This window comes from Nitratireductor lacus (assembly GCF_056431025.1).
In genome coordinates, this window is the sequence record NZ_JBWKMB010000021.1 from 1 (window position 1) to 57279 (window position 57279).

Below are 57279 nucleotides of genomic sequence, written 5' to 3' on the forward strand. Positions count from 1 at the left end.
TCTCGAGCGCTGTCTGTTCGGGGGCCGGTGTCTTCAACATGACCCAGTGAATCAAAAACCCCCGGCAAATGCCAGGGGTTTGTCAGCAGTCTGAGCCGGGCCTCGTGCCCGGCTTTTTCCTGTCCGGATGGTTTTGGCTTACCCCGAATTCCAGGCTTGCGGCCTGAAGGACAGGGGAGCAGACTTGAAGATGGCGGTGCGGGCGCTTTGACCGGCGCGGATGCCCCTTGCGGACTCCCTGCCGGAGGGAGGTGCGATATGACCACCTACATCATTCTGCTCAACTGGACCGACCAGGGCATAAAGAGCGTGAAGGAATCGCCCAAGCGGCTTGAGGCCGCAAAGGCCGTGCTTTCACAGATGGGCGGAACCCTCAGAGCGTTCTATCTCACCATGGGTGCCCATGACATGGTCGCCGTCGCGGAGGCTCCAGACGACGCGGTTGCGGCGCGCTTTGCGCTCACCATCGGCATGGGTGGCAACGTTCGTACACAGGTGATGAAGGCGTTTCCGGAAGCGGCCTATATCGAGATCATCAGTTCGCTTGGCTAGGATGAGTCCTCAACCTAGCTTTCCCGGTTGAGCTTGACAGGTTTGCTCCCCGGGGGCACGACGGCATTATGCAACAGACGATCCTCTCCGTTTCGACTGCAGGGACGGGGCTCTATGAGTTCACCGACAGGGTCGACCGTTTCGTGAGGGAGGCGGGCGTCGATGCCGGTCTCCTGACGCTGTTCGTTCGGCATACATCCTGTTCGCTGATCATTCAGGAAAACGCCGACCCGGATGTGAAGCGGGATCTGCAGGCCTTTTTCAGCAGGCTCGTGCCGCCATCCACCGATACCTCCATGTCGTGGGTGGTTCACCGTATTGAAGGGGCCGACGACATGCCGGCCCATATCAAGGCGGCTCTGACACAAACCTCCATCGGCATACCGGTCATGAACGGCCGGATGACGCTGGGCACGTGGCAGGGAATTTATCTGTTCGAGCACCGGGTCCATCCGCACAGGCGCGACGTGGTTCTGCATCTCGCCTGAACAAGCTGTGTTCTTCCTGTTTCACCGGCGTGCGGGTGAGGGTAAAACGCGATAAGCTACGACAACAACGGGAGTAAGCGCATGTCATTTCTAAAGCGCCTGTTTGGAGGTGGAGCGGGCACATCCGAGGCGGGTGAAGGCAAGCCCATGGGGGACGCGGTGGAGCACAAGGGATTCATGATCCAGCCGACGCCTTTCTCCGAGGGCGGGCAGTTTCAGACATGTGCGGTGATCTGGAAAGAGGTGGATGGCGTTCGCCGGGAGCACCGTCTGGTGCGCGCGGACCGCTTTCCAAGTGCTGATCTCGCCGCGGAACAGGCTATCCGCAAGGGCCGTCAGGTCATCGACGAACAGGGCGACCAGATTTTCGGCTGACCGGGCGAGGAGCTTTCAGACTCCCACCGTCTTTAGATCGTCGTGCGTCCATCAGGACGTGCAAAGGACGATCCAAACTATTGGTGGAGCATCGGAATAACCCGAAAACCGGGTTCCACTTTTCGGTCCGATGCACTAGATCGCCGTGCGTCCATCCGGACGCACAAAGGACGATCGAAATTATTAGTGGAGCATCGGAATAACCCGAAAACCCGGGTTCCACTTTTCGGTCCGATGCTCAAAAAGCGCTGGGTGACTGGACCATCGGCACCGGTTCGGTCAGACTTGCCGTTCGTGGTCAACAGGGCTCAAAGGCTTTCATATTGACACTCGCTGCATCGCTTTTTCCCATTTTCTGCTGGGGGTTCTACACCGTCTTTGCAAGCTGGCTGGAAAAGCGGCGGCCCTCGCTTTCCATCATCATGGGGGCGCAGCGCCATCGCTGGGTGCGCAATGCGGTGCGGCGCGAGACGCCGATGGATGCAATCCTTTCGGGCAATCTCATGGGGGCGGTCTCCTTCTTTGCTTCAACCACCGTGCTCATCATTCTGGCCTTGATCGCGGTGTTCGGCCAGATCAGCGCCGTGGTGGAAGCTGTCTCGGTCATGCAGCCTGCGCAGGACATTTCGAAAGCGGCCGTTGAGCGGCACCTGGTGCTGTTTCTCGTGATGTTCGTGATGGCGTTCCTGTCCTTCACGCTGTCGCTGCGGCAGTTCAACCATTTCTGCATCATGCTCGGGGCGGCGGACGAGGCGGATGAATGCGACCCTGAGGAAATCTACGTCATGGCCGCGCTCAACACGATTGCGGCGCGCAATTTCAACCAGGGCATCCGAGCCTATTACTTCTCACTGGGCATGATTGCCTGGTTCGTCTCCGGTTGGGCGGCCATCGGCGTCAGTGTTCTGCTCTTTGTCTCGATCCTCTACCGGGAGTTCTTTTCAGCGGCGCGCGAACTCGTTGCCGGTCTCAAGGTCGAGGTTCCCAACCCGGCGCGGGATGCCGGGGGCAGGGCGGGCAAGGAGAAGAAATGAGCGCCTACGAGGCCGGAGCCAGCCCCTCGATCAGGCCGGCGAGGCCGGCCTGATAGTCAGCGGCGTCCGCACCGGCATCGATCGCCAGTGCCGCCCGGTCGAATGCCGCGCCCAGCAGGCCCGTCAATGCGTCGAGAGGCAATCTGCGGATCTGCCCGGCCTCGATGGCCGCCTGCAGTCCCTCGCGCAGGGTCCTGTTGCCGTGGCGGTTGTCAATGTCATCCATTCCGCTTCTGCCAAGAACGGCAGGCCCATCAAGCAGCAGAAGGCGTGTCCGCCCGGGTTCGGCCATCGCCTTGAGATAGGCTTTCCCGCCTTCGATAAGGGAAGCGGTGGCTGACGGAGAGCCGACCGTGTTTCGCTCGATCTCCTCGGCCACAGCCCTTGCTTCGCGTTCGGCGACGGCGGCGAACAGGGCCTGCTTGTCGGCAAAGTGGTGGTAGAGCGCGCCCCGCGTGACGCCGGCTTCACGGACAATCTCCGGCGTTCCCGTTTCCGCGTAGGATTTTTCCACGAAAAGGCGTCTGGCGGCCTGAATGAGCCTGTCACGGGTTTCTTCACTGCGTTCGCGGTTGGTGCGGCGGGTTGTTTCCTGTTGCATACATGCAGCCTGTATGTTAATCGATGATACATGCAGTCTGTATGTTTATAGCGGCGACTGGCGATTGCAAGCGTTTTACCAGTCGCGAGAAGCAGGACATGCAGTTGCGCGCAACGCCAACAGGAACCACGCGGATGAAAGTCACCAGCTATTACCCGGTCATCATGACAGGCAAAGTCGCCGAAACAGCAGCGTTTTACTGCGCGCATTTCGGCTTTCAGCCCGCCTTTGAGGCGGACTGGTATGTCCATCTCCAGTCGAGGAACGACCCCGGCGTCAATCTTGCCATTCTGGACGGAACGCATGCGACGGTGCCGGAGAGCGGACGGGGTCAGGTTTCAGGTCTGATCCTGAACTTTGAGGTAGAAGACGTGGATGCCGAATATGGTCGGCTGAAAGGGGCGGGGCTTCCGGTCCTGCTGGAACTGCGTGACGAGGCGTTCGGCCAGCGTCACTTCATCACCGCCGATCCAAACGGCGTGCTGATCGACGTCATCAAACCGATCCCGCCATCCGCGGAATTCGCGGATCAGTATTCGTCGGACGCGATCCCGCAGTAAGACCGCATGGCGAACCCGGGAGCCGCGGTGCCGACGCACCGGCGGCTTCCGTCTTGTTCTATTCAGGCTGCGACGATCTCGACGACTTCGATGTCGAAGATGAGATCGTGTCCAGCCAGGGGATGATTGGCGTCGACGGTGATTTCATCATCACCCACGCCGACCACCGTGAGGGAAATCTGATTTCCGTCCTGGGTGGTAGCCTGAAGGTTGGAACCGACCTGCACGTCGAGCTCCGGCGGCAGCGCCGAGCGGGGCACGACCTGCACCTGGTTTTCGTCGCGTGCGCCATAGGCTTCCGCTGCGGGGATGTTCAGGGTACCGCTCTCGCCCTGCTTCATGCCCTGAATCTGCCGGTCGAGACCGGGAATGATCTGGCCGCTGCCGACCTTGAACTCGAGCGGTTCGCGTCCGGCCGAGGAATCAAACTGCGTGCCGTCGGCCAGCTTGCCCGTGTAGTGAATGCGCACGACATCGCCGCTTTTGACCTGGCTCATGTCTGTCTCTCAATCGCTTTTGTGTGAGAAGATGTTGACGCGGCATAGCGCTCTGCGTCGGCGAAGAGGGATGTGGCAACGCCTCTCGATCCCTTGCCGACACAGCCTAGTGCGTGGCAGGCGTTCCTGTAAAGCGACAGGGGGAAAACGGCCGGGGATGTTTTGGTCCCCGGCCGCCCATCGCGGCACGGAAAGGCCCCGGGGCCTGGGGAGCACCTGGGGAAGGGCCATGCGCCGCGAGAGAAGGTCAGCCAGCGCTCCCGGGACGCGGGGTTACTTCCCGACGATGGCCCAGGTCACGCCGAACGGGTCGCGGAGCTGGCCGTAGCGATCTCCCCAGAACATGCGTTCCAGAGGCATGACGACCTCCATGCCGGCACCGACTGCACGCGCCCACCAGCCGTCGACATCCTCGACTGCGAGGGTCAGCGTGTATCCGGCATGGTCGCGTAATTCCTGTCCATATTCCGGATAGGCGTCGCTCAGCATGAGCGAACCGCCGTGAATGTAGAGATGAATGTGCATGGTGCGGCCGTTCTCGTCTTCCGGCTGGCGGAAAACTTCTTCGGCAGCGAAGGCCTGCCTGTAGAATTCGGCGGCCTTCGAGGCGCCATCAACCATGAGATAGGGGACGACGCCTCCGAGTGTCTTCGGCATTTCCTGTTCATCTGCAACGACATGTGTTTCGGACATGATTTTCTCCTGATGGCAAGACCCGGATATCGGGACTTGTCATCAGGACGAATGGCGACCGGCTGCCCCGACAATCTGTCGGATTTTTTTCAGCGTGTTCAGATGGCCCGGGTTTTCACTGCCAGCCGGTCGAGGTGCTGGCGGATATGCGCGGCTTCGGCCGGCGTGCGGGCGAGCGCGATGGCACGGTCGAACGCTTCGCGTGCTTCTTCCGTGCGCCCCATCTCGCTCAGATAGGCGCCGCGCACGCCGTGGAAATAAAAATAGCCGGACAAGCGCTCGGCAAGAGGGGCGATCAGCTGCAACGCGGCCTCAGGCCCCCGGATTTTCGATATGGCAACGGAACGGTTGAGCGTGATGACGGGTGAGGGGGTCTGGCTTTCGAGCATCTGGTAGAGGAGATCTATCTCCTCCCAGTCGGTTTCCTCCGGCGTGCGGGCGCGCGCGTGAAGTGCTGCAATCGCCGCCTGCACCTGATAGGGGCCGGGCCGTCCGTGGCGTAGAGCCTTCTCCACCAGGGCCAGACCCTCCTCAATGCCGGTGCGGTTCCAGAGCGTGCGGTCCTGGTCATCAAGCAGGACGGCATTGCCGTCCGCATCCGTGCGTGCGGCGCTGCGGGCGTGCTGGAGAAGCATCAGGGCGAGGAGCCCCATGATCTCGGGTTCGGAGGGGAAGAGCCGCAACAGCAGGCGGGCAAGCCGGATCGCTTCATCGCATAGCGAGGCGCGCACGACGTCCGCGCCGCTGGTCGCCGAATAACCTTCGTTGAAGACCAGATAGATCATCGCGGCGACCGAGCCGAGCCGCTTCGAGCGCTCGACGGCGTCGGGTGCGGCAAAGGGAACATTCGCCTCGGCGACCCGGCGTTTGGCGCGGGTGATGCGCTGTTCCATCGCCTTTTCGCCAACCAGAAAGGCACTCGCAATCTCTCGCACGCTCAGACCTGAGACGATGCGCAATGCAAGCGCCACCTGCTGGGTCGCGGGCAGGTCGGGATGGCAGCACACGAACATCAGCCGCAGGATGTCGTCCCGGTAATGCGCATCGTCCAGCCGCTCGGCCATATCGGCCTCGGCATCTTCGAGGTCCGATATCCTTTCTTCGGGCGGCAATGCGGTGTTGCGGCTGTCGCGCCGCACACCGTCGAGTGCCGCATTGCGGCCGACGAAAATCAGCCAGGCGGTCGGGTCGCGCGGCGGACCCTTGACCGGCCAGTTCTTCAAGGCCCGGAGACACGCCTCCTGGAAAGCCTCTTCGGCCCGGTCGAGGTCGCGGAAATAGCGCAGGAGTGCGCCCATTGCCTGCGGGCGCGCGCTGGTCAGTGCATTCTCGATCCAGGCCAGTTCGGTCATTTGGCGGACGGTTCCCTTTCAGGCAGGTTGCCTTTCTCAAAAATCTGCACCGGACGGATTTCGAAGGTCACGCTCTCGCCTTCCTTCATGCGTTTGGCGAAATCGACAACCTCTTCCAGGTTCTCGCAATCGACGACGTAGAAGCCGAGTAACTGTTCCTTGGTCTCTGCAAAGGGGCCATCGAGCACCAGTTGCTCGTTACCGGAAGCGCGGAGCGTCGTTGCCGCGGAGGTGGGCATCAGCCGGATTGCCGGCCCCATACGGTCCGTATCGACAAGCTCCTTCTGAACCCGCCGGCGCTTGGCAAGCACTGCATCGTCCTCTTCCTGGGACCAGGACATGACGACGTCTTCATTGTGATAGCAGAGAATCGCGTAGAGCATTCCGGTTCCTTTCTCGATTGGAAGACGGCGAACCTTGCCGCATTCCGACACGATGCGTCGAGAAAATTGTGGGGCGGATGGTGCAAAGCCATCCACCGGAATATTGTCGGAAAAACTTCCGCCCGGCGTTCAATCCTGATAGCTGAAAGCCGCGTCACCAAACGAGAGCCAGCCATGTTCGCCAACACATTCCCCGACCGCGCCCTGATTGCCGAGACCGTGGCCAAGATGCTGATCGAGATCAAGGCGGTTCATTTCCGGGCCGATGAGCCCTACACCTTCACGTCGGGGCTCAAGAGCCCGGTCTATATCGATTGCCGGAAACTCATTTCCTATCCGCGTATTCGCTCGGCAATCATGGACTTCGCGGCCTCAGTCGTGTTGCGTGATGCCGGCTTCGAGAAGTTCGATGCGGTGGCCGGTGGTGAGACGGCGGGTATCCCGTTTGCCGCCTGGCTCTCCGACAAGCTCGGCCTGCCCATGCTCTATGTGCGCAAAAAGCCCAAGGGTTTTGGCCGGGATGCGCAGATCGAAGGCAATCTGAACGAGGGTGCGCGGCTGCTCCTGGTGGAGGATCTGACCACGGATGGCGGCAGCAAGCTGAAATTCGCCGAGGCGGTGCGCAAGGCGGGCGCTGAAGTGACCGACACATTTGCCGTGTTCTACTACGGGATTTTTCCGGATACGCCCAAGCGGCTGGAGGATGCGGGCATGCGGCTTCACTATCTCACCACCTGGTGGGACGTGCTGCAGGTTGCGCGTACGGAGAAACTGTTCGACGAGAAGACGCTCGATGAGGTGGAGAAGTTCCTGAACCAGCCGCTCGAATGGTCTGCGGCCAATGGCGGCATCTCGGAACTGGGTGAGAAGGCGGGCTGACGCGCAGCCATTCGCTTCGCACGGTGCCAGTAAAAAAACGGCAGTTCCGCAATGCGGAGCTGCCGTTTCGCTGTTTTAGAGAGGGATTTCGTCCAGGGCCGCTTTCTGCGCGTCGGTAAGCGGTATATGCGGCGGGAGCGGCAGAGCGAAGCCGGTATCATCGTGCAGCCTAGCCGTCAGGTATTTTACGGCGGGAATGAGCGGCTGCGCGGAAATCGCGGTGCGGGCGCTCGACGCGGCTTCAAGCGCGTCGTCGTTGGTGGGCTCGGCCCATAATTTGGCGACGAGCGGTGCGGTCACGCTGGCGGTGGCCGAGATGCAGCCGGCATAGCCTTCCGCTTCTGCCCTGGAAAGTGCGGCCTCGTTACTCGGGAAGACATCGAAACTGTCGATCCTGGCGAGTTCCGATGCGTAGTCGAGATCGCCCGAGCTGTCCTTGGCACCGGCAATCCGGTCGGGAAAGGCCTCTTTCAGACGCCGGGCGAGAGCCGGCGAGAACGTGAGGCCTGTCATCTGCGGGAAATTGTAGAGATAGATGGGAATGGTGTTGCCGGACGTGGCTGCGACAAGGCGCTCAAACCAGGCGAACAGGCCGTCGTCGCTGACGCCCTTGTAGTAGTAGGGTGGCAGAACGAGCGCGGCGGCAAAGCCCAGCTCGTGCGCACGGCGGGTGAGTGCGATGGTTGTCTCCAGATCAGGGGTTCCCGTGCCCACCATCAACCGGGTGCGATCGAGAGCGCTGGCGGCGGCTTCCATGAGCGCCATGCGTTGTCTGGGTGAGAACGAATTGGCTTCGCCCGTGGTGCCAAGGACATTCAAGGCGTGGCATCCATTGTCGAGGGCCCACTTCGCATGGCGCAGAAAACGTGCCGTGTCGGGCTCGCCGTTTTCTGTCACGGGGGTGGGAACGGCGGCGATAACGCCGCCCAGGCGCGTCGAGGTCACGGGAGAACTCCTTTGAATATATGCACTGTTGTCTAAAGCATTCCGGTTCTGGCTGGAAACTCCAGAAGCGATTGTACGCAATGCCAGAACGAAAACCCGGCCGGAGGAGGGAACGTCCGGCCGGGCTCCTTTCGCCTGCCCTTTCTCAAGACACCAGGCGCAAAGCGCTCACGGGTTAGTTGGCACTGGCGACGGGGGCGACAAGCGGGGTGATCCGCCGCAGGGCCACGCGCCGGTTTTCGCGCTCGCGCTCCTGGGTATCGATCTTCAGATAGCGCTCTCCATAGCCCTGTGTGACAAGGTTTTCAGGCGGGATGCCAAACACATCCGTCAGAGCGCGGGCAACGGATTCGGCTCGACGGTCTGACAGTGCCAGATTGGCCAGGTCCGAACCGACCGCATCCGTGTGGCCTTCGATCAGGAAGGTTTCGGCCGGGTTTTCGTCCAGCATGCGCTCGATCGCCGTGGCGATTGCCTCGAGTTCGTCTATCTCGCTTTCTTCGATATCGGCCGAGCCGAAAGCGAATTCGATCGTGTCGAGATCGACACGGCGCACCATGTCGCGCACACGCGCCGAACGCTTCACCTCTTCAAGTGAGTACATGCGCTGAACCCGTTCGACCGGCGGCTTCTCCAGGAAGGTGTAATAACGGTCGGGATCCTCAACCTGCTCGGCCTCAAGAATGTAGTCGCTGACCGGGATCGTCAGCCGGAGCGGGGGCAGGTCGCGGGCCGGGTCGCGCCAGCGGTCGACCGTGTCCAGCCGCTCGTCCGGCACGAAAACGAGAACCTGCTCACGCCCGTCCGGCGCGATGCGCACGCGGCGGATGACATCGCCATAGCGGTTGCGGACGGTGATCAGGCGGACGCCATTGGGCCGCGTGACAACCTCGCGCACGCGACCGCGCGGCAGCTCTTCGTAGAAGACCTCGTCATCGTCACGGATGAGACGGTCGCTGTCCTGGCTTTCAACGAACACCTGATTGTTGATCTGGATGATGGTGCGGTTGTCGTTGAATTCACGCAGCACCTCGGCATCCTCGCGCCGCTGGCGAAGTTCACGCCGGCGCTCGCTGCGTTCCTCCCGGGTGGCGCCCATCTCGATGCGCTGACCCTGCTCTTCAAGGATATTGCGGATCTCGGTGCGAAGCGTTTCCGGGTCGACAGCATCTGCCTGCGCCTCGGCATCGCTTTCGGGGGGAGGTGCCCTGCGTGCTTCTGCGGGAGCCTCGGCGCCGTCTGCCTCAGGTGCTTCGGTTTCGGAGCGGGGCTGTGCTTCGCCACCTGCCTCCGGCTCCTTTTCACTGTCGAGAACCGGAGCGGCGTTTTCAGGCTGAGGCTCGGAGTCCTGCTGTTCAGGCCGGGCATCTGCTTCCGGTTCTTCCTGCGGCTCTTCCGTATCGGTTGCCGGCCTTTCTTCATCAACCGGTTCCGTGGTTTCGGGTGCCTGCGGGGCAGCTTCGCCCTCTGCCTCGGGCTGCTCGCCGGCGGCCGGCGCGGTCTTCTCCGTTTCTGTGGCAGGCGGCTCGGCAGCGGGCGCCGGTTCTTCGGTGCCTTCATCCTCAGCAGGTGAAGGTGCGGGCTCTTCCACGGCAGGAGCATCCTCCGCCGGGGGCGCTTCTTCTTCGGCCTCTGGTTCAACCGGGACGGGAGCCTGCTCTTCCGGTGCTTCGGCTTCGGCAGGGACTTCCTCTGGCGCAGCCTCGCTCTCCGGCTCGGCCGGCTCTTCCATCGCTGGAGCGCTTTCCGTGTCTTCAGGGGTTTCGACCGGGGGCTCTGCGGGCACTTCCTCCCCGGCGGCAGGCTGGGCGGGCTCCGGTTCGGGCGCTGGCGGGGCGGCTTCTGCCTCCGGTGCTTCCTCCGGCTCGGCTGCCGGAGCAGCTTCTTCTTCAGCCGGCGCCTCTTCTTCCTGAGCTTCGCCGCCGCGCTTCTTCAAGAGCGCGCGCCAGGCCTCTTCCGTCATGCCTTCGGGCTTTTCGGCCTGTGCAAGCACCGTGCCGGTTGAACGCTCGGCTGCGAGGCTCCGCTGCATCGCCAACGGCGTGGCGGCAATCAGCAGGCCAAGGGCGGTTGTCGTCATGATCCGCTTTCGCGTCGACATAGATTTTCTCCTGTGTGCAGGCGTCCCATCGCCGGCTTAACCGCTTCGATGACGTTCGGTTCCCTTTTCCGCGCGATTGATACCGGAGCGTGTGAAACCATGGCGTGATGGTGGCGGGGGCGTGGCGGAAATGCGGCCTGAAACGGCGCTTGACGCGCGATGCGTGGCGGTCCAAAGCTCGATCATGACGACGAAAGAATTCTGGAAGACCAAGACGCTCGCGGAATTGACCGACCGGGAGTGGGAGGCTCTATGCGACGGCTGCGGCAAATGCTGTCTCGCCAAGCTCGAGGATGAGGAGACCGGCGAGATTTACTGGACGAGTGTTGGATGCCGCCTTTTCGATGGCAGCACATGCCGGTGCAGCGACTATCAGAACAGGCTCAAGCGCGTTCCGGACTGTGTGCGGCTCACACCCGACAATGTGGGAACCATTCCCTGGCTGCCCAGCACATGCGGCTATCGCCTGGTGGCGGAGGGGAAGGAACTGCCGTGGTGGCATCCGCTTGTTTCCGGCGATCCCAACACGGTGCACGAGGCCGGCATCTCCATGCGTGGCCGCGTGAAGGCGAGCGAGGACGAACTGGCCGAGGTGGAGGATTATTTCGCCTTCATTCTGGATGAGGAACCATAGACGGGATGCGGGATTGTTTTCCGGAACGAGCGATGAACGAGGAGCGACGAGCATGTCCAACGAAGAGGCGTCCGGCCTGGTGCGATCCTATCTGGATGCGTTGAATGCCAGTGATCACGATGCGGCGCTGGCGCTGGTAAGCGAGGATGTCGCGCATGATCCCTTTGAAGGCGAGAGGGAGATTGGCCGCGAGAAACTGCGCTGGCATCTGGGGCTTGCGGCGCGACATTTCGATGAACGCCTTGCCGACATTGCCGTCATGAGCGCGCCGGGCGGCGTGCGTGTGGCTGCGGAATTCACCGTCCGCGGCACCTATCGGGCAAGTGCGGAAGGTCTGCCGGAGGCTACGGGACAGACCTATGCGCTGCCGGGTGGCATGTTTTTCGAAATTGACGGTGGCGAAATCACGCGCATCACCGAGCAGCGTAACAGGACGCAATGGCTTGCGGCTTTGTCGGCGGGCCGCTGAACACGGTATGAACGGCACATTCGCGAACCGTTCAGGCGCGGTTTGACATCGTGATCTCCATGAAGGGGCGTGAGGGTCCCGAACCAGCAAGGAGAGCACCATGTTTCAGAAACTGAAGATCGCCACTCTTTCCGCAATGATCGGGCTGGGCACTCTGGCGGCAGCGCCCGCCACGGCTCAGGCGGACAGTCTCTATTTCGGCTTTGGTATTGGCGGTCCATCGGGCGGTTATGTCTATGGCAATAGCGGACGCAGCTATCGGGCCGAACGTCCTCGCCGCCATCATCGTGCCTGCACGCCGCGTCAGGCGGTTCGCAAGGCGGAACGCATGGGGTTGCGCCGTGCCCGCGTCGTGAGGGCCAACCGCAACATCATCCGCGTGGCCGGACGCACCCACTGGGGACGTCAGCACGTGGTGTTTGCCCGTGCGCCGCGCTGCCCGGTGATTCGCTGATTGGAGCGGTTCCACACTTCCTGGAATCTGCCATCCAAACATAAAAGCCGCCGGCATTCGCCGGCGGCTTTTATGTTCTATCGTGTGATGCCCGGCTTATCTGTCGAGCTCGAAGGTCACGTTGACCTGTACCTGATAGGTGTTTTCGCCGGCTTCCACTGGAACGGCATCTGCCGAAGCCTGCATCCGAACGGCCTTGCCGGCATAGGGCATCGGCGGGCGGTGCTGCATCTGCTCGGAAATCTCGACGATGTCGCCCAGTTTAACGCCGGCAGCCTCAGCGAGTGTCTTGGCCTTGTCCAGTGCGTCCTGGACGGCACGCTTGCGCGCTTCGGTGATGGTCGCAGACGGATCGTCATTGGTAAAGCTCAGGCCACCGCCCTGATTCACACCCAGAGTGACCGACCGATCAAGGATGGCACCGACTTTCTCGAGGTCGCGGATGCGCACGGTCAGCGTGTTGCCGACCTCGTACCCGACGATGCGCGGCGTTTTCTCATCATTATTGTCGTTCGGATAGACATAGCGCGGATTGATGGACAGGCCGCCTGTCTGCAGGTCGCGCGCCTCGATGCCGTCTCCCTTCATCGCATCGATCACGGAGGTCATCGCTTCATTGTTCGCGTCGAGCGCGGCGCGCGCCGTTTCGGCTTCGCGCACCACGGCGATGGTCAGGATCGCCATGTCGGGGCTGATGGCGGCTTCTCCCTCTCCGGTCACGATGATTCGCATGTCTTTGTCATCGGCGTGAGCCGGGGCTGCGGCAAACAGCGAAGCAGCAAGCATGGGAGCAGCGAATGCGGCGGGGAAGATGGATTTGGTCATGGAAATCTCCTTTTGCGATGTCCCGAAAGGGCACCTAGCGATGGATTGTGTATCGATTGCGGCAAGATGGCTTGTGCGGCAGGGAAAAAGCAATTAATCCATCGCCCACCGGGCCTGTAGCTCAATTGGTTAGAGCCGGCGGCTCATAACCGCTTGGTTGGGGGTTCGAGTCCCTCCGGGCCCACCATCGACCACCCCCTTGGTCGTGTCGGCCTTCTTCCGGTTGTCTTGAAGATTCATCTTTTAAAATTTGATGCTGCTATTTTATTCCGGTTTTTTTATCATAACCGGTTAATTTTCTATTAATTTTCATATTTCTCAAGATCTGGTGCCTTCAGTGGAGAGAATATTCCTGCGATTTATATTTTTGATCGTACTTTGTCTATTTTCGGATTCTGCCTTCTCTCAAATAGGCATCGGTTTCCGGGGAGACGGTGACTATGTAGGCACCATCGGATCTAACAAGGGATCGGTGGAGGCGTACAAATGCCCCGCAGGTACAGTTCTTCGCGGGCTCTACCATGCCGACGTCTCCATGAGTGCAAGTGCTTCCAGCGTACGAGGAATGACAGCCCAGGTTGGATTGTATTGTGCCTCGATATCGGTTCTTCCCAACGGGACGGTTCAAACGATCGATACATCCCCGAACGGGACCCCGGAGGTGTTGGGATACGGCTATCCAAACCAGGGAACAATGCGAGATCGATATTGCGCAGCGGGGCAGATTGTTCAGAGACTTGGTGGGTACGACCGGGTAGGGCCCTCGGCAACAGTTCCATGGGCTTCCAGTATGCGGATGGCATGCCGTCCTCTTCAATTGGGAGCTTCAGACTGGGTTTCTGTCGATACTTCCGCGGCCGCAGGGATACAGACCGTTGGTGTGAATGAAAGCAATGCTACCCACCATTTTAGGGGTTGGTTTTGCGACGAAACAGCCTACGGAGCGGCTTCGGGAATCCACAGGCAAGCCGGAGGACAGGGTTATGACGGTATCAATGTTTATTGCGGGCAACTGGAGCAAGCCCGGCATTCGGCTGTTCTAGGCTTTTCCGATTTTGCCTGGGACCAGACCATTGGTGGTGCCGGTTGGCTGGTCAACCTGACCAAAGACGATGTTCTTCTCGACAATGGAAGCGGACTGTCGGGTGAGGATGTTGAACCATATATCGCCCTGTCCAACAACGATGTTGCGGACTATAGCCCCAGCAATGAGGTCTATGTGCTGCCGGGATCAGGTTATGGAGCCACGGCTTCGCAACGGCCTTCCGGAATTCCGGAGAACTCGTTCGCAGAAACAGGCAGTTGTGCGAGCAAGATCGTAAAAGTCGACCAAGAGGACAGCACCTGTTCTCTCACGGTTACCGGTCGTCCCGACCTTTCGATTGCCATCTCCACGCCGACGGGCGTCTACAACGCGCCCGGCGATACGATGGACATGACCGTGAGTGCAACCAATCTGGGGCCCGGTACCGTCGAAGCATCGGATGGGTTTGCCATCAGTATTGCCGTGCCGACCGGGTGGACTGCCAGTCCGGTTCCTGGATGTACGGTTTCCGGGCAGACGGTGTCATGCGCGGTGAACACGTCGCTGGCGCCTGCTGCCGTCCCCGGAGGGGCAGGTGGAGACATCACCTTCACCATCCCGCTCGTGGCCAATTCTGATGCTGTCTCGGGAAGCCATCCCCTCATCGCCTCGCTCGATCGGTCTGTCTCTGACGGAGACGGCGATCCGACAAACGATGATTTCGATACGGCCAACGATCAGGCACAGGGCACGGTCGAGTTTGTCAAACTGCCCAGATTGACTGTCCGCAAGACGACATTTGACGACTTGGGCAGCTTTACCTTCACTGGCAACAATGGCTGGCAAAGCCAGACGATCACGACGGTGTCAGAAGGCGTTGCGGAGCGTGGCGATACGCAGATTCTGTCAGAAGTCGGCGTCGAAACGGTCATCTCCGAGACCCTGCCGCCCAACTGGGTTCTCGATGACGTTATCTGCCTCGGGATGGGATCCGGGGGTACGGTCTCCTTCGACGATAATTCCTTTACGCTCTCATCCGAGGCGGTGGCTGTCGACAGCGAGATTGACTGTACGGTGGTCAATCAAAAAGTGCTGCTCAACACGTCGAAGGCGTCCGACGTGGGCGATGGGGTGGGCGTTCAGGCAGGCGACACGATTACATACACGCTGACAACCGTGGTGACAGGTGGGACAACGACACAAGACCTGGTTCTGACGGATATTCTGGGAGCTGGGCTCGATTTCGGCAGCGTTACAGCGCCCGGTGCGTTTGTTGCCGATATGGGTGGCGCGCCAACGCTGTCTTTCACGCTTCCTGCGGGGACATCGGCAGGCACATACAGCGTGTCCTACACCGCGACGGTCTCGGACAGTGCATCCGGCTCGGTGTCGAATGCAGCCACCGCAGATGTGGGGGATTGCAATCCCTGTGCCACGAGCAATCCGCTGGTGGAGCTCAGCACTTCGAAGGCTTCCGACGTGGGCGACGGCGTGGGGGTTCAGGCGGGCGACACGCTCACCTACACGCTCACGACGGTCGTGACTGGGGGAACGACGACGCAGGACCTGGTTCTGACCGACATGCTGGGCGCGGGCCTCGACTTCGGCAGTGTAACAGATCTCGGATCGTTTTCTGCCGATACCGGTGGTGCACCGGAACTCTCCTTCACGCTTCCCGCCGGCACATCGGCAGGCACATACAGCGTGTCCTACACCGCGGCGGTCTCGGACAGTGCATCCGGCTCGGTGTCGAATGCCGCCACCGCTGACGTTGGGGATTGTAGCCCCTGCACGACGGCGAATCCGCTGGTGGAGCTCAGCACGTCGAAGGCGTCCGACGTGGGCAACGGCGTGGGCGTTCAGGTCGGGGACACACTCACCTACACGCTGACGAGCGTGGTTTCTGGCGGGACCACAACACAGGACCTGGTTCTGACCGATATTCTGGGGGCGGGGCTCGACTTCGGCAGTGTGGCGGCGCCCGGTGCGTTTGTTGCCGATACGGGTAGTGCGCCGACCCTGTCGTTCATGCTTCCCGCCGGGACGCCCGCCGGAACCTATAGCGTGTCTTACACGGCGACAGTATCCGAAAGCGCATCGGGCTCTGTTTCGAATTCTGCCTCTGCGGACGTGGGCGCATGCAGCCCCTGTGCGACGGCCAATCCGCTCGTGGGGATCAGCACGTCGAAGGCGTCCGACGTGGGCGACGGTGTGGGCGTTCAGGCCGGAGATACGTTGACCTATACACTGACGACTGTGGTTGCCGCCGGGGCGACGACACAGGACCTGGTCCTGAACGATGTTCTAGGCCCGGGGCTCGACTTTGGCAGCGTGACGGCGCCTGGGGCTTTTGTTGCTGACACCGGTAATGCGCCGACCCTATCGTTCACGCTTCCTGCGGGGACTGCGGCAGGCACATACAGCGTGTCCTACACAGCGACGGTCTCCGACAGTGCATCCGGCTCGGTGTCGAATGCTGTCACCGCTGACGTTGGGGATTGTAATCCCTGCGCGACGAGCAACCCGCTGGTGGAGCTCAGCACCTCCAAGGCGTCCGACGTGGGCGACGGTGTGGGCGTTCAGGCGGGGGACACGATTACCTACACGCTGACGACGGTTGTTGCTGGCGGAACGACGACACAGGACCTGGTTCTGACCGACACACTGGGGGCGGGGCTCGACTTCGGCAGTGTGGCGGCGCCTGGTTCCTTCGTTCCTGATACGGGTGGTGCGCCGACCCTGTCGTTTACGCTTCCTGCGGGGACTGCGGCGGGTACCTACAGCGTGTCCTACACGGCGACGGTCTCGGACAGAGCATCCGGCTCGGTGTCGAATGCCGTCACCGCTGACGTTGGGGATTGCAATCCCTGTGCGACGAGCAACCCGCTGGTGGAACTCAGCACCTCGAAGGCATCGGATGTGGGTAACGGCGTGGGCGTTCAGGCGGGCGACACGATTACCTACACACTGACGAGCGTGGTGACCGGCGGGACAACGACACAGGACCTGGTGCTGACCGATGTGCTGGGGGCGGGGCTCGACTTCGGCAGTGTGACAGATATCGGATCGTTTGCCGCCGATACCGGCGGTGCACCGGAACTCACCTTCACGCTTCCTTCCGGAACGGCTGCCGGCACCTACAGTGTGTCCTATACGGCGACGGTCTCGGACAGTGCGTCAGGGTCGGTATCGAACGCGGCCGAAGCTGACGTTGGGGATTGCAATCCCTGCGCCACGGCGAACCCGCTGGTGGAACTCAGCACCTCGAAGGCATCGGATGTGGGCAATGGAGTGGGTGTTCAGGCGGGCGACACGATTACCTACACGCTGACGACGGTGGTGACAGGCGGGGCGACGACACAGGACCTGGTGCTGACCGATGTGCTGGGGGCGGGGCTCGACTTCGGCAGTGTAACAGCCCCGGGCTCCTTCGTTTCTGATACGGGTGGCGCGCCGGCCCTGTCCTTCACGCTTCCCGCTGGGACTGCGGCGGGAACACACAGCGTGTCCTATACTGCGACGGTCTCGGACAGTGCATCCGGCTCTGTGTCGAATGCTGTCACCGCAGATGTGGGGGATTGCAATCCCTGCGCCACGGCGAACCCGCTGGTGGAGCTCAGCACTTCGAAGGCTTCCGACGTGGGCGATGGTGTTGGCGTTCAGGCGGGCGACACGATTACCTACACACTGACGAGCGTGGTGACCGGAGGAACGACGACGCAGGATCTGATCCTGACAGACACGCTGGGGCCGGGACTCGACTTCGGCAGTGTAACAGATATCGGATCGTTTGCCGCCGATACCGGTGGTGCACCGGAACTCACCTTCACGCTTCCGACCGGAACGGCTGCCGGCACTTACAGCGTCTCCTACACAGCGACGGTATCCGATAGCGCGTCAGGGCCGCTATCCAATGCGGTGGTCGCGGATGTGGGCGAATGCGGTTCGTGCGCAACAGCAAACCCGCTTGTCAGGCTTAACACGACAAAGAGTTCAGATGTCGGAGACGGCGCGAGTGTCCAGATCGGGGACACACTCACCTATACGCTGACAACCCTGGTTGCCGAAGGAGCGACCACGCAGGATCTCATCCTCACCGACACGCTTGGGACCGGGCTCGAATTCGGCAGTGTCACGAATTCCGGTCCATTTACGGCGGATACGGGCGCGGCGCCGGAATTGTCCTTTACACTGCCTGCAGGGACGCCGGCTGGAAATCACAGTATCACCTATACGGCCGTCGTAGCCGAAAATGCGCCGGTGACGCTATCCAACAGCGTGGTCGCAAGCAATGGAGAGTGTATCTCCTGCAGCACCGAAAACCATATCCCGCCGGATGTGCGTATTTCCAAATCCCTCGTGTCGGAGGATGGTGCCGTTCCCGGGCTGGCAGAGCTTGGGGAAACCCTGATTTTCGAAATCGTTCTGACCAATGCGGGCAGCGCTGCCGAGGGTTTTGCCGTTCGTGATGTAATGGACACGCATCTGCTGTTTGTCGATGCAAGCGATGGCGGGGACCATGCTGACGGGATCATCGACTGGACAGGTTTGACGGTTCCGCGGCGTGAGGGCAGCGTCAACGGGCAGCTCGTTCTGACAGTTGAGGCCTCAGTCGCCGAGCGACTTTCGGAAACGGCTGACACGGTCGTCAATCTTGCCAAAACTCCTGATGCGGCGGACCCGGAGTGCCCCTCTGAGCAATGCGTTGTTCTTCCGCTCCAGTTTCCCGGGCTGAGCCTGAAAAAGACGGGCGGATTCACCGATATCGATGGCGATGGTCTGGCTTCGCCCGGTGACGTTCTCCATTTCGAATACGAAGTCGTCAATACCGGCAAAATAGCGGTAACAGATATTCGGATCGAGGACGAAGGTCCGGAATTTAACGGGCATGCCGCGAATGGTCGATTGTCTGACATACGGCCGCAAACGCACTCTCTGGATGTTGGTGAAATAGGGCATTTCTCAGCCACATATCTTCTCACGCAGGCCGATATCGACAATGGTGCAGGACTTCTCGAGGCTGTCAGGAATTCAGCTGTCGCGCATGGCTCGGTTGTGGATGGCGGCGGAAAAGAATTTCCGCTCGCCTCAAACGAAAGCGTGTTCTCGTTTACCCTGCCTGCGGGGGGCAAAAACCTGACAATCAGCAAGATGGCCGAAAGACCGACGATCCGCCGGGGCGAACAGGCACCGTTTACGATCGTCGTTGCCAACAACAGCGATGTGCCCGTTCGCGGATTAAAAGTCGAGGATCAGCTTCCCAACGGATTCCGCTTCATTGAGGGCTCTGCGCTGATTGACGGAGCGCCGGCTGCCCCGGTCGTTAACGGCCGCTCGCTGCTGTTCGACGACATTTCCGTGGAGGCGCGAAGCTCCGTCGAAATTCGCCTGAGCATGAACGCGCCTGCCTCGATAGGTCCTGGCGTTTATGTCAATACGGCGGTTCTGACCGATCCTCTCGGACGACGGATATCCTCGGAAGCCAAAGCCAGTGTCCAGATCGAAGCGGAACCCGTCTTCGACTGCGGTGACGTGATCGGGAAGGTTTTCGACGACAGAAATCGCAACGGATATCCAGATGACGAGGAGCCTGGCCTGCCGGGCGTGCGGCTGGCCGTGGTGGAGGGGAAGCTGATAACAACCGATCCGGCCGGGCGCTTCCACATACCATGCGCTGCGCTGCCAGATCAGCGCCTGGGAACCAATTTTGTCATCAAGCTCGATGCCCGTACGCTGCCCTCCGGATACCGGCTCACGACGGAACATGTGCGTGTGGTGCGTCTGACGGCAGGAAAGATGACAAAGGTCAATTTCGGTGCATCGATCCAGCGCGTTGTGCGGCTGGATCTGCGGAGTGATGCTTTCGTTCGCGGGACAAACGCTCTCAGTCAGGGCTGGCTGTCCGGTATCGACCAGCTGATCCAGATTCTCGACAGGGAGCCCTCCGTCCTTCGGCTGAGCTATCTTGATAATGAAGGTAGCCGAACGCTTGCGAGAACGCGCCTTGCCTGGGTGGAAAAGCGTATCAGGAAACACTGGCGAAGGTGGGGAGGCCGGTATCGCCTCGAAATTGAAACGCGTGTGCTCACCGGGAACGTGCGCCCGCCGGGATATTCAGGCTTCGAACTGGACGAAGCCGCAGGGCGGTGATGTCTTCCCCGGGAGTGGGGCGAAAAGAAGATACGTGCCTCAAGAGCATTGTAGAAGCCCCGCCGGTAAAACCGGCGGGGCATTTTTCCAGAGGCGCTCCGGTTACTGGAGCTGATTGCCCTTGTCGCGCGGCCGCAGGAGTTGCGGATTGATGCGCAGGGGGCGATCAAGCTGCTGCCGGGGCACCCGGTTGACCGGCGGCGTCACGCGAATCTGCCGGCAATTCGGGTATTTGCCCGTGGTGCCGGGCGGGCAGCGGCGCTGCACGACCGGACGACAGTTCGGGAAGGTTCCCGTGGTGCCCTGCGGGCAGCGGCGCTGCACAACCGGGCGGCAGTTGGGGAACGTGCCAGTCGTCCCACGCGGGCAGCGGGGCTGCACGATGGGTGCGCAGTTGGGATAGCGCCCCGTGGTTCCCGGCGGGCACTGACGCTGCACCTCCGGCTTGCGGCAGGCACCGGCCACCAGACGTGTTCCGCGCGGACAGACGCAGCGTCCATCCTGGGTGCGGATCATGCCCGGAAGCAGGCGGCACTGTTGGCGGATCGGCCGGCAGTTGGGCGGCGTGCCCGTCGTGCCGCGCGGGCATTCGCGCTCGACCTGCGGCTTGACGCAGCGGCCGTTGGTCAGGCGTGTTCCGCGTGGGCAGACACAGCGACCGTCGCGCGTGCGGATCTGGCCGGGCAGGAGCCGGCATTGCGGCCGGGGATCTGCCTGCGGCTTCGGATCAGGCTCGCGCGGCGGTGTTGGCCGCGGCGTGGGCAGTGGGACCGGAGCGGTCTGCGTGCCGACGCACTGGCCGTTGCGGAAGGTGGTGCCTTCCGGACAGACACAGCGCCCGTCATTGTTGAGAACGAGACCCGGCGAACATTGCTGGTCCTCATCCTCATCCGCCAGAACCGTGAAGTCGTGGCAGTCATAGGCACGGCCATCTCCAGCACCATCCGGCGCACCTGAGAGGGACGGCGCGGTGCGCACATCCGCTCCACGGTCGATCACCGCAGCGCAGTTGCGTCCCGATGCACCATTGCCCACTGCGTTGGCGAGACCGCCATCTTCCGGCAGCTCGACAACGACCTCATGCGTGCGGCTTTCGCCACTGGCAAGAGTGAGGTCGGTTTCGCAGGCGAAGGGAAGCTCGGTCGGTTCGGGCGAACAGCCGAAGGGCGGGTTCACCGAAACAATCCGGGCCGGTACGCCGCCAAACCCTTCGACCCGAAGCGCATCGCCGATGCGAACCGGACCGGAGATCGATGACGGACCTTCGTTGCGGATGGTGATCTGGAACGTGCAGGGCTCGCCAAGCAGGCACTCTGCATCGCCGGTTTTCTCGACCGAGATCTGGGTGCCGCCTTCAGCACAGGCCTCGCCGATGGGATAGACGATGTCGTCTCCCGGAGCCGGGCCGAAGGAACCGCGTGCGCAGTTCTCGAACCGCTCATTGGGTGAGACATTGACCGTCACATCGAAGTGCCGCGCGGTTCCAGGTGTCATGACGGCGCCAGGAATCTCGCAGGTAAGATTGGCCGCAGGCACCGCGCCGCACGACCATTCCGGACCGTCAGGCGTGACCGTCTGGATGTCGACCGGTGCACCGCTGCCGATGATCTCGGCCGCGTCGTTGACGCGAACCGGGCCGACCGGTGCGGCGGTTCCGGCATTGCTGACAGTGATCCGGCAGGACACACCTTCGGCGAGCGACACGGTGGGCTCACAGGTCTTCTGGATGCGCATTTGCGGCTGGCCGCCCGGGATGCCCGGTATGGTCGCCGTTGCACAGGCCTCGTTGTTGGCGAGATCGGTTTCGCCTTCAAGCGCGGTCACCTCCACACAGTTCTCGACCTCGTTTGTCGGATAGTCGCCGACGATTGTGGTCACGAGAATGTCCGTCGATGCGCCCGGCACGAGGTTCAGGCCCGGGTGATCGCACTGGAACGTGTTGCCGGAGAGCGGCGCGCACGACCAGGGCGGTGACGGGCTGAACGATGCCGAGGCGACATCACCCGCCGGGAACGTGTCCACGAAGCTGACGGGACCGTTGATCGGTGTGGCGCCTGCATTGAGGATGGTCACGACGTAGGTGCAGAGACCATCTGGCGTACAGACCGAAGGATCGGCCCGCTTGCGAACGGCGATATCCGGAATGTCGTTCTCCGGCGGCGTGCACGCCGGATCGCCCGGCAGGCAGATCGCGATTGTGGCGCAGGCCTTGTCGTTGGTCGGATCGCCGAACGGATCCTTGCCGCTGGCCGTGTAGTCATATTCGGCGCAGTTGCGGATCGCGCTCCAGCTCCATGCCGGTCCGGGCTGGAAGCCGAGTTTCAGCTCCACGAATTCGCCGGGATTGAGCGTCGTTTCGGGGTGTTCGCACGACATGGGGCTTGCCATCGGAACGCAGGTCCAAGGGGCGTTGGGTCCCGAGACCACCGCCGCGCTGCCGGGTGTCGTCACCTCATCCAGCACGATCTTGCCGGTGTAAGGTGCGTCACCCGCATTGGAGACGCGAATGGTGAAATCGCACGAACCGTCGATCTCGCACTCGGCCTCATCGGCCCGCTTCTCGACCTTGATGTCGGGCTCGCCTTCATCGTCGGGCGGGCATTCAAGGTCTTCGGGGATTTCAATGTCGACCACCTGCGAGCAGCACAGGCCGACACCTTCAGCGGGCCCTGCATAGGTCTCGATGCCGGTGACGATCAGATGAACCGTATCGCCAGGCAGCGCGCCGGTGATTTCCCATTCCAGCGTCCCCCCGCCGGCCGGAACGGGCTGGCTCGGCGGATCGATGGTGATGCCGGGCGTGGTGGAGGTCACCGTGACGACATTGCCTGCCATCTCCGGCCCGACATCCATGCGGTAGATATAGGCACCGCCACCGGGAAGGCAGTCCACCTCACCGGTCTCGACCGAGAAACACGCCTCTTCCGGCCCGTCGCCGGGCGGCGGGGGAGGTGGCGGCGGATCGCAGTCCGTCACGTCGATGGCGATGGTTGTCGGATCGCCGGTCTTCCAGTCGCCATCGTCCGGCAGGGCCGGGTCGTGCGACGGAATGGTGGCGACAAGCCCGCCGGTTGCCGTGCGGATCACGGCCACATTGGCCTGATTGTCGACATTGGCGAGGGCGGGGAACGCCGTCTGGTCGATCTTTGCCTTGATGGTGATGTCGATGGCGCGCTCGGTCAGACTGCCGTCGCCGTCGAGATCGGCGGCCGACAGGTGGAAGTCCGACTGGGTGAGCGTGTCGTCCAGGGTTGCGGTCGTGCTGACCACATGGGGTGGAACGGCTCCACCGCCGACACCGATGACGTCGCCGCTGAAAGTGGCGTCGACAATCGACAGATTGGCGGGAAGCTGATCGGTAAACTCGAAGGTTACATTGGTGAGAAACGCGTCGAGGCCCGGATGGGCGATCATGTCGGGTGTGCCGCGCACGCCGAGGCGCAGGCGGTATTCCACATAATCGCAATTGAGCTGTCTTCCGCGCTTTTCAAGGAAAGGCGTCAGATCAGGCTCGACCTCGGGCACTTCCGGTTCAAGTTCAATGCGTGGGCCTTCGGCGTCGCCCGGCGTTTCGAGAACCTCAAGCTCCTCGATCGTCCGGTCCTGTGCTCTGGCCGGATTGATGCCGGAAAGCGGTATGAGCGCGGTGGAGAGCGCCATGCCCGCCACCAGCAGCCAGCGCGTCGTGCGCGCTTTTTCTGCAAGGGGTTTCATGATCGTCTCCATGACGTTGTCGACCGTGGTCCGGTCGGTGGGAAAAGTGAACATGATCATCTCTCCCTCCTCACGGCGCACAGGATTCAAGCGGCGTTTCAAGCGGCAACGTCACCTTGCAACAGGGGAAGTAGCCACCCGCCTCGGCATCGGACTGCTTATAGAAGCACAGGCCGAGATCGACGGTTTCACCAGGGATGTGGCCACTGATGCCGAGAGTGAACGGCGTGGCCAGGCTGGGGACCGTCTGCTTGGACGGGGAAACGCCGACGCCGGGCGTCAGCGATTTCGCGGACAGCGAATCGCCACCAATGCCGGCGCGGTCATGGATGTAGAGATCGGCTTCAAGCCCTGCGGGCGTACAGAAATACGCTGCTGTCTCCAGCTCGATACAGGGCGGGAGATCGTTGGGCGGCGGGAAGCCGGGCGGCCAGCCGGGGACGGGAATGTCGCCCGGATAGGGGATAGGCTCGTAGTAGCCGGCGCGGCCCTCACAGGGACGCCAGACCTCCACATCGCCGACGTGTCCTTTGACCTCGGGGTCTTCAAAGAACCCGTCATAATCGGCAAACCACGAGCCGAAGGGTGGCTCGTTCTTTGGCCGCACGAGAGTGCTTCTCGTAAGCTGCACGCCATGAACGGCAAGTGGCCCGCCCTCGATGAGCCGGTCTTCAAGGGCAGGGTTGTCGCGCAGCCTGTCGCCGGTTTTCACCAGCGTGGCGGCGCAGGCATTGCGATTGAAGAAGCCTTCGGCGTCATAGCCATATTGCAGATCGATGCCGCCGGCTCCCTGTCGGTATGGTTCGGGAAAGCCGACTGCATATTCCTGAGGTGCCGGCACCCAGATGCTTTCGGTTTCGGGATCGTCAGGGCTTTCGCGCCAGTAGCGCAGCACCGATGCTTCACCGCTGTCGGCGAAGCTTGAGTAGTCATAGCGGTTTTCGACCTCGCCCCGCTGGGCAAGGTACATGAAGCCGCGCGTGTCGAAGGCGATGTCGGTGACCGGAAGGTCTTCCTCTGCCTCCACCGTCAGCTCCCAGCGCGGGTCGCCGGCGAATGTGCCGTCGCGGGCCATGCCCACGGACCAGATTTCCGCCTCTTCGCCCACGGCGTAGTAGAGGCGTCCACCGTGCATGGCGAGGCCATGGACGCGGCGCTCTTCCTGCGTGTAGCCCCAGCTTTTCGGCTCTTCCGCGTCGAAAGCAGCACCCTGTATGTCCATCACGGCGCCATCGTCAGCCACGGGATCGAGCCCGCGTGCTGGCCTGCCGTCGACGCCATGATCGAACGTGTCGATGAGATTGCCGTCGATGTCGATGCGGTGAATGAGACCGCTGTCGAGATCGGAAGCGAAGAACTGGCGGTGTGACCGGTCAAAGGCGATGTTGCCGATGCCGGGTCCGCTGTTCGTGTCGATATTGGCAAACAGGGTCACGGCGCCCGTGATGCCGTCGATCTTCCAGATCGAACCGGGCCCACCGCCATTCTTCTCGCCAAACTGCCCGTCCATGAAGCGCGCGCCGGCTTCGCCACGGCGCTGCCGTTCGGGCCGCCCGTCCTCGTCCTCGTCTTCCGTGACGATCTGGAGGCCGTGCATGGAGGTGGCCGCGGCATAGAGGTTCGGCACGATGGCCGTGGTCTCTTCCCGTCTGCCGTCATCATAGGCAAGTCCGAACACCTGGCCGATTTCGGAGGCCGGCACTTCGAAGGGCGGCGGCGTAAAGACCACCTGCCCGCTGGGTGGGGCGCCGAGCCAGGTCATGTCGAAGATGCGCAGCGAGGCGCGCTCGGTGTCGATGAAGGTTTCGTCGACCGGGTCGACGCCGGGCAGGAGACCTTCCTCGAAACCGGGAATGAGCGTGCCGGGAAAACCGGTCACGGCCATGAAACCTGGCTGGATGATCGCATTTTGCTGCGCGCTCGCGGGTGTATGTGCTGAAAAGCCCGCCATGACGGCGAGCGCAATGACGGCGGTGCTTGTGAGAAAGCGCCTGGCGCGTGAGCCGGGATGGAGGTCTCCGCTCCCGTCACGCCGTGCCGGGAACCCGTGGTTCTGCCCCATAACTTGCCTCCCGAAACCGTTTCGGAAGGCTACCGGATGGGCGTCTTTTGCGCGCCCGGTCCCCATTGTTCCGGTGTATCCCCCCGAAGCGAGGTTCATTTCAACCCCGTCATCGAAGAGCCTACGCCTCGGCTTACCCAAGGTCAACAAAGCCGCCCCGGTTATGCGCCGCGGCGGCTTCAACGACCGTTTGCAGTCGATATGCCGTGTCATCAGAACACTCCTTTCCGGGTGCGCACCATGCGTACCCTGCAGGGTTTGTCTGACGAGGCTGTGAAAAGGTTCACACTGATGAGCGCCGCAAAGCCGGTAGGTGAAGGCAATTCTGTTTCCACCGAACCGCAAATGGACTAGCTTTTCAGAAACTGGGGGAAGCGATGAACCGAAACGTCCCGTCGCGCGACACACTCTCGAAGGGTCGGCCATGAGCGGTGCGGCGGAGCAAACATCCGATGCCGTGCTCGTGGCCAGAACGGCGCGCGGCGACAGGGCGGCGCTCCGGCTCTTGTTCATGCGGCATCACACGCGGGTGTTCCGTTTCGTGATGCGCCAGACGGGATCGGAAACCATGGCAGACGAGATTGCGAATGAAGTGTTTCTGGAGGTGTGGCGCCAGGCGCCGCGCTTCGAGGCGCGCTCTCAGGTCTCCACCTGGCTGCTTGGCATCGCGCGGTTCAAGGCGCTTTCGGCCCTTCGCAAGCGACGGGAAAGCGCACTGGATGAAGGGCAGGCGGAGGCGATTGCCGACAGCGCCGACACACCCGAGGTGGCAACGATGAAGGATGACAAGGCGGCGGCGCTGCGCTCATTCGTCAACGCGCTGTCCGAGGAGCATCGCACCGTGGTGGATCTCGCCTATTATCACGGCAAGTCGGTGACCGAGATCGGCGAAATCCTTTCCGTCCCCGTCGCCACCGTCAAAACCAGAATGTTTTACGCCCGCAAGAAGCTTGGAGAAGCCTTGCAGGCGGCAGGATATGATCGAGGCTGGCCATGAGCGAGAACGCACAATCGAACCGCCGCGACCGGCTTGAGGCGCTGCTTCCATTCTTCCTGAACGGGACGCTTTCGGGCGCTGAACTGCGGGAGGTCGAGGAATGGCTTGCGTCCGACCCGCAGGCCATGGCCTCGCTTGCCGAAGCAGAGAGCGAGTATTCGGCGACCGTTGCCGACAATGAGGCGGTCCACCCGCCGGCCGATGCGCTGGCGCGTTTTTCAGAGGCGCTGGCCGAAGAGGCGGGGCCGGAAAGGGCTGCCAGACCCTCGCTGCGTGAGAGGCTGGCCGGCTTTCTGCCTTCATTGCCGGTGCAGGCTGCCTGGGTGGCCGCCGGGCTCGCCTTGGCGATACTTGTTGGGCAGACATTCTGGCTGAGCTTATCGCAGACGGAGCAATATTCCGTCGCCGGCGCGGAACGCGAAAACGCACCCTTCGCCTTCGTGACGTTTGCGGCGGATGCCCCCATGGCCGATGTCTCGGCACTATTGGAGGCAAGCGGTGCCGAGATCGCCGCCGGACCGCTGCCGGGTGGGCTCTACCGTGTTCTTGTGCCCGCCGAAACGGCGGAGCAATATGAGGCAATTGTTGCCGGGCTCGAAAAGGCTGAATTCGTGGAAACCGTCGTCATCGGACGCAGACCGGGCGATGACTAGGTTCGTTTCGCGCATCCTGGCGGGTATCGCCATCACAGTCCAACTGGCAATGGCAGCGCATGCCCAGACCACCGCACCAGCCGAGGCTGCGGACGCTGAAACGCAGGCGCGCGCAGCCTCCGACGAACGGCACGTGGTTTATCTGCCGCAGATGCTGGCGGAACTTTTTGGCCCGGGGACGGGCGGGGCTGCACCGGCGCAGCCTGCGGCATCCGGTGACGCGCCTTCAACAAATGGCAATGTTTCAGGCGGCGGGGCTGGCCCGGCCGCGCCTCCTCCCACGACGGCGGGAGCGGGCGCGCTTGCCCGGCCTGTCGCGCCGCAACGCGCCATCTCCGGGGCTTTTGTGCCGGACGAGGTGCTTGTCACTCTTGACGGCGATGCGGATGTGGCTGCCGCCGTGGCCGCGCGGTTCGGTCTGGAGCTGCGCTCGGCCCGTGCCTCCGGGTTGCTCGGGCGCACCATAGCCCGCTTTGGCATTTCTGATGGTCGTCCGGTGGCCTTTGTGCTTGCGCAGCTCGAGGGTGACGGCCGTCTGGCAGATCGTGTGCCGAACCATGTCTTCTCGCTTCAGCAGGCCGCGGCTGTGGTGAACTACGCTTTCGAGCGGATTGCGCTCGATGCGGGATCGGTGAGCGGCGAGAATGTGAGCGTGGCCGTGATCGACACGGCGCTGGACGAGGCGCATCCTGCCCTTGCCGGTCGCATAGAGCGCACGTTTGACGCGCTTCCCGACATGGCGGTGAAAGACCGGGAGCATGGCACGTCCATCTCTGGCCTGATTGCCGGCGACGGACCGTTTCGCGGCATGGCGCCCGGCGTGCGGCTTCTCCATGCACGGGCTTTCGAGGGCGGTATCTCCAGCACGAATGTGCTTCTGGCCGCGCTCGACTGGGCGGTGGAAGAGGGGGCGCAGATCGTGAATATGAGCTTTGTCGGGCCGGAGAACCCGCTTTTCTCGTCCGCCTGCCGCAATGCGATGGCGCGGGGTGTCGTGCTTGTTGCCGCTGCCGGCAACAACGGACCCGGCGCGCCTTTCGGCTATCCTGCGGCCTATGATGGTGTGATCGCCGTGACGGCAACGGATGTGCATGACCGGGTGATGGGAAAGGCCAATCGCGGCCGCTATATCGATCTTTCGGCGCCGGGCGTGAATGTGGTGGCCCCCATTCCCGGCGGCATGGATGTGGTGACGGGCACGTCGTTTGCAGCGGCGGTTGTCTCTGGAGCGATTGCCAACCTTATCCACGCTGGTGGAGACGCTGCCCCGGAGGCGCTTTCGGAACTGTTGCGAACCACTGCGGTGGACCTCGGCGATCCGGGCCGTGACGAGGATTTTGGCGACGGGCTCCTCAATGCCAGGGCAGCGATGGAGAAACGGGTCGCCGATTAGCTGGACGATGATGTGTCCGTAAGCCCGACCGGTGCGATGATCAGGCCGCTTTCGTCATGGGCGCGGTGGGCGGTCACACCGTAGATCCTTGCCAGATTCTCCGGCGACAGCACGGCTTCGGGTTTACCGAGCGCTGCACGCTGCCCTTGGTTCAGAAGTATGACCTCATCGCACCAGCGGGCAGCGAGCGTCAGATCGTGGAGCGAGACCAGAACGGTCCTTCCTTCGGCAGCGAGCCGTTTCAACGACTGCATCAGCATGATCTGATGCGCGGCATCCAGGCCGGAGGCCGGTTCATCGGCGATGAGGAGCGGTGTTTCCTGCGCGATTGCACGCGCCATCAGGACGCGGGCCTGCTCGCCGCCCGACAGCTCGGTGGCGACCCGGCGGGCGAGTGGTGCAATGTCGGCCATTGCCATGGCGCGGGCGATCGCGGCTTCGTCCCGGACATTCGGGCGCTGGCCGAAGGCACGCCATGGCAGGCGGCCGAGTGCCACGAGATCGCGCACGGAGAGACGCCAGCCTATGGTTCTCTGCTGCGGCAGATAGGCGATGAGGCGGGCGCGTTGGGCTGGGCCGATCAACGCGAGATCGTGTTCGCCGAGCTGCATGGCGCCCTCGGCGGCAATGTGCCCGTTCAGCGCGCGCATGAGCGTGGATTTGCCGGCTCCATTCGGCCCCAGTAGACCGATCACCTGGCCGGGTTCAATGTCGAAGCTGATGGCATCGAGAACCTGTCTCTTTCCGAGCTTCACGCTCAAATTGTCGACGTGAAGGTTCATCAAAGCATCTCCCGGCGGGCGCGGACAACGAGCCACAGGAAGAAGGGCGCGCCGATCAGTGCTGTCAGAACGCCGACATTGAGCTCGCCGGCCGGCAGGACGATCCGCGCGGCGATGTCTGCGGCGAGGAGAAGTGCGGCGCCGCCGAGGCCGGCAGGCAGAAGGAGGCTGCTTGGCATTCGGCTGGTCAGCGGGCGGATGAGATGCGGAACCACGAGGCCGATAAAACCGATCGTGCCGGCCACCGCCGTTGCCGCGCCAACGGAGAGTGCCACACCAGCGACGATCAGGAAGCGTGCGCGGCCCATGTGAATGCCGAGGCTGGAGGCCGCTTCCTCGCCCAGCGAGAGCGCATCGATGGCGCGGGCCGACAGCGCGATCAGGAGCCAGCCACAGGCCATGAGAGGCAGGGCGAGTGCCACATGCTCCATGGATCGGTCCTTCAGAGACCCCAGCAGCCAGAAGATGATCTCATAGGCGGCGAAGGGGTTGGGCGACAGGTTGAGAACCAGCGAGGTGAGCGCTGCCGCGAGACTGGAGAGCGCCACACCTGCGAGAATGAGCGTGAGCGTCGAGCCCTGGCGCGCGGCGATGGCGAGCAGGATCAGAACGGCGAGAAGCGCCCCGATGAGCGCGCCGGCAGGAAGGGCATAGAGCGAACTTCCGGCAAGGCCTGAGTAAAACACCACCACCGCGCCGAGCGCTGCCATGGAGGAGACGCCGATCACGCCGGGCTCAGCCAGCGGATTGCGCAGAAACCCCTGAAGCACCGCGCCGGAAAGCCCGAGAGAAATACCGATGGCAAGGCCGAGCAGGGCGCGTGGCAGGCGGATTTCGCGCATGATGATGGCCGCCGCCTCGCCGCCGCCGGCGAAAAGGCCGGATATGCTGTTCCCGAGGCCCAGTTCGGCGGGACCGACCAGCAGCGACACAACGAACAGCGCGAGTGCGAGGAGTGCAAGCGAGGTGGAGAGCTTCATTGCGTCGCGTCCTGCGGGCAGGGGGCGATCTCGGCGCGGAGTGCGGCCAGCGCGCGCACGGCTTCCATCACTCCCGGGGCGCCGCACGACAGGGAGCCTTCGGGCACGAATGCACCGATGCGGGTTTCGGGAAGGGCCGCAATCGCCGGATGACGCGGCACGTGTTCGCCGAGTGTCGGCGCGTCCTGTTTTCTGCTGATGCTGATGACGTCCGGCCGGGCGGCGATCACCTGTTCCAGGGGAAAGGGCGCCATACCGACGACACCGAGATCGGCGGCCAGATTGGCGAAGCCTGCGGCGCGCATCACGGAATCGGCCAGCGTGCCGCCGCCGGGCGCGATGCCGTTCTGGTCATAGGCGATCATGGTGGGGCGCCTATCGCATTGGCGTGCGGCAATTGCTTCGAGTTCGCCTGTGAAATCGTCTGCTATTCTTTCCGCTCTCTCTTCCTGACCGAGGAGCGCGCCCATACGGCGGATTTCGCCCGGAATGGTCTCGAGGGTCTGTGCGAACGAAAACTCCTCGACATGAAAACCCAGCCTTTTCAAGAGGGCGGTCGTGTTGTGGAGCGAATAGGTGCCGGTGACCACGAGGTCTGGTTTTTCGAGGAACACTTCTTCGGCAAGCCCGCGATTGACCGGGTAGGCCTGCGCTTCTTCATGCAGCATTGAGAGGCTCGGCTCGCGCGAAAGGAAGGAGACGGAGAAGAGCTGATCCGGCCCGGCCAGCGTCATGGCAAGCTGGTCAGTGCACAGATTGAGCGACATGACGCGTTTTGGCGCGGCCGAAACCGGCGCGACAAGAAGCGCGCCGGCCAGAAGAGCAAGGCCGGAAAGGCGAGGGAGGCATCTCCGGCGCCCCAGCATCAGGGAGCGAACTTTGCGCGGAAGCCGGCGAAGACGCCGAAGCCGGGTGTGTTGTAGCCGCGTACCGTCTGATAATCCTGATCAAGCAGGTTTTCCGCCCGCACATAGAGTTCAGTGTCCTCGGTCGGCTTGTAGGCGATTTTGGCGTTGACAAGCAGATAATCGTCAAGCTTGAAACCGCCGGTATCGACCGTATCCATGGCCGCCCTGGCAGAGGCCGATATTGTCCACTTCTCTGCGGGTTTCACGCTGGCGGTCAGGCCGATTTCGTGGCGTGGCACGCGCGTCAGGCGAACGTCGTTCTGGTCTACCGAGTGTGTATAGGTGTAGGCGCCGGTGAGGACCAGCCAGTCGGTCGCGGCATAGCGGAGCGAGGCCTCGACGCCGCGCTGGCGCGACGTGCCCGCGATATGCTCATAGTGCGTCGTGTAGCCGATCAGATCGTCTATCTCGAGCTGGAAGTAGGTGAGATCGGCGACCACCGCTCCATTCCAGAAACGCTGCTCAACGCCGATGTCGAAGCCGAAGCTGGTTTCGGGCCGAAGGTTGGGGTTTGCGCCGAAGGGACCGAAGAGTTCGTTGAGGCTCGGCGCGCGGAAGCCGGTTCCCATGGAGCCGTGCAGGCGCGTCCCGGTCTGATCGAAAAGATAGGACGCAGTCGCGCGATATGTGGTGTGCCCCCCAAATTCGCTGTGTTCGTCCTGTCTGATACCGGCGGTCAGCGTCAGGTTTTCCAACGGTGTGGCGATGGCTTCACCCCAGACCCCGGCAATCCAGAAACTGGAATCAATCTCCGGGTTGAACAGGCCGGCAGGAAAGACCGCGTTCTGGCGCTCGTAATCTGCGCCGCCCTGAACGACCAACCAGTCATTGACGTCAAAAGCGCCCTGATAGTCGGCCTTGTAGCGGCGACCGTTATAGCTTCCATCGAAGCCCGTGCCGGTAATCGACCGTTCGAGATCAAAGGCCTGAACGGAGACCGTGTTGCGGAAGCGGCCGTCCATGAGGTTGAGATTGAAACCGGCGCGGCCTGCGCGTTGTCTGCTGTGGTTGGTGGCCGTTGGATTGTCACTCGGCAGACTGGTGCCGAAGCCCTGATCGTCGAATTCGGCCTCTGCGTCGATATAAAGCGCCGACCCGAAGACGGAGAAGACCTCGGAGAACGTATGTTCGGCGTTCGCATCGAACGTGATGTTCTCGTAGCCGTCGCGCTCGGTGCCGGAGGCTGCGGCCGAGATGCCGTCGGTGCGGAACCCCGTGGCGTTGATGGAGAGTTTCGACTGCTCGCTGCCAGCTCTGAAACCGTAGGAACCCCCAAACGAGCCATGCGAACCACCCTCACCGTGAAGGATGTGGGTGATGCCGGGCTCGACGTCATCCAGTGTCGACAGGCTGATCACTCCCGCAATGGCGTCGGAGCCGTAGAGTGTGCTCTGCGAGCCCTTCAGGACTTCGATGCTCTGTAGCCCACCGGACAGGAGATATTGGTAGGATGTCTGCACCTGGGTGCTGGTCGGGTCGGAAATGTCGATGCCGTTGTAGAGGGTTTTCACGTAGCGGCGGGGTGCGCCGCGGATCGACAGACTGCCCTCCGCGCCCACGCCCCCTGGCGATGACAGGCTTACACCCGGCAGAAGGTCAAGATATTCCACCGCAAGCGGCAGAGACTGTTCTTCGATCTCTTCGCGCCCAATCAATTCCACCGTGGAGCCCACTTTGGAGGCCTCCGTTGGGGTGCGGCTGGGGGTGATGACCAGTGTGTCGAGCTCGAAGTCTTCAGCCTGCGTGGTGAGCGTGGAGAAGCCCAATATCAGCGCTGATGCACTGAACAGGAAAGAGGTTCGGTGTCGGTTTGAAAGCATGCATTTTCTCCAGCGAGCAACATTTTCGGATTTGCTGGAGAGCGACAGACGCCTGACTTCAATCCCCCCGCCAGCGATGACAATCGCCACCACTGCGAGAAACACAGCCCCGGAAGCGTCCCGCATCCGGTCGGTGACGGCTTGAGGCAGGTTTCCTGGCTCGCGCTTCGTCGGCTGCCTCGCCTTCCCGGGCCTTGCACCCAGTGGCATTGGAGGAGCCTCAGCGCTCACAGTTGCGGGAGCAGCCACGGCTGCGGTCCATTGAAGAATGACCGTTCCGTGTTCCCTTTTCCTCCGGCGGGCGGACACCTGCCGGAGCACCTCAAGCGAACCGAAATCGCTTAGCAACTGGCTCCGGCATCGTCAATCGACCGTTGCGCGCCGTTACCGTCCGGTTCGCTGTTCCGGGTCAGTGTCTGTCAGTTGGGTGAAATACTTCATTGTTGCGGAATCGGCTCTTCATGTAGTTTTTGCGGCAATACTGTCGCAAACCCGTCATTGGAATTGTCGAAAAAGTTGCAGAATTCGATTTCCGAACCCCGGGGAATTTTGACATCGGGGGCGGGATGGGAAATGCTAATCGCGAACCGAAAACGGTAGATAATGGGAGTGCGTCGATGACGTTTTTCAAGAGCAATGGCGAGAAGGTGCCGGCCCGCGTTGCCGAAATGGCGGATGAGGCACGAGCCGGCCGAATGGACCGGCGTGAGTTTCTTGCGCTCGCAAGCGCGCTCGGCGCGTCGACGGCGGCAGCCTATGGAATGCTGGGCCTCGCCGCCCCGGAGCGGGCCATGGCGCAGGAGCCGAAAATGGGCGGGACGCTGCGTGTCGCAATGTTCATCAAGGATCCGAAAGACCCGCGCACGGCCGACTGGTCGGAGATCGCAAACGCCATGCGCCAGACACTTGAGCCGCTGGTGAAGTATACGCGCGATTTCACCTTCGAGGGCAAGCTTATCGAAAGCTGGGAAGTCAACGAGGATGCGACCGAGTACATCCTTCACGTGCGGCCGGGCGTGACCTGGAACAATGGCGATGCCTTCACGGCAGATGACGTGATCTACAATTTCAACCGCTGGTGCGACCAGACCGTGGAAGGCAATTCCATGCCGGCCCGCATGGCCTCGCTCGTCGATCCGGAGACCAAGAAGGCGCGCGAGGGCGCGATCGAGAAGGTCGACGACATGACGGTGAAGCTCAACCTGTCGGCGCCCGATATTTCGATCATCCCCGGCATGTCGGACTATCCGGCCCTCATCGTTCATCCGAGCTTTGACGAGACGGGCCGCGATTTTGTCGCCAATCCCATTGGCACCGGCCCCTTCGAGCTGGTGTCCTACGAAGTGGGCAACCGGGTGGAACTGAAGAAGCGGGCCGACGGCAAATGGTGGGGTGGCGAAGCCTATCTCGATGGCATCGAGTTCATCGACTACGGCACGGATCCGTCCGCGACCGTCAGCGCGTTTGAGTCCGGAGAAATCCACACGAACTACGAGACCACCGCCGATTTCGTGGACATTCTCGATTCACTCGGCCTGGTGAAATCAGAGGTCACCACCGCCACAACGATCGTGGCGCGCACCAATGTCAACAACAAGCCTTATGATGACGAGAAGGTGCGCCGCGCGCTGCAGCGCGCGGTCGACAACACGACCGTTCTGGCGCTTGGCTACAACAATGCCGGCGAGGTGGCCGAGAACCACCATGTCTGCCCGATCCATCCTGAATATGCGGAGCTGCCGAAGCTTGAGCGCAATCTGGACGAGGCCAAGGCGCTCATGGAAGAGGCCGGCCAGATGGACCATGAGCACGAGCTCATCACCGTGGACGAGGACTGGCACAAGAACACGGGCGACGCCATCGCCGCCCAGTTGCGCGAGGCCGGCTTCAAGGTGAAACGCACGGTGCTGCCCGGCTCCACCTTCTGGAACGACTGGACGAAGTATCCCTTCTCCATGACCAACTGGAACATGCGTCCGCTGGGCATCCAGGTGGTGGCGCTCGCTTACCGCACGGGCGAGGCGTGGAACGAATCCGCCTATTCCAATCCGGAGCTCGACAAGCTGATCGAGGAGGCGCTGGCCATTCCCGATCCGGACAATCGCCGCGAGGTGATGAAGAAGATCGAGGAGATCATCCAGGGCTCGGGCATCATTCTCCAGCCCTACTGGCGCAAGCTCTATAACCACTCGGTGGAGGCCGTGAAGAACCACGGGATGCACCAGACCTTTGAGATCGATCTGGAAAAGGTCTGGCTCGACGAGGGCTGAGACCGGACATCAGGGGGCCGAAAGGCCCCCTTTTGCGCAGGCAATCAATAACAACCTCCGTCAACGGGGGAAGGGGAAACCGTGCTTGGGTTTATTCTGAGACGTCTGGGCGTCATGGCATTGACGATGCTGTGTCTGACCCTTGTCGTTTTCTTTCTGGTCAATCTGGAACCGAATCTGAAGAAGCTCGCCATCAGTCAGCTCGACATGCGCTCCTCGGCTGAGCAGCTCGAAAGCTGGCTGCAGAAAAACGGTTATCGCCAGAATTTCTTCGTACGGTACGGCCAGTGGCTCGGCGTTGTGCAGAAACAGCCAAATATCGACCCGGAAACCGGGGTGGCTTCACCGCGGTTTTCCTATTGCGATGAACCGGCGGAACCCTATTACGGCGGCATCCTGCAGGGCGACTTTGGCTGTTCAACCAAGTTCAAGGTGCCTGTTGCCGAAAAGCTCTTTCCGGCCCTTGGCGCTACCGGCATCCTGATGTTCTGGGTCATGGTGGTGATGGTTCCCGTCGCACTTCTGATCGGCGTTCTTGCCGGGATGCGGGAGGGCACACGAACGGACCGAACACTGTCCGTCGCATCGATCGCGACCACGGCAACGCCTGAATATGTGTCCGGCGTGATCTTCGCCGTGATCTTCGCTTCATGGCTCGGATGGTTGAACGGATCAGCCGCGACCGCGACAAGGCAGGGTATCTCCTTCTACAATTTCACCCTGCCGGTGATGACGATGGCGATTTACGGCATCGGCTATATCGCGCGCATGACGCGGGCCTCCATGGTGGAGGTCATGACGCAGCAATATATCCGTACCGCCCGCCTCAAGGGGCTGGGCTTCCGCGCCGTGGTGATCAAGCACGCGCTGCGCAATGCGCTGATCGCACCCTTCACGGTCATCATGCTGCAGTTTCCCTGGCTTCTGACCGGTGTCGTCATCGTGGAAGTGATGTTCCGCTATCAGGGGTTTGGCTTCACGCTGGTGGAGGCGGCAAGCAACAACGACATCGATCTGCTTTTAGGCTGTTCTCTGGTGTCGGTCTTCGTCGTCCTGTCCACCCAGCTCATTTCGGATGTGGGCTATGCCTATCTCAACCCGCGCATTCGCGTGCAGTAGGGAGGACACGCGATGCAGATAGAATACCTTGGAACCTTCGGCATCATCTTTGGCGTGCTGGCGCGCTTCTGGCCGGTGTGGATCGCGCTGGCGGTCATTCTGCTGTTCAGCACGAGCTTCCGTGAACGGCTCGGCCTCTACGGCCAGTTGTTTGAGACGGGTGTCGGCGTTGCTGGCGTTATGATCTGCTTTTTCTGGCTGTTCACGGCGATCTTCGCCGGTACGGTCGCGCCTTTCGACCCGCTGGCGCAGTTTCCGATCATGAAGAATGTTCTGCCGGGCGCCATCGAACCGGAAAGCGGGCAGGCCTTTCTGTTCGGCGGGGACAGGCTGGCGCGCGACGTGTTCTCGCGCATGGTCTATGGCAGCCAGATCGTTCTGATCATCGCGCCTGCGGCGACGCTCTTCGCCCTCATGGTGGGCACCACGCTCGGCCTGCCGGCCGGCTATTATGGCGGGCGGATCGACAGTTTTCTGTCGTTCCTGGCCAATCTGGTCCTCGCCTTTCCCGTTATCCTGCTCTTCTACCTTCTGGTGACGCCGGGCATCCGCGAAACACCCATTCCACAATGGATGGCGGGTGTTTTCTTCATCTTCCCGATCGTGTTCTTCGTGACCCTGTTCTGGACGCGTTTTCGCAGCCGTCCGCAGCTTCTGGCCATCCAGCTTGCGCTTACGCTCCTGATCGGCGGCTGGGCCTATGTGGGGCTCGTGTTCGATGCCGATCCGCTCGGCATCATCTCGATCAGCTCCAACCAGCTCAACATCTTCGTGGCCGTGGTGTTTGCTTCTTCCCCGGGCGTTTTCCGCATCGTTCGCGGGCTGGTGATGGACATCAAGACACGGGACTATGTAGCGGCTGCCCAGACGCGTGGTGAAACGCCCTGGTACATCATGCTGTGGGAAGTGCTGCCCAATGCGCGCGGGCCGCTCATCGTCGATGTGTGCCTGCGTATCGGTTACACGACCATCCTTCTTGGAACGCTCGGCTATTTCGGCCTTGGCCTTGCGCCTGAAAGCCCGGACTGGGGTACTGGCATCAAGGAATCGAGCCGTCTGCTCAGGGCCTATGTGCACCCCGCGCTGCCGCCCGTTTTTGCCCTCATGTCCTTCGTGCTCGGGCTGAACCTGCTTGCCGACGCGCTGCGTGAACAATCGCTGAAGGATTGAGGATGAACACTGAGAGCGACGCCATGAACGAAGCCATCAGCATCACACGCGGCCAGAAGAGCGGTAAGCCGATCCTCGAAATCGAAAACCTCTCCATCTCCTTCTTCACGCGTGCCGGCGAAATCCCGGCGGTGATGGATTTTTCCTGCGAGGTCATGCCCGGCGAGGCGATGGGCATCGTTGGTGAATCCGGCTGCGGCAAGTCAACCGTTTCACTCGGCATCATGCGCGACCTGTCCAATGTCGGGCAGATCGTCGGTGGCCGCATCAGGTTCAAGGGCCGCGACATGGCCGAGATGAGCGAGGAGGAACTGCGCCAGATTCGCGGCAATGAGATCGCCATGATCTATCAGGAGCCGATGGCGAGCCTCAACCCGGCCATGAAGATCGGCCAGCAGCTCATGGAAGTGCCGCTCATTCACGACAATGTCTCGAAGGAGGAGGCGCGGCGCCGGGCGCTGGAAATGGTTGAGGCGGTGCGTCTGCCGGACCCCGAACGCATGATGCGGTCCTATCCGCACCAGCTCTCCGGCGGCCAGCAGCAGCGTATCGTCATCGCCATGGCGCTCCTTTCCAAGCCGGCACTGCTTCTGCTCGACGAGCCGACGACTGCACTCGACGTTACGGTTGAAGCCGGCATCGTCGAACTGGTGAAGGGGCTCGGGAAGAAATACGGCACGTCGATGATCTTCGTGTCGCACAATCTCGGCCTTATCCTGGAGACCTGCGACCGCGTTACGGTGATGTATTCGGGCGAGGCGGTGGAGACGGGCCGCGTCGAAGACGTGTTCGACCGGATGCGCCATCCCTATACGCAAGGGCTCTTCCGCTCCATTCCGCTGCCGGGTGCCGACAAGAACGAGAGGCCGCTGATTGCCATTCCCGGCCAGTTGCCGCTGCCGCACGAGCGCCCAAAGGGCTGCAATTTCGGCCCACGCTGCCAGCATTTCAAGGAAGGCCTGTGCGATGCGGGCGAAGTGCCGATGCTGCCGGTTGAAGGGCATGAGCGGCACCATTCGCGCTGCCTGCGCTTTGATGAGATCGACTGGAGCGCGCTGCCGGAAGGCGCGCTTGTAGACAAAGAGCCGATCGAGCCCGGCAAGCCAATGCTGCGCATCGAAAATCTCAAGAAATACTATCACGTGGCCGCCAACAGCATTTTTGGTGGCGGTGATACCAAGACCGTCAAGGCCAATGAGCAGATCAGCTTTGAGGCGCGGGAATCCGAAACCGTTGCGATTGTTGGCGAATCCGGTTGCGGAAAATCGACCCTCGCCAAGGTGCTTCTCGGGCTGGAAACGGCCACCGATGGCGAGGTGGTGCTCGCAAACGAACCCATTCAGTCGACGCCTGTCGAAGACCGGAATACCGGCACGGTCGCCGGCATCCAGATGGTGTTTCAGAACCCGTTCGACACACTCAATCCAAGCCACTCTGTCGGTTCGCAGATCGTGCGCACGCTGGAGAAGTTCAACATCGGCAACACGCTGGCCGAACGCAGGCAGCGCATGCTGGAACTGCTCGATCTGGTAAAGCTGCCACGCGCCTTTGCCGAGCGCATGCCGCGCCAGCTTTCCGGCGGGCAGAAGCAGCGCATCGGCGTTGCCCGGGCGTTTGCCGGCAATGCCAAGGTGGTGGTGGCGGACGAGCCCGTCTCCGCGCTCGACGTTTCCGTGCAGGCGGCGGTGACCGAGCTTCTGATGGACATTCAGCGCAAGAACAAGACCACCATGCTGTTCATCAGCCATGACCTTTCCGTGGTGCGCTATCTGGCCGACCGGGTGGTCGTCATGTATCTCGGCCATATCGTGGAGCAGGGGACGACCGACCAGATATTCGCGCCGCCCTATCATCCCTATACGGAGGCGTTGCTCTCGGCGATCCCGATTGCCGATACCTCCGTGCGCAAGAAGCATATCGTCTTGGAAGGCGATATTCCTTCGGCGATGAACCCGCCCTCAGGGTGCCCTTTCCAGACACGATGCCGGTACAAGGACCAGGTTCCGGGCGGCAAGTGCGAACGGGAGGTGCCGCCGTTGAAGGATCTGGGTAACGGACATTTCAGCCTTTGCTGGCTGGACGATGACGTTCTGAAATCCATGGAGCCGGTGATCAGTTTCGATGCGCCACGGAAAACCGGCAAATCGGCGCGCCGGCAGGGGAAGGCAAAGGCGGCCAGTCAGAAACCGAAGGCAAAGGGCGAAATCCGGCCGATTGCCGGAGGTCGAAAGCCGGTCAGGGCTTCTGCGGCAGGCCTGTCGGCCGTGCCGGGCTCCTCCTCGCCGAAACGTGTTCAGGCGGAGGCCGGAGGCGGGCGTCAGGCCGCATCCGCCCGCGTCAAGCCGGCTACCGCAAAGACGGCAAAAGAGGCGAAGCCCGCCCGCATCCGCAAGCCCAAAAAGCCGGATGATCTGAAGCTGATTTCCGGCGTGGGGCCGAAGCTGGAGACGCGGCTCAACGATCTCGGAATCTACACCTTTGCGCAGATCTCAGCCTGGAAGAAGGCCGAGCGCGACTGGGTGGACGATCATCTGAGCTTCAAGGGACGCATCGAGCGCGATGACTGGGTGAAACAGGCCAAGGCACTCGCAAAGGGCGGTGTCGAGGAGTATGTGCGGGTGTTCGGCAAGAAGCCGCGCTGATCCCGATCCTGTCACGCATTTTAAGCGATCTCTTCTGGATATCGTCACGACTTTGCAGCACTTTGCGCCGGCCAGTCGATATGCGAAGGAGAGTCGCGTGCCTGCCCGGATCGTTCAGATTTTGCTTGTGTTGCTGATCTTTGCCGGTTTGTCGGTTTCTTTCTCGGATGACGCCCACGCGCGGCGTGGCGTGGCAGCCGAGGCGACGGCTGATTTGAAGCTGCGCGAGGGGCCGGGCGTGCGCCATAGAGCCGTTCTCACCATCCCGCGCGGCGCGCGTGTTGCGACACTGCGGTGCACGCGCCGCTACGCGTGGTGCGAGGTTGGCTATGCCGGGCGCACCGGGTGGGTTTCCGCGCGGTATCTGCGTGACACTCGTCCGCGTTATGGGGATCGACCGATTTCGGATGTCGGTGCCCTGATTGGCCTTGAAATCTTTGACTTCGTGATGCGCGAACTGGACGAGCGCGACTGCGACAGGGCGTTTGAAGTGGTCGGAGGGGCTGGCGGGGATCGACGCCCCACGCCGCGCAATGCGTGCTTCTATGATCGCCCGAATTTCGAGGGCCGCCGGTATTGTGCGGGGATCGGAGATGACGTGCGCGGCTTGCGCGGGCGCATCGCATCGATCCGGGTTGGAGAGCGCACATCTGTCGAAATGTGTCCGCGGCCCGATTATGACGGGCGCTGCAGCCTGCTCACGCGCGACGTGCCGTTGCTTCGCCGAGGTGACGCGGCTTCCACTTTTCGCGTGCTTCGCCGTCGGGCAGGGGATGAGCAGGATTTTGAGCCCATGCGCCGGGCCTGTTTCTATGAAGGGGCGGATTTTCGCGGGGCGAGCCTCTGTTTCGATGCGGGTGACGGAAGCCCACGGTTGCCGCGTGAATGGATCGGACGCATTGCGTCCGTCCGTCTTGAGGGCGGGGCCGAGGCGCGTATCTGCGAGCGGCGCAATTTGACGGGCTGGTGTGAAACGATTGAGCGCAGCATGCGACGCCTGCGCGATTACTACACCGACGACATTCGCTCCATCGAAGTCTACTGAGTGAGGGTCGGCAGCGGATCCTTTAAAACGCCGACCTGTACGGCGGCGTTTTGGCAAGGAATATCTGCAGCTTAAAATATGATTATAGAATTCATCTTTATTTTCAAAGAGATGTGCGGCGCGTCAAAATTTGACCGATTGATAAAAAAATGAAACTGCGTTAGCCTTTCCCCAATAATAAAAGGGGAATACGGAATGGCTGATGGTCTCTATGCGGACGGCATCGCCGCCGGCCGCCTTTCCGGTGAGGAGTACGACAGGAACTTCTCCGACCTGCATCCACCGCTCGACCGCCATGAGGCGGCCGTGGAGGCGGATCGCTGTTACTTCTGCTTCGATGCGCCGTGCATGACGGCGTGTCCGACATCGATCGACATACCCATGTTCATCCGCCAGATCGCCACGGACAATCCGCTGGGGTCTGCCAGGACGATCTTCGACCAGAACATTCTTGGCGGTATGTGCGCCCGCGTTTGCCCGACGGAGACGCTGTGCGAAGAAGCCTGCGTGCGTGAAGAAGCGGAGGGCAAGCCGGTGCAGATCGGCCGTCTGCAACGCTATGCCACCGATGCGGCGATGGCCGCAGGCGCACAGTTTTATGAGCGTGCCGCGCCAACCGGCAAGCGGGTTGCCATTGTCGGGGCCGGGCCTGCGGGGCTTGCCTGCGCCCATCGACTGGCCATGCACGGGCATGACGTCACCATCTTCGAGGCTAGATCAAAGCCTGGCGGCCTCAACGAGTTCGGCATTGCCGCCTACAAGACGCCGGGCGGGTTTGCCCAGGCCGAGGTGGATTATGTGATGGCGATTGGCGGCATCACGCTTGAGGAAGGCAAGGCGCTGGGGCGGGACTTTTCGCTCGGTGACCTTAGCCGGGATTTCGACGCCGTGTTCCTCGGCATGGGGCTGGCCGGCGTCAACGCGCTCGGCGCTGAGGGTGAAGATGTTGAAGGCGTGGAGAGCGCGGTGGATTACATCGCACATCTGCGTCAGGCGCAGGATCTCGCCAGCCTGCCGGTCGGTCGCCGTGTCGTCGTGATCGGCGGCGGGATGACGGCCATCGACGCTGCCGTTCAGGCAAGGCTCCTTGGCGCCGAGGAGGTCACAATCTGCTATCGCCGGGGCCAGGAACACATGAACGCATCGGAGTTCGAGCAGGATCTGGCCGCCTCCAAAGGCGTTGTCATCCGGCACTGGCTGCAGCCCCGGCGCATTCTTGCCGACAAGGGCAGGGTCACGGGGATCGAACTTGAATACACGGCACTGAAGGACGGAAAGCTTTCAGGCACCGGTGAGACACTGACCCTGCGCGCCGACCAGGTGTTCAAGGCCATCGGCCAGTCTTTCGAGGCCGGGGTTCTGAACGGGTCTGGCGCATCGATTGCGCTTGAGGGGCGTCGCATCAAGGTGGACGAGGAAGGGCGCACCTCCATGTCGAAGGTCTGGGCCGGTGGCGATTGCATCGCCGGCGGCGACGATCTCACCGTTTCGGCGGTCGCGCAGGGGCGCGACGCGGCCGAGAGCATCCACCGCGCATTGGCCGGCTGAGGAGCGAGAAACCCATGGCAGACATTCGCAGCAATTTCGTTGGTATCAAGTCTCCCAATCCGTTCTGGCTTGCTTCCGCACCGCCCACCGACAAGGCCTACAATGTCGAGCGCGCCTTTAAGGCGGGCTGGGGCGGCGTCGTCTGGAAGACGCTTGGGGAGGAGGGCCCACCGGTCGTCAATGTCAATGGGCCGCGCTATGGCGCGATCTGGGGGGCCGACCGCCGGCTGCTCGGCCTCAACAATATCGAGCTCATCACCGACCGCGATCTTTATCTGAACCTGCGCGAGATCAAGCAGGTGAAGAAGAACTGGCCTGACCGGGCACTGGTGGTTTCGCTCATGGTGCCCTGTGAGGAGGCGGCCTGGAAGGCGATTCTTCCTTTGGTGGAGGAAACCGAAGCGGACGGCATTGAGCTCAATTTTGGCTGTCCGCACGGTATGAGCGAGCGCGGCATGGGCTCCGCCGTGGGGCAGGTGCCCGAATATGTCGAGATGGTCGTGCGCTGGTGCAAGCAGACCACGCGCATGCCGGTCATCACCAAGCTGACACCGAACATCACCGATGTGCGTAAACCGGCCCGTGCCGCTCATGCCGGGGGCACGGATGCGGTTTCGCTGATCAACACGATCAACTCGATCACGGGAGTGGACCTAGACAGCTTTGCGCCCGAGCCCACCATTGACGGCAAGGGCTCTCACGGCGGTTATTGCGGCCCTGCGGTTAAACCCATCGCGCTCAACATGGTGGCCGAGATCGCGCGCGATCCCGAGACTGCCGGTCTGCCGATTTCCGGCATCGGCGGTGTCACCACATGGCGCGATGCCGCCGAGTTCCTGGCGCTTGGGGCAGGGACGGTGCAGGTGTGCACCGCCGCCATGACCTATGGCTTCAAGATCGTCGAGGAGATGATCGAGGGGCTGGAAAACTGGATGGACGCCAAGGGGCATGCCACGCTCGATGATGTGATCGGCCGGGCAACACCAAACGTGACCGACTGGCAGTATCTTAATCTAAACTACGTCACCAAGGCGCGGATCGATCAGGATCAGTGCATCAAATGCGGTCGCTGCCACATCGCCTGCGAGGACACGTCGCATCAGGCCATCACCGCCATGGTGGACGGAAAACGCCATTTCGAGGTGATCGAAGAGGAGTGCGTCGGCTGCAATCTGTGCGTCAATGTCTGTCCGGTGGAAGGCTGCATCGACATGGTGCCGCTGGCCGCCGGTGCGCTCGACAAGCGCACGGGTGAAAAAGTTCAGCCCTCTTATGCCAACTGGACGACACATCCCAACAATCCGTCCAGGGTGGCTGCCGAGTAGCAGTGGTGAGCGGCGGCGGGATGCCGCCGCTCCCGTTTGTGCTCAGGCGGTGACTGCGTGCCGACGCAGGATCACGCCATCTTTCTTCTCCAGAAAGCGCTTCAGCCGTTCGGGATAGTCATGCACCACGGCTTCGCGCACCGAGGCGCGCTCGGCGAGCGTTTTGCGCCACTTTTGTGTCCTGGTGAGACCATCGAAGACACCAAGATCGGCAATCTCGTCGAAGACATCGAAATAGCGGAAGGCCGGCGCAAACACCGCGTCGACAATGGTGAAGCGGCTGCCGGCGAAGAAAGGCCCTTCGCCGAGTTCGTTTTCGATGCGTGCGAATTTCTCTTTCAACGCGATGATGGCGGCGTCGAAGGCGGCCTCGTCCTTGGTCGTCTCGAGCGTCCAGATGTCAGAGAGGGCAGCCGAACCGAACTCCATCCAGGCGCGATGCCGGGCGCGGGTGACGGGATTTTCGGGATGGAGGCGAGGTGTTTCGGTCTCGTCCAGATACTCGACGATCGCTGCGCTTTCGAACAGCACGTCATCACCGACCCGCAGGACGGGCACCTTGCCGCGCGGCGAAATCTTCAGAAACCAGTCGGGCTTGTTTTCAAGGTCTATGTCGACGCGTTCGAATGCCACGTCCTTTTCGGCAAGGACGATGGCCGCACGCTGCACATAGGGGCAGAGGTCGAAGGAGATCAATGTGGGCATTTGAGGCATGGGATCGCTCGTTCATGGTTGATGTCGATGTAATTGCATTTATATTGCCGGTTTAGACTTGTCAAACTGGATGCAATTGCATCTAATAACATTTTGGTGAAGCATGACCTCCACACCTGATGACGCCGCCGTTTCCGCCTGGGTTGCGCTGGCGCGCGCCTATCGACTGGCTTTCGCGACCTTCGAGGCACGGCTGAAGGCGGAGAGCCTGCCGCCGATGGCCTGGTACGATGCGCTTTGGGAACTAGAAAAGGCAGGTGAGGCGGGTCTCCGTCCGTTCGAGCTGGAGCAGGCAATGCTCTTTGAGCAGTACAATCTCTCCCGGCTGGTGGAGCGCCTGGCCAGAGCCGGTCTTGTGGAGCGCTGCGCATGCCCGGAAGACCGGCGGGGGCAGGTTCTGTCCATCACCGCTGAAGGCAAGTCAACGCGCGCACGCATGTGGCGCGTTTATGGGGAGGCGCTTGCGGAGACCATCGGAGGCCGGCTTGATGACGGGGAGTTGCGGTTGCTCGCCGGTCTTTTGCGCAAGCTCGGTTAGGTCTCCCTTCGATCTTTTGTCAGGAAGAGTCAGAAGTCTGTCGTATCCATATTGTGGATATAAAATATCCGGGATATGTATCATCCATAATTAGGAGAGCGAGATGAAGCTGAGTGAAGGTGTTGAAGCGGCAATCCACTGCGCCACGCTTCTGGCGCAGCTGGAGGAGGGGCGAACCATGCCCGCCAGCGCGCTTGCCGAATATCACGGGCTTTCGCCGAGCTATCTCCTGAAACATCTGAAGACGCTGGCGGCGGCAGGGATTCTGGAATCCGTGTCCGGCCCGCATGGCGGCTATCGGCTGGCGCTGTCGGCCGATGCGATCACCCTGCTCGATGTGGTGCTGGCCATTGAAGGGCCGAAGCCGGCTTTTCGCTGTGCGGAGATCCGCCAGCGCGGGCCGGGGGCGCTGGAGCCCCGGGCTTACACGCGGCCATGCGGCATCAACGCTGCGATGCTGCGGGCCGAGCAGGCCTATCGCGCGGAGCTGCGCAAGACGCGGCTCTCAGATGTGATCGCGGATTATCAGGCAGGCGCTGATCCCCGCGCGCTCGCATTCGGCTGTGCCTTTGTGGAGCGCCATCAGCGCCCCTAGGCCGCAAACCGGTTTCCCGCAGAGAAAGGATATGATCATGCAGGAACGTCTGAACTACATGAAGATCGCCCCGGAACTGATCGGCGCTGTGCTGAACCTGAAGAAAGCCGTGGACAGATCGGGTCTCGACCATCGGCTGATCCATCTGGTGAACCTGCGTGCCTCGCAGATCAACGGCTGCAGCTATTGCGTCGACATGCACACCCGCGAGGCGCGGCGCGACGGTGAGAGCGAGCAACGCGTGCATCTCGTGTCGGCATGGCGGGAATCGCCGCTTTACACCGAGCGCGAACGTGCCGCTTTGGCCTGGACCGAGCGCCTGACGAATATTTCCGACGGTCCGGTCGAAGATGCGCTTTACGCGGAGATGCTGGAGCATTTTAGCGAGGAGGAACTGGTGCAGCTCTCCGTGCTCGTTGGGCTGATCAATGTGTGGAACCGGATTGCGATCCCGTTCCGCTCCGTTCATCCAGTCGTCAGCGATCAGGAAATCGCCGCCGCCTGATCACGCTGGGCGCCACAGCCCCACCCGCCGAGGGTGGGGCTTTTGAAAGAGAAAGCCATGTTCCTTTCCGATTTCATGCTTCTGCCTTTTCTGGGGAGCCTGCTCCTTGGTGGGGCGTTCGTCTTCGCAGGATTGCGCAATCTCGCCAACGTCCCCTTTTTAACCGACGCTCTCGCAGCCCGCGGGGTGCCTCTGGCAAAGGTGGTGCTTTTCGCCGGGATTGCGCTTCAGTGCTGCGCAGGTGCGTTGCTGGCGGCGGGCGTTTTCCCCGTCTATGCGGCGGCTTCGCTGATTGTCTTCCTCGTCACCGCAACCCTGATCTTTCACAATTTCTGGGATCATGAAGGGGCGGACCGTGTGGCGCGGATCAACGGCGTCGTCTCCAATGTGGCACTTGCCGGTGGGTTTCTGCTGATCATGGCCAATGGCTGATCCAGCGTCCGTCATTCTCGAGAAGAGCCCGGAAACCGGTTTCGGTTTGCGGGCTTTTTCTTTAAACAAGCGGGCACAATGGGGAGGCCGGCTTGACGGACACCGCAGAGTTGAAAGCGGCGCGGCGTGAGGCGCATCGCGCTAGTGCAACAGGCATGGAGAAGCGGCTGGGGCATCTGGCCATGCTTGGCTTTGCCACGCTCGTGGCTGGTTCCTTCTCGCTGGGGTCGCTTGCCGCGCCACATATTGGCCCGGTCGCGCTCAATGCGGCGCGCTTTCTGATCGGCATCCTTTTCATGGGGCTGGTGGTGCGTTTCGTGCTGCGTCAGCCTCTCCCCTTTCCAAAAGCCCCGTGGCGCTTTCTGGTCCTGGGTGGGCTGATGGCGTTCTATTTCGTCACCATGTTCATGGCACTCGGCATGACAAGCCCCGTTTCCACCGGGGCCGTGTTCACGCTGATGCCGCTGCTCAGCGCGTTTTTCGGTTTTCTTTTTCTGCGGCAGGTGCCGCGCGGGCTGGTTATTCCAAGCCTCGTTCTGGCCGGGCTCGGTTCCGTGTGGGTCATTTTCGACGGGGATTTCGAGGCGATGCGCCGTTTCGACATTGGCGAGGGCGAGCTCATTTTCTTCGCCGGTGTCGTCGGACACGCAGCCTATGCGTCGCTCGTCCGGCTTTACAATCGCGGCGAACCGGTGATCGCCTTCACATTCTGGACGCTTCTGGCCACCGGCGTTCTGATCGCTCTTTACGGCATCGGCGAAATCGCTGCGACGGACTGGACTGCCTTGCCCTCCATCACCTGGATCGCGATCTTCTATCTTGCAATCTTCACCACGGCCGGCACATTTTTCCTGCTGCAGTTTGCCGCCCTGCGATTGCCGGCCTCCAAGGTGCTGGCCTACAACTATCTGACGCCGACACTGATCATCATGTTTGAAGGGCTGCTCGGCCATGGATGGGCGAGCCTTTCGGTCATGGCAGGCGCGGTCCTCACCATTCTTGGTCTGGTAATCCTGGCGCTTTCGCCCGAGAGGTGAGGACTGGAGCCGCTCCTCGTTTCAGGCAAATGCTTCACCGGCCGAAACGGTGCAGGAAACTGTCCGCATTCACAAGTGGTGGCAGGCCGGCCTGATCGAGCCAGTTTTCGCTCGGCTCCATCAGGCGTCGATAGACTTCGCGTACCAGCGTTCGTGCTTCTTCGCCGGGCCAGTCCTTCGGCAGGAGGGCCATTGGCAGGCCGGGATCGCGCAGGACGATCCGCCGCCAATCGTGGATGAGCAGGGTGCGTGCGGCCATGGCGTCCACCGGGGCGGGAAGCGGGGACGCAGCAAGGCTGCCGGCAAGAGCTGAATATTCGGCAATGAGTTCGCGATAGGCTTCGCCAATCTCGTCAGAGGGCCACAGGCTCCGCAGCATTTCGGGATGCTCGGCGCTGGAACCGTGGATGACCAGCATGTCGCTCAGTGGCGGGGCGCCGGAGGTCGTGCCGTCATCTGGCCCGGGGGTGCGCGGCAGGAGATAGACACCATCGGCGATCTTCAGAAAGCCGTGTTCCTTCAGTGCCTCGTCGTGCACGCCGTTGCTGCCGGGTGCTGCGATGGCGACAGTCCATGAGCCATCCCAATCGGGCGCACCGGCTGCATAGATGCGCCGCGTCGCAAGGTCGAAGGCGTGCTGGCCGTGCCGGTCGAGCGAGAAGAACGAGTTGCGGCCGCGCCGTTCGCGCACCACCCATCCATCGCTGGCAAGCCGGGACATCGCCGTGCGAAGGGCGCCGGCCTCGATGCCGAGCCGCGCCATCACTTCCTGAAGACCGGCAAGCGGCGCTTCACCGCCACGCGGCACGATTGCGTCGCCAAAAAGGGTGATCACCAGTGACCAGACCCGAACGCGTCCACGCCGGTGCAGGCGATCGATCAGGCCGGCAAGGGCGGTTTCGGCAGGTTCTGTCGGCACATCCATCTTTTCCAAATGCCACGGGATCGCCGGACGGGCAAGATTGTCAGGGAAGCTCCTTTACACCGCTCACAAGCAGGTGGGTGGCGAGTTTCGCATAGTCCTGCCGGGAAATACCGCGATCCTCGCGGAACCACATGTAGAACCAGTTGAGCATGCCGAACAGGCTCATCGTTGCCGGTTTCAGAAGGGGCCGACTGTCGAAGGCGTCGGGGTTCACCTGCCGTATGGCCTCGGCGAAGATTGCCACCAGCCGGCGTTCCAGCGCCTTCAGCTCTTCCTGCTGCACATCCGGCAGGAGCTGGAGACCGGAAAGCTGGACGCGATGTTCGTTGTCGGCGTCGCGGTAGGCTTCGAGCAGGGCCGTCACCAGCCCTTCAAGGCGCTCCTGAGACGGGGCCTCCGGCCGGTCGGCCTCCTCCACCGCTTCCACAAGTTCCTGAAGATGCGTTTCGATGATGTCGAAAAGCAGTGCCTCCTTGGAGGTGTAATAGTGATAGAGAAGGGCCTTCGAGACGCCCAGTTCCGTTGCAAGCTGGTTCATCGAGGCGCGGTCGTAGCCGTCGCGCGCGAAGATGCGCGCTGCGCCATGCAGCATGGCGTCGCGCTTGTCGTCATAATCCTTGGCGCGGGTGCGGGCCATTAGCAGCTCTCACAGGGTGGATGCTTGTGAATGTGCGGCGATGTCACTGTTTCACCCGCTTGTCGACGATGCGCACGGCCTTGCCCTGGCTGCGGGCCACGCTGCCGGGGTCGGCCGCGTGGACGCGCACCGTCACGCCGACCACATCCTTGATGCGTTCGCCGAGCTGACGGCAGGCGGCGAGCCGCACTTCCTCGCCGGCTTCGAGCGATTCCATCTCCACATGGATCGTCATCGCATCCATGCGGCCTTCCTGCGTCAGCTCGATCTGGAAATGCGGTGCGAGCCCGTCAACGGTAAGGATCTGCTCCTCGATCTGGGTGGGGAAGACGTTGACGCCGCGCAGGATCATCATGTCGTCCGAGCGGCCGGTGATCTTTTCCATACGGCGCATCGAGCGCGCCGTGCCCGGCAGAAGCCGTGTCAGGTCGCGGGTGCGGTAGCGCACGATGGGGAAGGCCTCCTTGGTGAGCGAGGTGAACACCAGTTCGCCCATTTCGCCATCCGGCAGCACTTCGCCGGTCTCCGGGTTGATGATCTCGGGATAGAAATGATCTTCCCAGATGTGCAGCCCGTCCTTGGTCTCCACGCATTCGTTGGCCACGCCCGGCCCCATCACCTCCGACAGGCCGTAAATGTCGACCGCGTGCATGTCGAATGCATCTTCGATCTCGGCGCGCATGGCGTTGGTCCAAGGCTCGGCACCAAAGATGCCCACCTGCAGCGGGCTCTTGCGCGGGTCGAGACCCTGCGCCCGGTATTCATCCAGGATCGAGAGCATGTAAGAGGGAGTGACCATGATGGTCTGCGCCTGAAAATCCTCGATCAGCGTGACCTGGCGTGCCGTCATGCCGCCGGAGGCCGGCACCACGGTTGCCCCGAGCCGTTCAGCCCCATAATGCGCGCCAAGCCCGCCGGTGAAGAGCCCATAGCCATAGGCGACATGCACCACATCACCCGGCCGTGTGCCCGATGCGCGGATCGAGCGCGCCATCACCTCAGCCCAGGTGTCGATGTCCTGTGCGGTGTAGCCCACAACGGTCGGCTTGCCGGTCGTGCCGGACGAGGCGTGAATGCGCGCCACCTTCTCGCGCGGCACGGCGAACATGCCGAACGGATAATTGTCGCGCAGGTCCGTCTTTACCGTGAAAGGGAATTTCGACAGGTCGGAAAGCTGCTTCAGATCGTCGGGATGAACGCCGGCGGCGTCAAAACTCTTCCTGTAATGCGGCACGTTTTCATAGGCGTGCTTGAGCGACCATTTGAGACGCACGAGCTGCAGGGCCTGGATTTCATCGCGCGAGGCGATCTCGATCGGGTCCAGGTCTTCCTTTTTGGGGGTCAGGTCTTTCATCGTTCTCTCCCGAAGATGAGGATGCTCTCAGGCGTCTTCCTCAAAATGCTTGCCGCTGACGATGCGGGAACTGCCGCGAAACTCCGCGATGACTTTGCCGTCCTGGTTCTCCACGCGCACATCATAGATGCCCGAGCGCCCGAACCGCGCCACCTCGCGCGCAACCGCCGTAAGCCGGTCGCCGAGCGCGCCGGGCGCAATGAAGGTTATGGAATTGTGCTGCGCGACAACGATCTGGTTGTAGGAGTTGCACGCAAAGGCGAAGGCGGAATCCGCCAGAGTGAAGATGTAGCCGCCGTGGCAGATGTCGTGCCCGTTCGTGTGGTGCGTCTCCACCGTCATCGACAGGGTGGCGCTGCCGGGTGCGACCGCATCGAGGCTGCATCCCAGCCATTTGGAAGCGTCGTCGCGCGCCCACATTGCCTGCGCGCTGCGCTCTGCGATCTCCTGTGGAGACAGTTGCATTTGTGACATCTAGGCTCCTCCCAACGGCGTCGGTGAAGGCAGACTTGCATAAACCGACCGGTCGGTCAATAATACTGTTGAGAGGAGGCGGTGGGGCCGCTTCCGGGAGGAAAGCATGACAAAAACGGCAGACAACGCTGCAACGAATGGCGAGAAACTGGCGGAGGACTTTGAATTGACGGCGCTGCCCGCGGGCTTCGTGAACGATCCGTTTCCGGTCTATCACGCACTTCTGGAGCACGCGCCCCTGAAGCGTTTCGCCGATGGCTCAGTCATGCTGTCGCGCTATGAGGATCTCGATCGCGTCTATCGCGACACGAAAACCTTTTCCTCCGACAAGAAGGCCGAGTTCCGGCCAAAGTTCGGCGACACACCGCTTTACGAACATCACACGACGAGCCTCGTTTTCAACGATCCGCCGCTTCACACGCGGGTGCGCAAGATCATGATGGGCGCGCTCACACCGCGCGCGCTGGCTGCGCTCGAGCCGGGCCTGATCACGCTGGTCGACGGCCTGCTCGACCGTATGGAAGAGAAGGGCGAAGTCGATCTCACCGAGGATTTCGCTGCCGCGATCCCCATCGAGGTGATCGGCAACCTGTTCGACATACCCCATGAGGAGCGTGAGCCGCTGCGCGACTGGTCGCTCGCCATTCTCGGGGCGCTCGAGCCGGTTCTCAGCGATGAGCAGCTCACATGGGGCAACACCTCCGTCACCGATTTCAAGGCGTTCCTCAAAGAGATTGCCGATGATCGCCGGCGCAATCCCGGCGATCCGGCGACCGACGTTCTGACCCGTCTCATCAATGGCAATGAGGGCGAAGAGCTCTCCGAGGTGGAGCTTCTGCAGAACTGCATCTTCATCCTCAATGCCGGTCACGAGACCACCACGAACCTGATCGGCAACGCCCTTTATGAGCTGTTGCACTGGCCTGAAGAGAAGGCGCGGCTTGAAGCCGACCCGGACCTGATCGCAACGGCCGTCGATGAATTCTTACGTTTCCAGAGCCCCAACCAGCTCGGCAACCGCATGGCGGTGGAGCCGGTGGAGTTCCATGGCGAAACCGTGGAGCCGGGCACGCCGATCCATTTGTGCATTGGTGCTGCCAACCGCGATCCGCGCCAGTTTGCCGATCCGGACCGGCTCGATGTGGGGCGCAGGCCCAACAAGCATCTGGCCTTTGCCGGTGGTCCTCATCTGTGTGCGGGCTTCTCGCTTGCCCGCATGGAAGGACGCATCGGCATTTCACATTTTCTCAAACGTTTCCCCGACTACCGGATGACGGGCGAGCCGGAGCGCACCGGACGTGTGCGTTTTCGCGGCTTCTCCCGGCTGCCGGCGCGGGTGCGCTGATCAATAAAGGAGTTTTCCATGAGCGTGATGCGGCTTGAAAGCTATGCGGCAGGGGCGTGGGTTGCGCCCTCGGGCGACCTCAAACCCCTGCGGAGTGCGGTCACCGGCGATGTCGTTGCCGAACTCGGTTCGCAGAAGCTGGATTTCGCCGGCATGGCCGATCATGCCCGCCAGGTGGGCGGGCCGGCGCTGCGCGCGATGACCTTCCACGACCGCGCCTTCGCCATCAAGGCGCTGGCGCAGTATCTGAACGACCGCCGCGAAGCGCTCTACGAGCTTTCCTACGAGACCGGCGCGACCAAGCCTGACTCGATGATCGACATCGATGGCGGCATCGGCACGCTGTTCGTCTATTCGTCCAAGGCCCGGCGCGAGCTGCCCGACGACAGGGTCTATGTGGATGGCGCGCTGGAGAAGCTTTCCCGCTCCGGAAACTTCGTTGGCCAGCACGTGGCGACCCCGCTTCAGGGCGTGGCCGTCCACATCAACGCCTTCAACTTCCCCGTCTGGGGCATGCTTGAAAAGCTTGCGCCGACGCTGATCGCCGGTGTTCCGGCCATCGTCAAGCCGGCCTCCGCCACCGCGTGGCTCGCCGAAGCCTGTTTCCGCATGATCGTGGAATCCGGCCTGTTCCCGGAAGGCGCGGTGCAGTTCATCGCGGGCTCCACCGGAGACCTGCTTGACCGCCTGACCGGTCAGGACGTGGTGTCCTTCACGGGCTCTGCCTCCACCGCATCCATGCTGCGCGCCAACCCGAAGATCATCGGCAATTCCGTGCGTTTCGTGGCCGAGCAGGATTCGCTCAACGCCTCGGTGCTTGGCCCGGATGCAGCCCCCGGAACGCCTGAATTCGACGCTTTCATCAAGGAAGTGCACCGCGAGATGACGGCCAAGGCCGGCCAGAAATGCACCGCTGTGCGCCGTATTTTCGTGCCCGACGCACACCGCGATGCGGTCACCGACGCGCTCATCGCCCGGCTTGAGAAGACCGTGGTCGGCAATCCGCGCAGCGAAGGCGTGCGGATGGGCGCGCTCGCAAGCCTCGCCCAGCGCGACGACGTTCTTGAGAAGGCCGGCATTCTGGCCACCGAGGCACGCCGTGTGTTTGGCGACCCGGATGCCTTTTCGGTCACCGATGCGGATGCCGGCGCGGGTGCTTTCGTGCCGCCCATGCTGTTCTCCTGCGACGATCCCGATGGCGCTCAGAAGCTGCATTCCGTCGAGGCGTTCGGCCCCGTGTCCACCATCATGCCGTACCGCGATCTTGGCCATGCGCTAAAGCTTGCCAATCGCGGCGAGGGCTCGCTTGTCGCCTCGGTCTTCACGCATGATCCGGCGGTTGCCCGGCAGGCGGTTCTGGAGGCGGGCGCTTTCCATGGCCGGCTCTATTTCGCCAACCGCGACACCGGCAAGGAGGCAACCGGCCATGGTTCGCCGCTGCCGCATATGGTGCATGGCGGCCCCGGCCGCGCCGGCGGCGGCGAGGAGCTGGGCGGTGTCCGTGGCGTGATGCACTACATGCAGCGCACCGCGATCCAGGCGAGCCCCGATCTGATCGCCGGCATCACCAACCGCTATGTGGCAGGCGCTTCGACTGAAGAGAAAGAGCCGCATCCCTTCCGCCTGACCTTTGGCGAACTGGAGCCCGGCCGCACGCTCTGGGCCGGTCCGCGCGAGGTGACGCTGGCCGACATCGAGCATTTCGCCGAGTTCACCGGCGATACGTTCTACGCGCATATGGACGAGGAGGCGGCTGCCGCCAATCCGTTCTTCCCCGGCCGCGTCGCCCATGGCTATCTCATCCTGTCCTTTGCGGCAGGCATGTTCGTGGAGGCTGCACCCGGCCCGGTGCTTGCCAATTACGGCCTCGACAATCTGCGCTTCATGAAGCCGGTTTCGCCCGGCGACACGCTGAAAGTGCGCCTTACGGTGAAGCAGAAGACGCGCCGCAAGGACGAATATGGGGAAGTGCGCTGGGATGTCGGCGTCTACAATCAGGACGGCGAGCAGGTTGCCGCCTACGAGCTTCTGACGATGAACGCCATGTAGCATGGTGCGATTTGGGGCGTCCTTTGCCATGTCCTCCGGCATTTTGGAGAACTTGCGCAGCGCCCCTCATCCCCCTGCCGGGACCTTCTCCCCGCCTGCGGGGAGAAGGCAGCGTTGCGTTGCCACGTTTCCGTGGAGCGCCGCCGGCTGAAAAATGCCCCGCCACGTTGGGGGCTCCCTCTCCCCGCTGGCGGGGAGAGGGTAAGGGTGAGGGGCGAACGCCGACGGACGCCCGGGAACATCGCGCTCCGCTAGGCGTTCCTGGCCCTGAACGCCAGCCCGTCCACCAGTTCCGAAGCCTTGAGCGTTGCCGCACCCGTTGCGACAACCATCTGCGGCAGAAGCATCCATTCCAGCGTCCAGGCGGCACCCGAGCGTTCGTTTTCGTGCACCAGCGCCTGATGCACACCGCCCACCAGCGTCGCGTTGAAGCGCGCGAGCGTCACCAGCGCTTCGGCGGCGACCGGGTTCTTCTTATGCGGCATGGCGGAGGACCCGCCGCCCGCCGCAAGTTCGATCTCGCCAATTTCGCTCTGCGCGGCAAGCACAATGTCCTGCCCCATCTTGCCGAGGCTCCCGCTGATCAGCGAAAGGACGGAGGCAAAAGCGGCAATCCCATCACGCTCACTGTGGCGTGGGTGTTCGGGCAGAGCGAGGTCCAGTCGCGCAGCAAGTCGCCTGGCAACGGATTCACCCTTCTCACCAAGCCTGTCGAGCGTACCGGCTGCGCCGCCGAAATGCAGCACCGCAACATCGTCCAGCGCCTTCTCAAGCCTCTCCGCTTGGCGCAGGAGCGGCGCGCGCCAGGAGCGGATTTTCCGGCTGGCGGGTACCGGGATGGCGGCCTGCATGCGCGTGTGCGCCATGACCTCGATCTGACCGTCGCGTTTTTCCAAAGATTCAAGGGACTGGATGAGCCTGCCCAGTCTCTTGCCGAGAATTTCAATCGCCTCCCGTACCCGCAGCGCAAAGCCCGTATCGATCACATCCTGGCTCGTCGCCCCGAAATGCAGGTGGGTACGCGACGCTTCAGACAGACTGGCACGGATCTGCGCAATGAGGGCGGGAATCACGACCCCGTCCCGCGCGACACCTGCCTTCAGAGCGGCGATGCCGGGGCTGAAGCCGGCAAGCAAAGCGGCAATCTCCTGCGCCGTCTCCTGCGGGATCACACCCTGATCGGCCTGTGCCAGGGCAAGCTCCGCCTCAAAACGCAGCATTGCCCCGATCTCCGCCCGCGCCGAAAAGAGCGCTACCAGTTCCTCGTCGCCAAGAAGCCCGGAGAGGATGGGATGGTCGAAGGCGGAAATGGTCATGGGCTTCCTGTGCCTGATTGACGCTCGAAGGATCGACTATGACCGATCATATGTCGAAAAACACGGTTTCCCTTTCACCCTGGAGATGGATGTCGAAGAGGTAATGCGCGCCTTCCTTCCGGGCGATCAGGGTCTCGACCCTGTTCTGATGTTCGAGCCGCGTCAGCACCGGGTCTTCGGCGTTGGCCGCTTCCTCGTCACTGAAATAAAGGCGCGTCGCCAGTCCCAGATTGATGCCACGGGCGACAATCCAGAGGCTGATATGCGGCGCCATCAGGCGCCCATCAGGGAAGGGGACGCGGCCGGGTTTGATCGTCTCGATTGCGATCTCGCCAGTTTCCATGTCGGAGGGGAAGCGACCCCACCCATGAAAAGTCGGGTCGGCTTTGCTCCGTGTTTCCGAAGGCGAATTGTAGAGACCATCGGCATCGGCCTGCCAGATTTCCACCAGTGCATCCCTCAGGACCGATCCGGTTCCGTCGAAGATGCGTATCTTGACGGTGATGCGCTCTCCCTTCGTCTCCGCGTTCACGGTCTTTGAGCCGAGATCGTCACGATACACACCCTCGATGCCACCGAAATTCGGCGTCAGGCCGATATGCACATAGGGGCCTGCGGTCTGTGAGGCGCTTTCCTTCAGGCGCCCGAGCGACTGAACCATCAGTTCCCCTCCATGCGGTTTTCGAACAGGGTCGAACGCCGGCCGCGCAGCACGATATCGAATTTGTACGCGCGCGCGTCCATCGGCACCGTGGCCTCCATGTCGAGCGCGGCGATCAGACCCTCCACGGCTTGACGGTCTGGTATGGTGGAGACGATCGGGCAGCGCCAGATCATCGGGTCGCCCTCGAAATACATCTGTGTGATCAGGCGCTGGACGAAACTGTGACCGAAGACCGAAAAATGGATGTGTG

At 62.1% G+C, this 57279-nt stretch carries 49 protein-coding genes, 1 tRNA gene and 1 riboswitch (1 of these 51 only partly in view); of the genes, 28 read left to right on the forward strand and 22 right to left on the reverse strand.

All coding sequences use genetic code 11. The features are described 5' to 3' along the window. Window positions 1-258: 258 nt before the first annotated feature. The 4 genes from AC07E3_RS16925 (at window position 259) to AC07E3_RS16940 (ending at window position 2449) form a co-directional block, all read left to right on the forward strand. On the forward strand, window positions 259-552 hold the full coding sequence (locus tag AC07E3_RS16925; RefSeq protein ID WP_336067772.1) for a GYD domain-containing protein: 294 nt from the start codon (window positions 259-261) through the stop codon (window positions 550-552). 68 nt (window positions 553-620) lie between these two features. Further along, window positions 621-1040, forward strand: a complete 420-nt coding sequence (locus AC07E3_RS16930; RefSeq protein ID WP_336067775.1) for a secondary thiamine-phosphate synthase enzyme YjbQ — start codon at window positions 621-623, stop codon at window positions 1038-1040. Window positions 1041-1121: 81 nt separating this feature from the next. Then, window positions 1122-1415 (forward strand): HlyU family transcriptional regulator, encoded by a 294-nt coding sequence (locus AC07E3_RS16935; protein WP_065814871.1) that lies wholly within the window; start codon window positions 1122-1124, stop codon window positions 1413-1415. 323 nt (window positions 1416-1738) lie between these two features. Further along, window positions 1739-2449, forward strand: a complete 711-nt coding sequence (locus tag AC07E3_RS16940) for a DUF599 domain-containing protein (protein ID WP_336067780.1) — start codon at window positions 1739-1741, stop codon at window positions 2447-2449. Window positions 2450-2453: 4 nt separating this feature from the next. On the opposite strand, the gene AC07E3_RS16945 is transcribed toward AC07E3_RS16940, so the two are convergent. Beyond that, window positions 2454-3050, reverse strand: a complete 597-nt coding sequence (locus AC07E3_RS16945) for a TetR/AcrR family transcriptional regulator (protein WP_336067781.1) — start codon at window positions 3048-3050, stop codon at window positions 2454-2456. A 134-nt stretch (window positions 3051-3184) separates the two neighbouring features. Here AC07E3_RS16945 and AC07E3_RS16950 point away from each other — a divergent pair, with 134 nt between their 5' ends. Then, window positions 3185-3610, forward strand: coding sequence for a VOC family protein (locus AC07E3_RS16950; protein WP_336067783.1), 426 nt, complete (start codon window positions 3185-3187; stop codon window positions 3608-3610). A gap of 62 nt (window positions 3611-3672) precedes the next feature. On the opposite strand, the gene AC07E3_RS16955 is transcribed toward AC07E3_RS16950, so the two are convergent. From AC07E3_RS16955 to AC07E3_RS16970, 4 genes are all read right to left on the reverse strand, one after another. Next, window positions 3673-4107 (reverse strand): FKBP-type peptidyl-prolyl cis-trans isomerase, encoded by a 435-nt coding sequence (locus AC07E3_RS16955; RefSeq protein ID WP_065814874.1) that lies wholly within the window; start codon window positions 4105-4107, stop codon window positions 3673-3675. Between the two features lie 273 nt (window positions 4108-4380). Next, window positions 4381-4800: a VOC family protein gene (locus tag AC07E3_RS16960; RefSeq protein WP_065814875.1), complete on the reverse strand. Its 420-nt coding sequence runs from the start codon at window positions 4798-4800 to the stop codon at window positions 4381-4383. Window positions 4801-4898: 98 nt separating this feature from the next. After that, window positions 4899-6152, reverse strand: a complete 1254-nt coding sequence (locus AC07E3_RS16965) for an RNA polymerase sigma factor (RefSeq protein ID WP_478363517.1) — start codon at window positions 6150-6152, stop codon at window positions 4899-4901. Continuing rightward, a complete protein-coding gene (locus tag AC07E3_RS16970; protein ID WP_322338717.1) occupies window positions 6149-6535 on the reverse strand; it encodes a YciI family protein in 387 nt (128 codons plus the stop codon). Before AC07E3_RS16970 ends, AC07E3_RS16965 begins: the two co-directional genes overlap by 4 nt. A 174-nt stretch (window positions 6536-6709) precedes the next feature. On the opposite strand from AC07E3_RS16970, the gene AC07E3_RS16975 reads away from it, so the two are divergent. Continuing rightward, window positions 6710-7414, forward strand: coding sequence for an orotate phosphoribosyltransferase (locus AC07E3_RS16975; RefSeq protein ID WP_007007494.1), 705 nt, complete (start codon window positions 6710-6712; stop codon window positions 7412-7414). A 75-nt stretch (window positions 7415-7489) separates the two neighbouring features. Here AC07E3_RS16975 and AC07E3_RS16980 read toward each other — a convergent pair whose 3' ends face one another. Then, a complete protein-coding gene (locus tag AC07E3_RS16980; RefSeq protein WP_478363519.1) occupies window positions 7490-8359 on the reverse strand; it encodes a dihydrodipicolinate synthase family protein in 870 nt (289 codons plus the stop codon). A 175-nt stretch (window positions 8360-8534) separates the two neighbouring features. Beyond that, window positions 8535-10460 (reverse strand): OmpA family protein, encoded by a 1926-nt coding sequence (locus AC07E3_RS16985; protein WP_478363521.1) that lies wholly within the window; start codon window positions 10458-10460, stop codon window positions 8535-8537. A 184-nt stretch (window positions 10461-10644) separates the two neighbouring features. Here AC07E3_RS16985 and AC07E3_RS16990 point away from each other — a divergent pair, with 184 nt between their 5' ends. From AC07E3_RS16990 to AC07E3_RS17000, 3 genes are all read left to right on the forward strand, one after another. Then, window positions 10645-11094, forward strand: coding sequence for a YcgN family cysteine cluster protein (locus AC07E3_RS16990; protein WP_065815340.1), 450 nt, complete (start codon window positions 10645-10647; stop codon window positions 11092-11094). Between the two features lie 52 nt (window positions 11095-11146). Further along, entirely contained in the window at window positions 11147-11563 is a 417-nt protein-coding gene (locus AC07E3_RS16995; RefSeq protein ID WP_478363523.1) for a ketosteroid isomerase-related protein, read from the forward strand. A gap of 100 nt (window positions 11564-11663) precedes the next feature. Then, window positions 11664-12017, forward strand: coding sequence for a hypothetical protein (locus AC07E3_RS17000; protein WP_478363525.1), 354 nt, complete (start codon window positions 11664-11666; stop codon window positions 12015-12017). Between the two features lie 96 nt (window positions 12018-12113). Here AC07E3_RS17000 and AC07E3_RS17005 read toward each other — a convergent pair whose 3' ends face one another. After that, window positions 12114-12842 (reverse strand): SIMPL domain-containing protein, encoded by a 729-nt coding sequence (locus tag AC07E3_RS17005; RefSeq protein ID WP_478363527.1) that lies wholly within the window; start codon window positions 12840-12842, stop codon window positions 12114-12116. Between the two features lie 110 nt (window positions 12843-12952). On the opposite strand from AC07E3_RS17005, the gene AC07E3_RS17010 reads away from it, so the two are divergent. Both AC07E3_RS17010 and AC07E3_RS17015 read left to right on the forward strand, forming a co-directional pair. Next, window positions 12953-13029 (forward strand) — tRNA-Ile (locus AC07E3_RS17010). A gap of 693 nt (window positions 13030-13722) precedes the next feature. Then, window positions 13723-20016: an isopeptide-forming domain-containing fimbrial protein gene (locus AC07E3_RS17015; protein WP_478363529.1), complete on the forward strand. Its 6294-nt coding sequence runs from the start codon at window positions 13723-13725 to the stop codon at window positions 20014-20016. A 102-nt stretch (window positions 20017-20118) separates the two neighbouring features. Here the strand turns inward: AC07E3_RS17015 and AC07E3_RS17020 are convergent, their stop codons facing one another. Continuing rightward, window positions 20119-23790: a DUF7929 domain-containing protein gene (locus AC07E3_RS17020; RefSeq protein WP_478363531.1), complete on the reverse strand. Its 3672-nt coding sequence runs from the start codon at window positions 23788-23790 to the stop codon at window positions 20119-20121. Window positions 23791-23800: 10 nt separating this feature from the next. After that, on the reverse strand, window positions 23801-25792 hold the full coding sequence (locus tag AC07E3_RS17025) for an NHL repeat-containing protein (protein ID WP_478363533.1): 1992 nt from the start codon (window positions 25790-25792) through the stop codon (window positions 23801-23803). Between the two features lie 424 nt (window positions 25793-26216). Here AC07E3_RS17025 and AC07E3_RS17030 point away from each other — a divergent pair, with 424 nt between their 5' ends. From AC07E3_RS17030 to AC07E3_RS17040, 3 genes are read left to right on the forward strand one after another with little or no spacing between them, the layout of a single operon-like run. After that, window positions 26217-26789 carry a sigma-70 family RNA polymerase sigma factor gene (locus tag AC07E3_RS17030; protein WP_223003726.1) on the forward strand — a complete coding sequence of 191 codons (573 nt, stop codon included), beginning with the start codon at window positions 26217-26219 and terminating at the stop codon, window positions 26787-26789. Further along, the gene (locus AC07E3_RS17035; protein WP_478363535.1) at window positions 26786-27442 is read left to right on the forward strand and encodes a hypothetical protein; all 657 of its coding nucleotides are present in this window, start codon (window positions 26786-26788) and stop codon (window positions 27440-27442) included. Before AC07E3_RS17030 ends, AC07E3_RS17035 begins: the two co-directional genes overlap by 4 nt. Then, window positions 27435-28835, forward strand: a complete 1401-nt coding sequence (locus AC07E3_RS17040) for a S8 family serine peptidase (RefSeq protein ID WP_478363537.1) — start codon at window positions 27435-27437, stop codon at window positions 28833-28835. Before AC07E3_RS17035 ends, AC07E3_RS17040 begins: the two co-directional genes overlap by 8 nt. On the opposite strand, the gene AC07E3_RS17045 is transcribed toward AC07E3_RS17040, so the two are convergent. Genes AC07E3_RS17045 through AC07E3_RS17060 form a run of 4 tightly spaced genes read right to left on the reverse strand, consistent with a single transcriptional unit; the run spans window position 28832 to window position 33325 of the window. Next, entirely contained in the window at window positions 28832-29617 is a 786-nt protein-coding gene (locus AC07E3_RS17045) for an ABC transporter ATP-binding protein (RefSeq protein WP_478363539.1), read from the reverse strand. The two genes, AC07E3_RS17040 and AC07E3_RS17045, sit on opposite strands and share 4 nt — an antisense overlap. Then, window positions 29617-30597: a FecCD family ABC transporter permease gene (locus AC07E3_RS17050; RefSeq protein WP_065814888.1), complete on the reverse strand. Its 981-nt coding sequence runs from the start codon at window positions 30595-30597 to the stop codon at window positions 29617-29619. The genes AC07E3_RS17045 and AC07E3_RS17050 overlap by 1 nt, the downstream gene beginning before the upstream one ends. Next, window positions 30594-31463 (reverse strand): ABC transporter substrate-binding protein, encoded by an 870-nt coding sequence (locus AC07E3_RS17055; protein WP_478363541.1) that lies wholly within the window; start codon window positions 31461-31463, stop codon window positions 30594-30596. The genes AC07E3_RS17050 and AC07E3_RS17055 overlap by 4 nt, the downstream gene beginning before the upstream one ends. Then, the gene (locus AC07E3_RS17060) at window positions 31463-33325 is read right to left on the reverse strand and encodes a TonB-dependent receptor plug domain-containing protein (RefSeq protein ID WP_478363543.1); all 1863 of its coding nucleotides are present in this window, start codon (window positions 33323-33325) and stop codon (window positions 31463-31465) included. The genes AC07E3_RS17055 and AC07E3_RS17060 overlap by 1 nt, the downstream gene beginning before the upstream one ends. A gap of 128 nt (window positions 33326-33453) precedes the next feature. Then, window positions 33454-33665, reverse strand: a riboswitch (cobalamin riboswitch). A gap of 277 nt (window positions 33666-33942) precedes the next feature. Between AC07E3_RS17060 and AC07E3_RS17065 the strand changes: the two genes are divergently transcribed. The 7 genes from AC07E3_RS17065 (at window position 33943) to preA (ending at window position 44444) form a co-directional block, all read left to right on the forward strand. Beyond that, window positions 33943-35595, forward strand: a complete 1653-nt coding sequence (locus AC07E3_RS17065; protein WP_065814890.1) for an ABC transporter substrate-binding protein — start codon at window positions 33943-33945, stop codon at window positions 35593-35595. Between the two features lie 81 nt (window positions 35596-35676). Then, complete coding sequence (locus tag AC07E3_RS17070; RefSeq protein WP_086008139.1) at window positions 35677-36714, forward strand: ABC transporter permease; 1038 nt, start codon at window positions 35677-35679, stop codon at window positions 36712-36714. Between the two features lie 12 nt (window positions 36715-36726). Next, window positions 36727-37884, forward strand: coding sequence for an ABC transporter permease (locus tag AC07E3_RS17075; RefSeq protein ID WP_336067832.1), 1158 nt, complete (start codon window positions 36727-36729; stop codon window positions 37882-37884). Window positions 37885-37907: 23 nt separating this feature from the next. Next, window positions 37908-40526, forward strand: coding sequence for a dipeptide ABC transporter ATP-binding protein (locus AC07E3_RS17080; RefSeq protein WP_478363587.1), 2619 nt, complete (start codon window positions 37908-37910; stop codon window positions 40524-40526). A 97-nt stretch (window positions 40527-40623) separates the two neighbouring features. Continuing rightward, a complete protein-coding gene (locus AC07E3_RS17085; RefSeq protein WP_478363546.1) occupies window positions 40624-41571 on the forward strand; it encodes a peptidase inhibitor family I36 protein in 948 nt (315 codons plus the stop codon). 195 nt (window positions 41572-41766) lie between these two features. Beyond that, entirely contained in the window at window positions 41767-43119 is a 1353-nt protein-coding gene (locus tag AC07E3_RS17090) for an NAD(P)-dependent oxidoreductase (protein WP_478363548.1), read from the forward strand. A 14-nt stretch (window positions 43120-43133) separates the two neighbouring features. Beyond that, on the forward strand, window positions 43134-44444 hold the full coding sequence (preA, locus tag AC07E3_RS17095) for an NAD-dependent dihydropyrimidine dehydrogenase subunit PreA (protein ID WP_322338732.1): 1311 nt from the start codon (window positions 43134-43136) through the stop codon (window positions 44442-44444). A gap of 42 nt (window positions 44445-44486) precedes the next feature. Here the strand turns inward: preA and AC07E3_RS17100 are convergent, their stop codons facing one another. Further along, window positions 44487-45158 carry a glutathione S-transferase family protein gene (locus AC07E3_RS17100; protein ID WP_336067844.1) on the reverse strand — a complete coding sequence of 224 codons (672 nt, stop codon included), beginning with the start codon at window positions 45156-45158 and terminating at the stop codon, window positions 44487-44489. 103 nt (window positions 45159-45261) lie between these two features. Between AC07E3_RS17100 and AC07E3_RS17105 the strand changes: the two genes are divergently transcribed. From AC07E3_RS17105 to AC07E3_RS17125, 5 genes are all read left to right on the forward strand, one after another. After that, window positions 45262-45696, forward strand: a complete 435-nt coding sequence (locus AC07E3_RS17105; RefSeq protein ID WP_336067847.1) for a MarR family winged helix-turn-helix transcriptional regulator — start codon at window positions 45262-45264, stop codon at window positions 45694-45696. Between the two features lie 103 nt (window positions 45697-45799). Continuing rightward, window positions 45800-46291, forward strand: a complete 492-nt coding sequence (locus AC07E3_RS17110; RefSeq protein ID WP_223003740.1) for an RrF2 family transcriptional regulator — start codon at window positions 45800-45802, stop codon at window positions 46289-46291. 37 nt (window positions 46292-46328) lie between these two features. Continuing rightward, a complete protein-coding gene (locus tag AC07E3_RS17115; protein ID WP_065815343.1) occupies window positions 46329-46796 on the forward strand; it encodes a carboxymuconolactone decarboxylase family protein in 468 nt (155 codons plus the stop codon). Window positions 46797-46853: 57 nt separating this feature from the next. Next, on the forward strand, window positions 46854-47228 hold the full coding sequence (locus tag AC07E3_RS17120; protein ID WP_478363551.1) for a DoxX family protein: 375 nt from the start codon (window positions 46854-46856) through the stop codon (window positions 47226-47228). A 92-nt stretch (window positions 47229-47320) separates the two neighbouring features. Beyond that, complete coding sequence (locus tag AC07E3_RS17125) at window positions 47321-48265, forward strand: DMT family transporter (RefSeq protein ID WP_478363553.1); 945 nt, start codon at window positions 47321-47323, stop codon at window positions 48263-48265. Window positions 48266-48299: 34 nt separating this feature from the next. On the opposite strand, the gene AC07E3_RS17130 is transcribed toward AC07E3_RS17125, so the two are convergent. Genes AC07E3_RS17130 through paaI form a run of 4 tightly spaced genes read right to left on the reverse strand, consistent with a single transcriptional unit; the run spans window position 48300 to window position 51646 of the window. Further along, window positions 48300-49190 carry a PaaX family transcriptional regulator gene (locus AC07E3_RS17130; RefSeq protein WP_336067858.1) on the reverse strand — a complete coding sequence of 297 codons (891 nt, stop codon included), beginning with the start codon at window positions 49188-49190 and terminating at the stop codon, window positions 48300-48302. Window positions 49191-49230: 40 nt separating this feature from the next. Further along, window positions 49231-49827 carry a TetR/AcrR family transcriptional regulator gene (locus AC07E3_RS17135; RefSeq protein ID WP_478363555.1) on the reverse strand — a complete coding sequence of 199 codons (597 nt, stop codon included), beginning with the start codon at window positions 49825-49827 and terminating at the stop codon, window positions 49231-49233. A gap of 43 nt (window positions 49828-49870) precedes the next feature. After that, the gene (gene paaK, locus AC07E3_RS17140; protein WP_478363557.1) at window positions 49871-51181 is read right to left on the reverse strand and encodes a phenylacetate--CoA ligase PaaK; all 1311 of its coding nucleotides are present in this window, start codon (window positions 51179-51181) and stop codon (window positions 49871-49873) included. Between the two features lie 27 nt (window positions 51182-51208). Continuing rightward, window positions 51209-51646, reverse strand: a complete 438-nt coding sequence (paaI, locus tag AC07E3_RS17145; RefSeq protein WP_459439568.1) for a hydroxyphenylacetyl-CoA thioesterase PaaI — start codon at window positions 51644-51646, stop codon at window positions 51209-51211. Between the two features lie 115 nt (window positions 51647-51761). Between paaI and AC07E3_RS17150 the strand changes: the two genes are divergently transcribed. Further along, window positions 51762-53000 (forward strand): cytochrome P450, encoded by a 1239-nt coding sequence (locus AC07E3_RS17150; protein WP_478363559.1) that lies wholly within the window; start codon window positions 51762-51764, stop codon window positions 52998-53000. A gap of 18 nt (window positions 53001-53018) precedes the next feature. Then, window positions 53019-55049 (forward strand): phenylacetic acid degradation bifunctional protein PaaZ, encoded by a 2031-nt coding sequence (gene paaZ / locus AC07E3_RS17155; RefSeq protein WP_478363561.1) that lies wholly within the window; start codon window positions 53019-53021, stop codon window positions 55047-55049. A gap of 251 nt (window positions 55050-55300) precedes the next feature. On the opposite strand, the gene AC07E3_RS17160 is transcribed toward paaZ, so the two are convergent. The 3 genes in view from AC07E3_RS17160 to pcaH are tightly spaced (at most 46 nt apart) and all read right to left on the reverse strand, a layout consistent with a single transcriptional unit that may run on beyond the window. Next, on the reverse strand, window positions 55301-56365 hold the full coding sequence (locus AC07E3_RS17160) for a 3-carboxy-cis,cis-muconate cycloisomerase (RefSeq protein WP_478363563.1): 1065 nt from the start codon (window positions 56363-56365) through the stop codon (window positions 55301-55303). Between the two features lie 46 nt (window positions 56366-56411). Continuing rightward, window positions 56412-57026 (reverse strand): protocatechuate 3,4-dioxygenase subunit alpha, encoded by a 615-nt coding sequence (gene pcaG / locus AC07E3_RS17165; protein WP_478363565.1) that lies wholly within the window; start codon window positions 57024-57026, stop codon window positions 56412-56414. Next, window positions 57026-57279, reverse strand: the end of a protein-coding gene (pcaH, locus tag AC07E3_RS17170) for a protocatechuate 3,4-dioxygenase subunit beta (RefSeq protein WP_478363567.1). 487 nt of this gene lie beyond the right edge of the window; 254 of the gene's 741 nt are visible here — the last part of the coding sequence; the start codon falls outside the window, past its right edge — the gene reads right to left on this strand; it ends in the stop codon at window positions 57026-57028. The genes pcaG and pcaH overlap by 1 nt, the downstream gene beginning before the upstream one ends.

Excerpts from the sequence above, each read along its gene's own strand:
- AC07E3_RS16925 (WP_336067772.1), top strand. The coding sequence starts at position 259 with ATGACCACCTACATCATTCTGCTCAACTGGACCGACCAGGGCATAAAG.
- AC07E3_RS16930 (WP_336067775.1), top strand. The coding sequence starts at position 621 with ATGCAACAGACGATCCTCTCCGTTTCGACTGCAGGGACGGGGCTCTAT.
- AC07E3_RS16935 (WP_065814871.1), top strand. The coding sequence starts at position 1,122 with ATGTCATTTCTAAAGCGCCTGTTTGGAGGTGGAGCGGGCACATCCGAG.
- AC07E3_RS16945 (WP_336067781.1), bottom strand. The coding sequence starts at position 3,050 with ATGCAACAGGAAACAACCCGCCGCACCAACCGCGAACGCAGTGAAGAA.
- AC07E3_RS16950 (WP_336067783.1), top strand. The coding sequence starts at position 3,185 with ATGAAAGTCACCAGCTATTACCCGGTCATCATGACAGGCAAAGTCGCC.
- AC07E3_RS16955 (WP_065814874.1), bottom strand. The coding sequence starts at position 4,107 with ATGAGCCAGGTCAAAAGCGGCGATGTCGTGCGCATTCACTACACGGGC.
- AC07E3_RS16960 (WP_065814875.1), bottom strand. The coding sequence starts at position 4,800 with ATGTCCGAAACACATGTCGTTGCAGATGAACAGGAAATGCCGAAGACA.
- AC07E3_RS16965 (WP_478363517.1), bottom strand. The coding sequence starts at position 6,152 with ATGACCGAACTGGCCTGGATCGAGAATGCACTGACCAGCGCGCGCCCG.
- AC07E3_RS16970 (WP_322338717.1), bottom strand. The coding sequence starts at position 6,535 with ATGCTCTACGCGATTCTCTGCTATCACAATGAAGACGTCGTCATGTCC.
- AC07E3_RS16975 (WP_007007494.1), top strand. The coding sequence starts at position 6,710 with ATGTTCGCCAACACATTCCCCGACCGCGCCCTGATTGCCGAGACCGTG.
- AC07E3_RS16985 (WP_478363521.1), bottom strand. The coding sequence starts at position 10,460 with ATGTCGACGCGAAAGCGGATCATGACGACAACCGCCCTTGGCCTGCTG.
- AC07E3_RS16990 (WP_065815340.1), top strand. The coding sequence starts at position 10,645 with ATGACGACGAAAGAATTCTGGAAGACCAAGACGCTCGCGGAATTGACC.
- AC07E3_RS16995 (WP_478363523.1), top strand. The coding sequence starts at position 11,147 with ATGTCCAACGAAGAGGCGTCCGGCCTGGTGCGATCCTATCTGGATGCG.
- AC07E3_RS17000 (WP_478363525.1), top strand. The coding sequence starts at position 11,664 with ATGTTTCAGAAACTGAAGATCGCCACTCTTTCCGCAATGATCGGGCTG.
- AC07E3_RS17005 (WP_478363527.1), bottom strand. The coding sequence starts at position 12,842 with ATGACCAAATCCATCTTCCCCGCCGCATTCGCTGCTCCCATGCTTGCT.
- AC07E3_RS17020 (WP_478363531.1), bottom strand. The coding sequence starts at position 23,790 with ATGATCATGTTCACTTTTCCCACCGACCGGACCACGGTCGACAACGTC.
- AC07E3_RS17025 (WP_478363533.1), bottom strand. The coding sequence starts at position 25,792 with ATGGGGCAGAACCACGGGTTCCCGGCACGGCGTGACGGGAGCGGAGAC.
- AC07E3_RS17030 (WP_223003726.1), top strand. The coding sequence starts at position 26,217 with ATGAGCGGTGCGGCGGAGCAAACATCCGATGCCGTGCTCGTGGCCAGA.
- AC07E3_RS17035 (WP_478363535.1), top strand. The coding sequence starts at position 26,786 with ATGAGCGAGAACGCACAATCGAACCGCCGCGACCGGCTTGAGGCGCTG.
- AC07E3_RS17040 (WP_478363537.1), top strand. The coding sequence starts at position 27,435 with ATGACTAGGTTCGTTTCGCGCATCCTGGCGGGTATCGCCATCACAGTC.
- AC07E3_RS17045 (WP_478363539.1), bottom strand. The coding sequence starts at position 29,617 with ATGAACCTTCACGTCGACAATTTGAGCGTGAAGCTCGGAAAGAGACAG.
- AC07E3_RS17050 (WP_065814888.1), bottom strand. The coding sequence starts at position 30,597 with ATGAAGCTCTCCACCTCGCTTGCACTCCTCGCACTCGCGCTGTTCGTT.
- AC07E3_RS17055 (WP_478363541.1), bottom strand. The coding sequence starts at position 31,463 with ATGCTGGGGCGCCGGAGATGCCTCCCTCGCCTTTCCGGCCTTGCTCTT.
- AC07E3_RS17060 (WP_478363543.1), bottom strand. The coding sequence starts at position 33,325 with ATGCTTTCAAACCGACACCGAACCTCTTTCCTGTTCAGTGCATCAGCG.
- AC07E3_RS17065 (WP_065814890.1), top strand. The coding sequence starts at position 33,943 with ATGACGTTTTTCAAGAGCAATGGCGAGAAGGTGCCGGCCCGCGTTGCC.
- AC07E3_RS17075 (WP_336067832.1), top strand. The coding sequence starts at position 36,727 with ATGCAGATAGAATACCTTGGAACCTTCGGCATCATCTTTGGCGTGCTG.
- AC07E3_RS17080 (WP_478363587.1), top strand. The coding sequence starts at position 37,908 with ATGAACGAAGCCATCAGCATCACACGCGGCCAGAAGAGCGGTAAGCCG.
- AC07E3_RS17090 (WP_478363548.1), top strand. The coding sequence starts at position 41,767 with ATGGCTGATGGTCTCTATGCGGACGGCATCGCCGCCGGCCGCCTTTCC.
- preA (WP_322338732.1), top strand. The coding sequence starts at position 43,134 with ATGGCAGACATTCGCAGCAATTTCGTTGGTATCAAGTCTCCCAATCCG.
- AC07E3_RS17100 (WP_336067844.1), bottom strand. The coding sequence starts at position 45,158 with ATGCCTCAAATGCCCACATTGATCTCCTTCGACCTCTGCCCCTATGTG.
- AC07E3_RS17105 (WP_336067847.1), top strand. The coding sequence starts at position 45,262 with ATGACCTCCACACCTGATGACGCCGCCGTTTCCGCCTGGGTTGCGCTG.
- AC07E3_RS17110 (WP_223003740.1), top strand. The coding sequence starts at position 45,800 with ATGAAGCTGAGTGAAGGTGTTGAAGCGGCAATCCACTGCGCCACGCTT.
- AC07E3_RS17115 (WP_065815343.1), top strand. The coding sequence starts at position 46,329 with ATGCAGGAACGTCTGAACTACATGAAGATCGCCCCGGAACTGATCGGC.
- AC07E3_RS17120 (WP_478363551.1), top strand. The coding sequence starts at position 46,854 with ATGTTCCTTTCCGATTTCATGCTTCTGCCTTTTCTGGGGAGCCTGCTC.
- AC07E3_RS17130 (WP_336067858.1), bottom strand. The coding sequence starts at position 49,190 with ATGGATGTGCCGACAGAACCTGCCGAAACCGCCCTTGCCGGCCTGATC.
- AC07E3_RS17135 (WP_478363555.1), bottom strand. The coding sequence starts at position 49,827 with ATGGCCCGCACCCGCGCCAAGGATTATGACGACAAGCGCGACGCCATG.
- paaK (WP_478363557.1), bottom strand. The coding sequence starts at position 51,181 with ATGAAAGACCTGACCCCCAAAAAGGAAGACCTGGACCCGATCGAGATC.
- paaI (WP_459439568.1), bottom strand. The coding sequence starts at position 51,646 with ATGCAACTGTCTCCACAGGAGATCGCAGAGCGCAGCGCGCAGGCAATG.
- AC07E3_RS17150 (WP_478363559.1), top strand. The coding sequence starts at position 51,762 with ATGACAAAAACGGCAGACAACGCTGCAACGAATGGCGAGAAACTGGCG.
- paaZ (WP_478363561.1), top strand. The coding sequence starts at position 53,019 with ATGAGCGTGATGCGGCTTGAAAGCTATGCGGCAGGGGCGTGGGTTGCG.
- AC07E3_RS17160 (WP_478363563.1), bottom strand. The coding sequence starts at position 56,365 with ATGACCATTTCCGCCTTCGACCATCCCATCCTCTCCGGGCTTCTTGGC.
- pcaG (WP_478363565.1), bottom strand. The coding sequence starts at position 57,026 with ATGGTTCAGTCGCTCGGGCGCCTGAAGGAAAGCGCCTCACAGACCGCA.